This is a genomic window from Nocardia abscessus NBRC 100374, assembly GCF_000308455.1.
Taxonomy (GTDB): domain Bacteria; phylum Actinomycetota; class Actinomycetes; order Mycobacteriales; family Mycobacteriaceae; genus Nocardia; species Nocardia abscessus.
The window spans coordinates 1-56,231 of record NZ_BAFP01000117.1 but is presented as its reverse complement, the minus strand read 5'-3'; the positions used below and the strand labels follow the sequence as shown (position 1 = coordinate 56,231).

At 69.2% G+C, this 56,231-nt stretch carries 57 protein-coding genes and 2 pseudogenes (1 of these 59 running past the window's edge); 28 read left to right on the top strand and 31 right to left on the bottom strand.

The genetic code is table 11. The features are described from left to right. Positions 1-355: the 3' portion of a TIGR03086 family metal-binding protein gene (locus ON19_RS24325; RefSeq protein WP_043697442.1), read on the top strand. The gene continues 284 nt to the left of window position 1, outside the view; the window shows 355 of its 639 coding nt (coding positions 285-639); the start codon falls outside the window, past its left edge; the stop codon is at positions 353-355. Between the two features lie 213 nt (positions 356-568). Here the strand turns inward: ON19_RS24325 and ON19_RS24320 are convergent, their stop codons facing one another. The 4 genes from ON19_RS24320 to ON19_RS24305 are packed head-to-tail and all read right to left on the bottom strand — an operon-like array spanning position 569 to position 4,140. Then, entirely contained in the window at positions 569-1,543 is a 975-nt protein-coding gene (locus ON19_RS24320) for a glycine betaine ABC transporter substrate-binding protein (protein WP_043697439.1), read from the bottom strand. Continuing rightward, positions 1,540-2,301, bottom strand: a complete 762-nt coding sequence (locus ON19_RS24315) for an ABC transporter permease (RefSeq protein WP_043697437.1) — start codon at positions 2,299-2,301, stop codon at positions 1,540-1,542. Before ON19_RS24315 ends, ON19_RS24320 begins: the two co-directional genes overlap by 4 nt. Continuing rightward, complete coding sequence (locus ON19_RS24310; RefSeq protein WP_051169251.1) at positions 2,298-3,497, bottom strand: ABC transporter ATP-binding protein; 1,200 nt, start codon at positions 3,495-3,497, stop codon at positions 2,298-2,300. The genes ON19_RS24315 and ON19_RS24310 overlap by 4 nt, the downstream gene beginning before the upstream one ends. Continuing rightward, positions 3,490-4,140: an ABC transporter permease gene (locus ON19_RS24305; protein WP_043697558.1), complete on the bottom strand. Its 651-nt coding sequence runs from the start codon at positions 4,138-4,140 to the stop codon at positions 3,490-3,492. Before ON19_RS24305 ends, ON19_RS24310 begins: the two co-directional genes overlap by 8 nt. A gap of 197 nt (positions 4,141-4,337) precedes the next feature. Between ON19_RS24305 and ON19_RS24300 the strand changes: the two genes are divergently transcribed. From ON19_RS24300 to ON19_RS24290, 3 genes are all read left to right on the top strand, one after another. Beyond that, a complete protein-coding gene (locus ON19_RS24300; protein ID WP_043697434.1) occupies positions 4,338-4,940 on the top strand; it encodes a CHAP domain-containing protein in 603 nt (200 codons plus the stop codon). A 230-nt stretch (positions 4,941-5,170) separates the two neighbouring features. Beyond that, positions 5,171-6,298, top strand: coding sequence for a hypothetical protein (locus tag ON19_RS24295; protein ID WP_043697431.1), 1,128 nt, complete (start codon positions 5,171-5,173; stop codon positions 6,296-6,298). A 179-nt stretch (positions 6,299-6,477) separates the two neighbouring features. Next, on the top strand, positions 6,478-7,191 hold the full coding sequence (locus ON19_RS24290) for a DUF1906 domain-containing protein (protein WP_043697428.1): 714 nt from the start codon (positions 6,478-6,480) through the stop codon (positions 7,189-7,191). Between the two features lie 395 nt (positions 7,192-7,586). Here ON19_RS24290 and ON19_RS40645 read toward each other — a convergent pair whose 3' ends face one another. After that, positions 7,587-7,964, bottom strand: a complete 378-nt coding sequence (locus ON19_RS40645) for a hypothetical protein (RefSeq protein ID WP_083899597.1) — start codon at positions 7,962-7,964, stop codon at positions 7,587-7,589. 121 nt (positions 7,965-8,085) lie between these two features. Then, positions 8,086-8,886 (bottom strand): Rv1157c family protein, encoded by an 801-nt coding sequence (locus ON19_RS24280; protein WP_043697423.1) that lies wholly within the window; start codon positions 8,884-8,886, stop codon positions 8,086-8,088. A gap of 239 nt (positions 8,887-9,125) precedes the next feature. On the opposite strand from ON19_RS24280, the gene ON19_RS24275 reads away from it, so the two are divergent. Continuing rightward, positions 9,126-10,436 carry a mannosyltransferase gene (locus ON19_RS24275; protein ID WP_372478678.1) on the top strand — a complete coding sequence of 437 codons (1,311 nt, stop codon included), beginning with the start codon at positions 9,126-9,128 and terminating at the stop codon, positions 10,434-10,436. A 221-nt stretch (positions 10,437-10,657) separates the two neighbouring features. Here ON19_RS24275 and ON19_RS24270 read toward each other — a convergent pair whose 3' ends face one another. Further along, entirely contained in the window at positions 10,658-10,945 is a 288-nt protein-coding gene (locus tag ON19_RS24270) for a 4a-hydroxytetrahydrobiopterin dehydratase (protein ID WP_043697419.1), read from the bottom strand. Positions 10,946-10,997: 52 nt separating this feature from the next. Next, the gene (locus ON19_RS42940; protein ID WP_085994939.1) at positions 10,998-11,174 is read right to left on the bottom strand and encodes a hypothetical protein; all 177 of its coding nucleotides are present in this window, start codon (positions 11,172-11,174) and stop codon (positions 10,998-11,000) included. A 231-nt stretch (positions 11,175-11,405) separates the two neighbouring features. On the opposite strand from ON19_RS42940, the gene typA reads away from it, so the two are divergent. From typA to ON19_RS24250, 5 genes are all read left to right on the top strand, one after another. Continuing rightward, positions 11,406-13,304: a translational GTPase TypA gene (gene typA / locus ON19_RS24265; RefSeq protein ID WP_043697415.1), complete on the top strand. Its 1,899-nt coding sequence runs from the start codon at positions 11,406-11,408 to the stop codon at positions 13,302-13,304. A gap of 903 nt (positions 13,305-14,207) precedes the next feature. Further along, a complete protein-coding gene (locus ON19_RS24260; protein ID WP_051169249.1) occupies positions 14,208-15,986 on the top strand; it encodes an ABC transporter family substrate-binding protein in 1,779 nt (592 codons plus the stop codon). Then, a complete protein-coding gene (mshB, locus tag ON19_RS24255; protein ID WP_043697552.1) occupies positions 15,983-16,867 on the top strand; it encodes an N-acetyl-1-D-myo-inositol-2-amino-2-deoxy-alpha-D-glucopyranoside deacetylase in 885 nt (294 codons plus the stop codon). The genes ON19_RS24260 and mshB overlap by 4 nt, the downstream gene beginning before the upstream one ends. Positions 16,868-17,016: 149 nt before the next feature. Continuing rightward, complete coding sequence (locus tag ON19_RS42935) at positions 17,017-17,175, top strand: hypothetical protein (protein ID WP_169334215.1); 159 nt, start codon at positions 17,017-17,019, stop codon at positions 17,173-17,175. Continuing rightward, the gene (locus tag ON19_RS24250; protein WP_043697409.1) at positions 17,172-17,612 is read left to right on the top strand and encodes a hypothetical protein; all 441 of its coding nucleotides are present in this window, start codon (positions 17,172-17,174) and stop codon (positions 17,610-17,612) included. Before ON19_RS42935 ends, ON19_RS24250 begins: the two co-directional genes overlap by 4 nt. 81 nt (positions 17,613-17,693) lie before the next feature. Here ON19_RS24250 and ON19_RS24245 read toward each other — a convergent pair whose 3' ends face one another. Together ON19_RS24245 and ON19_RS24240 are read right to left on the bottom strand one after the other, a co-directional pair. After that, a complete protein-coding gene (locus ON19_RS24245; protein ID WP_043697406.1) occupies positions 17,694-19,301 on the bottom strand; it encodes a PH domain-containing protein in 1,608 nt (535 codons plus the stop codon). Beyond that, complete coding sequence (locus ON19_RS24240) at positions 19,298-19,795, bottom strand: PH domain-containing protein (protein ID WP_051169248.1); 498 nt, start codon at positions 19,793-19,795, stop codon at positions 19,298-19,300. Before ON19_RS24240 ends, ON19_RS24245 begins: the two co-directional genes overlap by 4 nt. Positions 19,796-20,119: 324 nt before the next feature. On the opposite strand from ON19_RS24240, the gene ON19_RS24235 reads away from it, so the two are divergent. The 4 genes from ON19_RS24235 (at position 20,120) to pruA (ending at position 26,271) form a co-directional block, all read left to right on the top strand. After that, positions 20,120-22,732, top strand: a complete 2,613-nt coding sequence (locus ON19_RS24235; RefSeq protein ID WP_043697400.1) for a bifunctional FO biosynthesis protein CofGH — start codon at positions 20,120-20,122, stop codon at positions 22,730-22,732. A gap of 370 nt (positions 22,733-23,102) precedes the next feature. After that, entirely contained in the window at positions 23,103-23,426 is a 324-nt protein-coding gene (gene fdxA / locus ON19_RS24230; RefSeq protein ID WP_043697397.1) for a ferredoxin, read from the top strand. An 8-nt stretch (positions 23,427-23,434) separates the two neighbouring features. Next, a complete protein-coding gene (gene dapC, locus ON19_RS24225) occupies positions 23,435-24,544 on the top strand; it encodes a succinyldiaminopimelate transaminase (RefSeq protein WP_043697548.1) in 1,110 nt (369 codons plus the stop codon). A 92-nt stretch (positions 24,545-24,636) separates the two neighbouring features. Further along, the gene (gene pruA / locus ON19_RS24220; RefSeq protein ID WP_043697394.1) at positions 24,637-26,271 is read left to right on the top strand and encodes an L-glutamate gamma-semialdehyde dehydrogenase; all 1,635 of its coding nucleotides are present in this window, start codon (positions 24,637-24,639) and stop codon (positions 26,269-26,271) included. Positions 26,272-26,280: 9 nt separating this feature from the next. Here the strand turns inward: pruA and ON19_RS24215 are convergent, their stop codons facing one another. Further along, positions 26,281-27,144, bottom strand: a complete 864-nt coding sequence (locus ON19_RS24215) for an oxygenase MpaB family protein (protein ID WP_043697392.1) — start codon at positions 27,142-27,144, stop codon at positions 26,281-26,283. Between the two features lie 168 nt (positions 27,145-27,312). On the opposite strand from ON19_RS24215, the gene ON19_RS24210 reads away from it, so the two are divergent. Continuing rightward, the gene (locus ON19_RS24210; protein ID WP_043697389.1) at positions 27,313-27,945 is read left to right on the top strand and encodes a TetR/AcrR family transcriptional regulator; all 633 of its coding nucleotides are present in this window, start codon (positions 27,313-27,315) and stop codon (positions 27,943-27,945) included. A gap of 4 nt (positions 27,946-27,949) precedes the next feature. Here the strand turns inward: ON19_RS24210 and ON19_RS24205 are convergent, their stop codons facing one another. Beyond that, the gene (locus ON19_RS24205) at positions 27,950-28,669 is read right to left on the bottom strand and encodes a hypothetical protein (RefSeq protein WP_043697386.1); all 720 of its coding nucleotides are present in this window, start codon (positions 28,667-28,669) and stop codon (positions 27,950-27,952) included. Between the two features lie 119 nt (positions 28,670-28,788). Next, a complete protein-coding gene (locus tag ON19_RS24200) occupies positions 28,789-29,640 on the bottom strand; it encodes an oxygenase MpaB family protein (protein WP_043697383.1) in 852 nt (283 codons plus the stop codon). A 144-nt stretch (positions 29,641-29,784) separates the two neighbouring features. On the opposite strand from ON19_RS24200, the gene ON19_RS24195 reads away from it, so the two are divergent. The 3 genes from ON19_RS24195 (at position 29,785) to ON19_RS24185 (ending at position 32,208) form a co-directional block, all read left to right on the top strand. Further along, on the top strand, positions 29,785-31,203 hold the full coding sequence (locus ON19_RS24195; RefSeq protein ID WP_043697380.1) for an acyl-CoA synthetase: 1,419 nt from the start codon (positions 29,785-29,787) through the stop codon (positions 31,201-31,203). A 34-nt stretch (positions 31,204-31,237) separates the two neighbouring features. Continuing rightward, positions 31,238-31,630, top strand: a complete 393-nt coding sequence (locus ON19_RS24190) for a PPOX class F420-dependent oxidoreductase (RefSeq protein WP_043697377.1) — start codon at positions 31,238-31,240, stop codon at positions 31,628-31,630. A 263-nt stretch (positions 31,631-31,893) separates the two neighbouring features. After that, a complete protein-coding gene (locus tag ON19_RS24185; protein WP_043697374.1) occupies positions 31,894-32,208 on the top strand; it encodes a putative quinol monooxygenase in 315 nt (104 codons plus the stop codon). A gap of 238 nt (positions 32,209-32,446) precedes the next feature. Here the strand turns inward: ON19_RS24185 and dapD are convergent, their stop codons facing one another. Next, the gene (gene dapD / locus ON19_RS24180; protein ID WP_043697370.1) at positions 32,447-33,394 is read right to left on the bottom strand and encodes a 2,3,4,5-tetrahydropyridine-2,6-dicarboxylate N-succinyltransferase; all 948 of its coding nucleotides are present in this window, start codon (positions 33,392-33,394) and stop codon (positions 32,447-32,449) included. A 256-nt stretch (positions 33,395-33,650) separates the two neighbouring features. Here dapD and dapE point away from each other — a divergent pair, with 256 nt between their 5' ends. From dapE to ON19_RS24150, 6 genes are all read left to right on the top strand, one after another. Beyond that, positions 33,651-34,754 (top strand): succinyl-diaminopimelate desuccinylase, encoded by a 1,104-nt coding sequence (dapE, locus tag ON19_RS24175; RefSeq protein WP_043697368.1) that lies wholly within the window; start codon positions 33,651-33,653, stop codon positions 34,752-34,754. Positions 34,755-35,029: 275 nt separating this feature from the next. Further along, positions 35,030-35,839 (top strand): LOG family protein, encoded by an 810-nt coding sequence (locus ON19_RS24170; RefSeq protein ID WP_043697545.1) that lies wholly within the window; start codon positions 35,030-35,032, stop codon positions 35,837-35,839. Further along, a complete protein-coding gene (locus ON19_RS24165; protein ID WP_043697365.1) occupies positions 35,833-36,405 on the top strand; it encodes an LOG family protein in 573 nt (190 codons plus the stop codon). Before ON19_RS24170 ends, ON19_RS24165 begins: the two co-directional genes overlap by 7 nt. A gap of 4 nt (positions 36,406-36,409) precedes the next feature. After that, positions 36,410-38,179, top strand: coding sequence for a long-chain-acyl-CoA synthetase (locus tag ON19_RS24160; protein WP_227954628.1), 1,770 nt, complete (start codon positions 36,410-36,412; stop codon positions 38,177-38,179). A 23-nt stretch (positions 38,180-38,202) separates the two neighbouring features. After that, complete coding sequence (gene folP / locus ON19_RS24155; protein ID WP_043697362.1) at positions 38,203-39,084, top strand: dihydropteroate synthase; 882 nt, start codon at positions 38,203-38,205, stop codon at positions 39,082-39,084. Next, positions 39,081-40,019, top strand: a complete 939-nt coding sequence (locus ON19_RS24150) for a glucosyl-3-phosphoglycerate synthase (protein ID WP_043697359.1) — start codon at positions 39,081-39,083, stop codon at positions 40,017-40,019. Before folP ends, ON19_RS24150 begins: the two co-directional genes overlap by 4 nt. Positions 40,020-40,050: 31 nt before the next feature. Here ON19_RS24150 and ON19_RS24145 read toward each other — a convergent pair whose 3' ends face one another. The 9 genes and pseudogenes from ON19_RS24145 to sigE all read right to left on the bottom strand — a co-directional run bounded on the left by ON19_RS24145 (position 40,051) and on the right by sigE (position 47,158). Further along, entirely contained in the window at positions 40,051-40,386 is a 336-nt protein-coding gene (locus ON19_RS24145; protein WP_043697356.1) for a hypothetical protein, read from the bottom strand. A gap of 229 nt (positions 40,387-40,615) precedes the next feature. After that, a pseudogene (locus tag ON19_RS24140) lies at positions 40,616-41,689 on the bottom strand (XdhC family protein); the annotation flags it as partial. Between the two features lie 91 nt (positions 41,690-41,780). Then, positions 41,781-42,131 (bottom strand): hypothetical protein, encoded by a 351-nt coding sequence (locus ON19_RS24135; RefSeq protein ID WP_043697353.1) that lies wholly within the window; start codon positions 42,129-42,131, stop codon positions 41,781-41,783. Positions 42,132-42,153: 22 nt separating this feature from the next. Then, positions 42,154-42,720: a hypothetical protein gene (locus ON19_RS40640; protein ID WP_157229825.1), complete on the bottom strand. Its 567-nt coding sequence runs from the start codon at positions 42,718-42,720 to the stop codon at positions 42,154-42,156. Between the two features lie 341 nt (positions 42,721-43,061). Then, entirely contained in the window at positions 43,062-43,919 is an 858-nt protein-coding gene (locus tag ON19_RS24125; RefSeq protein WP_043697350.1) for a hypothetical protein, read from the bottom strand. Positions 43,920-43,971: 52 nt separating this feature from the next. Beyond that, on the bottom strand, positions 43,972-44,388 hold the full coding sequence (gene tatB / locus ON19_RS24120) for a Sec-independent protein translocase protein TatB (protein ID WP_043697347.1): 417 nt from the start codon (positions 44,386-44,388) through the stop codon (positions 43,972-43,974). A 101-nt stretch (positions 44,389-44,489) separates the two neighbouring features. After that, positions 44,490-46,028, bottom strand: a complete 1,539-nt coding sequence (locus ON19_RS24115; RefSeq protein ID WP_043697344.1) for a S1C family serine protease — start codon at positions 46,026-46,028, stop codon at positions 44,490-44,492. Between the two features lie 10 nt (positions 46,029-46,038). Next, positions 46,039-46,437: a hypothetical protein gene (locus ON19_RS24110; RefSeq protein WP_043697341.1), complete on the bottom strand. Its 399-nt coding sequence runs from the start codon at positions 46,435-46,437 to the stop codon at positions 46,039-46,041. 61 nt (positions 46,438-46,498) lie between these two features. Further along, positions 46,499-47,158 carry an RNA polymerase sigma factor SigE gene (sigE, locus tag ON19_RS24105; RefSeq protein WP_043697338.1) on the bottom strand — a complete coding sequence of 220 codons (660 nt, stop codon included), beginning with the start codon at positions 47,156-47,158 and terminating at the stop codon, positions 46,499-46,501. Positions 47,159-47,444: 286 nt separating this feature from the next. Here sigE and ON19_RS24100 point away from each other — a divergent pair, with 286 nt between their 5' ends. The 3 genes from ON19_RS24100 (at position 47,445) to ON19_RS24095 (ending at position 48,872) form a co-directional block, all read left to right on the top strand. Then, positions 47,445-48,077, top strand: a complete 633-nt coding sequence (locus ON19_RS24100; protein WP_372478679.1) for an O-methyltransferase — start codon at positions 47,445-47,447, stop codon at positions 48,075-48,077. A gap of 87 nt (positions 48,078-48,164) precedes the next feature. Further along, positions 48,165-48,398: a hypothetical protein gene (locus tag ON19_RS42195; protein ID WP_157229824.1), complete on the top strand. Its 234-nt coding sequence runs from the start codon at positions 48,165-48,167 to the stop codon at positions 48,396-48,398. A gap of 249 nt (positions 48,399-48,647) precedes the next feature. Then, complete coding sequence (locus ON19_RS24095) at positions 48,648-48,872, top strand: hypothetical protein (protein ID WP_227954629.1); 225 nt, start codon at positions 48,648-48,650, stop codon at positions 48,870-48,872. Between the two features lie 14 nt (positions 48,873-48,886). Here the strand turns inward: ON19_RS24095 and glgC are convergent, their stop codons facing one another. Continuing rightward, positions 48,887-50,101: a glucose-1-phosphate adenylyltransferase gene (glgC, locus tag ON19_RS24090; protein ID WP_043697332.1), complete on the bottom strand. Its 1,215-nt coding sequence runs from the start codon at positions 50,099-50,101 to the stop codon at positions 48,887-48,889. A 137-nt stretch (positions 50,102-50,238) separates the two neighbouring features. On the opposite strand from glgC, the gene glgA reads away from it, so the two are divergent. After that, positions 50,239-51,393, top strand: coding sequence for a glycogen synthase (glgA, locus tag ON19_RS24085; protein WP_043697532.1), 1,155 nt, complete (start codon positions 50,239-50,241; stop codon positions 51,391-51,393). A gap of 12 nt (positions 51,394-51,405) precedes the next feature. Here glgA and ON19_RS24080 read toward each other — a convergent pair whose 3' ends face one another. The 7 genes and pseudogenes from ON19_RS24080 to ON19_RS24055 form a co-directional block, all read right to left on the bottom strand. After that, complete coding sequence (locus ON19_RS24080; RefSeq protein ID WP_043697525.1) at positions 51,406-52,236, bottom strand: putative RNA methyltransferase; 831 nt, start codon at positions 52,234-52,236, stop codon at positions 51,406-51,408. Between the two features lie 45 nt (positions 52,237-52,281). Beyond that, positions 52,282-52,449, bottom strand: coding sequence for a DUF3117 domain-containing protein (locus ON19_RS40635; RefSeq protein ID WP_011211259.1), 168 nt, complete (start codon positions 52,447-52,449; stop codon positions 52,282-52,284). 141 nt (positions 52,450-52,590) lie between these two features. Continuing rightward, the gene (locus ON19_RS24075; RefSeq protein ID WP_051169244.1) at positions 52,591-53,214 is read right to left on the bottom strand and encodes a DNA-3-methyladenine glycosylase I; all 624 of its coding nucleotides are present in this window, start codon (positions 53,212-53,214) and stop codon (positions 52,591-52,593) included. Beyond that, positions 53,181-53,501 carry a DivIVA domain-containing protein gene (locus ON19_RS24070; protein WP_043697329.1) on the bottom strand — a complete coding sequence of 107 codons (321 nt, stop codon included), beginning with the start codon at positions 53,499-53,501 and terminating at the stop codon, positions 53,181-53,183. The genes ON19_RS24075 and ON19_RS24070 overlap by 34 nt, the downstream gene beginning before the upstream one ends. Before the next feature lie 142 nt (positions 53,502-53,643). Further along, entirely contained in the window at positions 53,644-54,780 is a 1,137-nt protein-coding gene (locus tag ON19_RS24065) for an Mrp/NBP35 family ATP-binding protein (RefSeq protein ID WP_043697326.1), read from the bottom strand. Between the two features lie 19 nt (positions 54,781-54,799). Further along, positions 54,800-55,660, bottom strand: coding sequence for a lytic transglycosylase domain-containing protein (locus ON19_RS24060; RefSeq protein ID WP_043697323.1), 861 nt, complete (start codon positions 55,658-55,660; stop codon positions 54,800-54,802). Between the two features lie 112 nt (positions 55,661-55,772). Beyond that, positions 55,773-56,231, bottom strand: a pseudogene (locus tag ON19_RS24055) (hypothetical protein); the annotation flags it as partial.

The following is a 56,231-nucleotide window of genomic DNA, read 5'->3' as shown; positions in this document are numbered from 1 at the left end:
GACCTCCGTCGCCTGGGCCACGGTCGACGACGCCACCGAGACCGTGCCGACGCCGCTGCCGCACGGCGCGCTCGCCACCCCGGTCGCCGCGGTCATGTGCGCGCTGGACGCCGCGGTGCACGCCTGGGACATCGCGGTCGCCACCGGCCAGCCCTCGCCGCTGACCGACGAACTGGCCGGTCACCTGCTCACCGCGGCACGCGCGATCCATCCGGCGCCGGGGAGCGGCGAGGCGGCCGAGATCGTAGAACCGTTGCGCCAGTGGGGCGCGTACGCCGCGATCGTGGACGGACCGGCCGACAGCACCGCCGTCGCGGCCCTGCTGCGTTACCTCGGTCGTGAGCCGCGCGCCTGAGTGCCGGTAGGTGGTTTGCCGGTCGCCCACCCGGTGCGGCGACCGGCAACTGTCGGTCACGCGGTAACCCGAACAGCGACGAGTGTTCGTCGCCGTGGTCCTGCGTCTCCGGGTTCGGCATGTGCGACCGTGGGTGTAGCGGGCCGAACCGTGCTGACCGGGCGGGGCGGTTCCCGGCACTCGCCCAGCCCAGTAACCCGTGTATGCCAAGGGTCAGCGCGGGGTGACGAAACCCTGCGCGACCATCCAATCCCGCGCCACGTCCGCGGGTTCGCGTCCGTCCACGTCGACCTGCCGGTTCAGCTCGGTGATGGTCTCGTTGGTGAGGCGCTGCGAGATCGGGGTGAGCACGGTGACGACCTGCGGATGCGCCTCGGCGAAACTCGCGCGCATCACCAGCGCCGCGTTGTACTTCGGGAAGAAGCCGCGATCGTCCTGCAACAGCATCAGATTCAGCGCCGGGATACGTCCGTCGGTGGCGGCGACGGAGCCGAAGCGGCACTGTTTGCCGTCGGCGGTCGCCTGGTAGACCACGGCGTCCTGGACGATCTGCTTGCGCACCTTGCCCGCGTCGATCTCGTATTTGCGGGTCAGACCGGGGAATCCGTCCTGACGGACGTTGAATTCGGTGCCGACGCAGATGGACGCGGCGGCCGGGTCGGTGTCGACCAGCCGGGCGTAGTCCGACAGCGTCCGCACGCCGGTCTCCTGCGCGGTCCGGGCGCTCATGACCAGCGCGTAGGTGTTGTTCATCGGCGCCATCGCCGCCCACACCATGCCGTGCTCGGCGAGGTCGGCGTCGCGAACCGCCTCGAACTGGCCGATCTCGTCCGGCACCGGCGTCTCGTTGCCGAGGTAGTTGATCCAGCCGGTGCCGGTGTAGTCGTAGGCGATGTCGATCTGCCCGTGCAGCTGGGCGTCGCGCACGCTGTTGGAGCCCTGGATGTTGGTCAGGTCGCGCACGTCGGCGCCCGCTGCCGAGAGGGCGAACTCGATGAGATACCCGAGGATGTTCTGCTCGGTGAAATCCTTGGAGCCCACCGTGATGCGCCCACCCTCGAGCTCGGGCACCGGTCCGATGCTGCCCGGACCTACCCGCAGCGGCACCGCGCCGCCGGATTGCAGCCCGCACGCGGCCACCAGTGCCATACCGAGCGCCAGCGCGAGTGTGCGCCACGCTAGGGTCATTTCAGCCCCCTCGGCCCGAGGAATGCTTCGGCGAGCGCGCCGAGCCAGTCCACCAGCAGGGCCAGTGCCACCGCGAGCACCGCGCCGACCACCAGGGTCACGTTGTCGCGCAGCTTGTAGCCGGTGTCGATCAGGATGCCGAGCCCACCCGCGCTCACCAGGAACGACAGCGTCGCGGTGCCGACCGCGAGCACCAGCGACGTGCGCAGCCCGGCCAGGATGTAGGGCACCGCGAGCGGGAATTCGATGCGCCGCAGCACCGTCGCCGCCGACATCCCCTGTCCGCGGCCCGCGTCGATGAGCGTCCGGTCCACCTGCTGGTAGCCGAGGATGGTGTTGCGCAGTACCGGAAGCAGTGAGTAGAGCGCGATCGGCGCCACACCGATCCAGAAGCCGGTGGTGCGGGTGACCAGATAGAACAGCACGATCAGGCCGATGGCCGGTGCGGCCGCGGCCATGTTCGCGATGCCGACGAAAACCGGTGCGAGGCGGCGGAATCCCGGCCTGGTGAGCACGGTGCCGAGCGGGACGGCCACCGCGACGACGATCAGCACCACGGTCGCGGTGATCAGCACGTGCTGCCAGGTGACGGTCGCGACGTTGCTCGCGTTCAGGCTGGCCTGCTGCGTGACGGTGAGGTCGCGGGCATACGCCCACACCAGCACGCCCGCGGTGAGCGCGAGCACGAGCGCGGGCTGGGCGACCAGCCGGATACGCTCGGCCCTGCGCTGGGCGGCGGGTGACGCTGCGGTGGTCATGGCGCGCCGTCCGCCGCGGTGTGGTCGGCGCCGTGCTCGGCGCGCAGGGCCGACAGATGGCCGATCAGGGTGTCGATGGTGATCAGCCCGGCGTACTCGCCGCGCGTCCCGGTTACCACCGCGGTCGCGTTCTGATAGGTCAGCAGTGCCTCGAGCGCGTCCTGCAGAGTCGATTTCAGCGACAATGTCTCCGGCACCGGCGATCCGACGTCGCGCAAGGACGCGGCGTGCGCCAGCTGTTCGGCCGAAACCCACCGGCGTGGGCGGCGCTGAGCGTCCAGCACCAGTGCCCACGGCCAGTCCCGGTCCGCGAGGGCGGCGCGCAGCTGCTCGACCGGGTCCTGCTCGGTCGCGGTGGGGCAGTCGCCGAGTTCGACGTCGCGGACCCGGGTCAGCGTGAGCTGTTTGAGCGAGGCGTCCGCGCCGACGAAACCGGCGACCGTCTCGTCGGCCGGGTCGGCCAGGATCGCCGCGGGCGTGTCGTACTGCAGGATCCGGGATCGGTCACCCAGCACGGCGATGCGGTCGCCGAGCTTGACCGCCTCGGTGAAATCGTGGGTGACGAAGACGATCGTCTTGCCGAGTTCGCCTTGCAGTCGCAGCAGCTCGTCCTGCAGCAGTCCCCGCGTGATCGGATCGACCGCGCCGAACGGTTCGTCCATCAGCAGCACGGGTGGGTCGGCCGCCAGCGCCCTGGCCACCCCGACCCGCTGCTGCTGGCCGCCGGAGAGCTGGCGGGGATAGCGGTCGCGGAAGGTGTCCGGATCCAGACCGACCAGCTCCAGCATCTCTTCGACCCGTGCCGCGATGCGCCGCCGGTCCCAGCCGATCAGGCCGGGCACGGTCGCGACGTTCTTCGCGACGGTCAGGTGCGGGAACAGGCCCGCCTGCTGGATCGAGTAGCCGATGCCGCGGCGCAACCGGTCGGGATGGATCGTGGCCGCGTCGCGCCCGTCGATGGTGATGGTGCCCGAGGTGGGCTCGATCAGCCGGTTGATCATCCGCATGGTGGTGGTCTTGCCGCAGCCGGACGGCCCGACCAGGACCACGATCTCACCGGCCGGGATGGTCAGCGAGACGCGGTCTACGGCCGGATCGCGCTGTCCCGGATAGTGTTTGGTCACCGAGTCGAGCACGATCTCGACGCCGGAGACGACCGATGCGGCGGCGCCGCCGATGGTTTCGGTGTCAGTCACGAATTCCCCTCGAGGTGGTGAGCCGTCCGATCAGGACGTAGATCCCGTCGAGCACGAGGGCGAGCACGACGACGAGGATCGTGCCGACCAGAGCCTGCGGCACCGCGTTCGGGCTGCCGAGGCGCGCGAGTCCGGAGAAGATCAGGTTGCCGAGCCCGGGGCCTTTGGCGTAGGCGGCGAGCGCGAGAATCCCCATGATCAGCTGGGTGCTCACCCGCATTCCGGCCAGGATGGCGGGCCAGGCCAGCGGCAGTTCGATCCGGGCGAGTACGCGCAGCCGGTTCATCCCCACCCCGCGCGCCGCGTCGGTCACGGCGGGGTCCACCGAGGCGAGCCCGAGGATGGTGTTGCGCATGATCGGCAGCAGCGCGTACACCACGAGCGCCGTGATCGTCGGTGCGACACCGAGGCCGAGGAACGGGATCAGCAGGCCGAGCAGCGCGAACGACGGAACGGTGAGCACCGCGCCGGCCAGTGCGGAGGCGATCGAGGAGCCGAGCGGGCTGCGGTAGACCAGGATTCCGATCAGCACCGAGACCACCGTGGCCAGCAGCACCGATTGCACCACGGCCGAGACGTGCAGGTAGGAGTCGACCAGCAACTGGTGCCGCCGGTGCACGATGAATGTCCACAGCGTGTCCAGGGCCGTACCTCCCCATCGGCTGGTCTCTTCGGAGACTAGCGTGGTTGTCCCGGTGCCGTAAACGATTTCGGCTCGTAGGGGTTGCCCGGTCACCGCGGAATCGAAACCTACCGTGGGGTGCGGCCGGAACTGTTCGGCGGGTTCGCGTGTTGAATTCGGTACGGTCGATAGTCGGCAGTACGGAGGAACCGGGGGCGATGAGACGACAATCGGGAGCACAGTCGGGTCGGTGGATCGCGCTCGTCTTGGTGGCGCTCGGTGTGGCCACCGCCGCAGTCGCCGGGGTCTATTCGTGGCAGGACCGCTGGGGCGATCCGGCGGTAGGGGAGGACCGTCTCACCGAGTTCCCTGCCCTCGATCGGTCGGCGCTGGATCCGACTCAGGCCAGGATCGTCGCGGTCGCCGAGCGCGAATTCAACGATCCGGGAGCGGGGACGAAATACGCCGAGGGGGTCGACGAGGCATGGTGCGCCGACTTCGTCAGCTGGGTGTTTCGCGAGGCGGGCGTGCCGCTCTCCAATCCGAATTCGGGCTCGTGGCGGATTCCCGGCGTGTACACGCTGCAGGAGTACTACGAGAGCAACGGACGGTTCTCCACAATCGGGTCGGGCTACCATCCGCGCACCGGTGACGTGCTGCTGTACGGAGAGTCCAGTCCGTACGGGCAGCACACCAACATCGTCCTGTGGGCCGACGCGGGCGAGGTGACCACCATAGGCGGCAACGAGTTCGACGAGGTCCGCATCCACCGGCTCGCCCTGGCCGATCTGCCCGGTGTGGTCGGTTTCGGACGACTGTGACGCCCCGCCTCCCGCAGCCGATGCTGTCCGATATGCGGGTGAAACGGCGTGCCGAATAGTCCTACGATGGAGACGGCGGCGCCCGGCAGCGCCGTCGCCGGTCCCCGCCCTGCTTCCCCCTCATCGGCAGGACGGGGATCTCGGGCACAGCAGCGCGTTCCGGGGCGGGGCAAGATCGGTCGCGTACCGTGTCGGGTGTCCATCGAGAGGTGAGGGTTCCGGGACTACTGATGCATCCGACCGACGACGCGGGTAGTGCGCCCGGCTGGATCGACTACGCCGAGTTCGGTGAGCGTTTCGTCACACACGCCGTGAACGCCGCGCGGATCGAGTCCGCCGTCTCGGGCATGGCGGGCCGCGGCATCACCATCGGTCCGGTTTCGATCGGCCCGGCCGGGCTCGCCGGTTTCGTCGCCGAGGGGAAGGTCGGCACTCCGCGTGTCCTGGACAGTGGGCCACGCGTGACCTTCGAGGTCACCGTCCCGGTGTCGCTCACGCTGAAGGTGCTGCTCGGTGGCCGGAAGCTGCGCCTGGAGGCCAGGGTCGAAATAGATCTGACCTTGCACGCCCGCACCGCAGAACCCGTGCTCATCGTCATCGATATCCCGCCGATCACCCAGCGCGACATCAGCTTCGTCCTGCGCGCCCAAGCGGTGGACTCGTCATGGGAATGGCTGCTCGACCCGATCGCGGGCGTTGTGCAGCGGGAGGTCGCCTCCCGGGTCAACGCCATGCTGGCGGATCCGCACACCCGCCGCGGCCTGGTGTTCGACGTCGAGGCCATGGTCGCGCGCAAGCGCTCGCCGCATCGGGACAAGACCGCGTTCGACTGGATCGGCTACGGCGAGTTCGGTCATCGATTCTTCTCCCGCATCGTGACGCGCGAACGGGTGTACGACGTCGTGGAGCGGTTGGCGGGCCGGCCGATCGAGGTCGGGCCGCTGCGGACGGGGCCGCGTGCCGGTGTCGTGGTGACCGTCCGCGGCGCGGTCCGGATACCGCGACTGGCGGACCGAGCGGCGGACCCGGTCGCGTTCGACCTGATCTTGCCGGTGAGCCTGGACATCACGGTGGACGTGCTGAAAGCCAATCGCTATCGCGCCGACGTCGAGGTGCCGTTGGTGCTCACCGCCCGCGCCGCCGACCCGTTGCGCGTGGTGATCGATGTGCCGCCGCCGAACCCGGCGGACATCCGGATGGAGTTCACCGCGCACGGCGCGCGAGCAGCCGCCCTCGGTGCGCTCGCCGGGATCAAGAAGCAGGTGGTGGCGCAGGTAGCGGCGGTGATCCGCAAAGAGCTGGCCGATCCGGCGATGCGCACCATCGACGTCGCCGCGCGCATCGACGGCGTCGCCTGAGTATCGGTACGACGTTTGCTTCTGGGGCAAATGTGAAACGTGTTTCTCCTGGGTCTAGCGGTTCTGATGTGAATGTGGTGAAATGAGTTCACGTTCGAGGCTCCCGGCGCGCATCAGGTATGGGGAAGGTGCGCCGGGCACGCTGCTATCCAGGTCGGGGTTGCGCGAAGGAGTCCACGATGCGTTCCAGCTCGGTGTCCCGGCGTGATCTGTTCGCCTACGCGGCCGCCGCGGCCGTGGTCGGCGTGACCGCGGCAGCGGCCCCGGCCTCCGCCCGGCCCTCGCTCGGCACCCTGATCGATTACGCGGGCGGCGTGCCCTCGGCCGCGGCGATCCGGGACGCGGGACATCTCGGCGTGATCCGCTATGTATCCGATCGCAGGCCCGGGGCCGAGTGGATGGTGGGCAAACCGCTACGCTCCGCCGAGGTCGACGACCTCAAAGCGGCGGGTCTGCAGATCGTTTCGTGCTACCAGTTCGGCAAGGGGCCGTCCGCGGACTGGCGCGGCGGGCTGGAGGCGGGCAAGCGGCACGCCGAGCGCGGGCTCGCGCTGCACCGCGCCGCAGGTGGCCCCGACAACGTGCCGATCTACGCGTCCATCGACGACAACCCCTCCCCGGTCGACTTCGCCACCATGATCGCGCCGTACCTGCTGGGCTGGCAGTCCGTGCTCGGCAAGGAGAACACCGGCGTCTACGCGAACACCCCGACCATCGAGCTGGCCCAGACGGCGGGATTGTGTTCCTGGTACTGGCAGCACAATTGGGGCACCCCGAAGGGCTTCGTGCACCCCACCGCCCATCTGCACCAGTTCGAGATCGACAAACGATCCATCGACGGGGTGGGGATCGATGTGAACAATGTGCTCACGCCCGAGTACGGGCAGTGGTGAAACGGAATCCCGGTCTGCCGACCGCCGTGCCTCGAATATCCCAGAATCCGTGACGTTCCCCCACGCGCCAGTGGGTATCGCGGCACGTATTCAGGCGCCCAGCATCGGCCCAGCCACGTGTTACGAGCGAAGCAACTCGGAGCGCCGTTGGCGAACGAAGGCATCGGCAACCCCCCGATCGTGCGTCTACCACCTCTCGCGCCCTGCTGACCTCGACCCACGGTTTCGAGCGGAGCGAGATCGAGCATGCGCCGTTCGCGGCCCGGCTCGCGTCCGAGCGGCCGCCGCGTCCGCGACGAAGTCGCCAGCGGCGGTCGCTCGGACGCGAGCCATAAAGGGGCCGCGAACACGCAGCGCCGCAGGCGCTGCAAATCGAACACTGCCAAACAACCGACCTACGTCTGGCAGTGGCTCATCGGTGCGACGCGCAAGTCGGGTTCGTCGTCCGGGACGACGCGCAGCGTCGGGCGGCTGTCCGGCGCTTCGTGGTCGCCGAGCCAGGAGAACAGCGACCACCGGGACACGCCGGAGAACGCGGAGCCGAGGCTGGCGAAGGAGAACGACGAGATCGCCGACCCGAACGACCCCACCGACCCGATCGACAGCACCGAGCCGACGCTGCCGATGGACAGGATGGAGTAGGCCGATCCGATGGACAGTATCGACCCTTCCGAGCGTATCGACAGGATGGATCGGTGTGAGCGCCTGCTCCGGATCGAATGACCCGGCCGTGTCGAACAGGCCGTGGATTTCGAGTAATCGGTGGTCGCCATAGTTAGCGGTCTACCACAGTCCGGACCGCTCGTGGGGCGAGGCGGCGGATCTGTCGGAGGTCTTCGCGGCGAACGACGAGGGCGGCGATCCCGATGGGATCGCCGCCCTCGCCGGGAAGGCTCAGCCTACGGTGAAGAATCCGAGCGTCGGCAGGAACGAGCAGGTCCGCGGCGCGTCTTCACCGGACTTGGTGGTCAGCGAACCGGAGACGACCGCGACGACACGGCCGAAGCCGGTGTCGGCGATCGCGGACAACGTGGCGGGCCCGTCGGGGTTGATCTTGGCCTCATCGGTCAGCGGCTGGACGCCGGACTGGCGGGTGTCGAGGTTGAGCCACTGCACCGTCATCGGCGGGTTCTGCACCGGCGTCGGCGACTTGGTGCCGAGGGCGGTGAAGACGAACCCGGTCTGACCGGCCTGCGGTCCCGGCGGCGGCAGCGTGGCCGGGCCGGGCACGGCCAGCGCGGTGCCGACGGAGTCGGAGGTCGGGCCGATGCAGCCCTTGCCGATGGTCGGGTACAGGAACTGTGCGATCACCGGGCCGTCCTGCGGCACCTCGGGGCCACCGCCACCGCTGCCGTCCAGGAAGGTGATGATCCGCTCCAGTGTGGACTTGATCTGCGGCGGCAGGTTCAAGGTGGCCAACAGCCTGCGCGCCTGATCCAGGATGGCCGACTGCGGTCCGGCGATACCGGCAGGGCCCGCGATATCCGCGGGGCCCGCGATGGCGCCGACTATGGCTGGGGCGAGCGCGGCCAGCGCATCCACCGGAACACCTTCGGGAACCATGGGAACGCTGTTCGTTGTCGCCGCGGGGGCGGTCGCGGGGGCCGCGATTGCTGTCGTCGGCGCGGCGAGCGTGGCACTCGCCGCGATGGCGAGTGCGGACAATGCGATCCGCGATCCTCGGGTGCGAAGCACTGGTCTGGCCGTCCTTACCTCGGGTACATCTGGGTTCGATTGCTAAAAGCCATCGTTTCGGGGTCACTCTAGGGACATTGCGGCTACGTGTACAGCCGCGGCGTCCGAAAGGCGCCGGGGGCGATCAGTGTTAGCAGAACATACCGCGCCTTTGTGTTACTGGTGTGAAAGTTGATGCAAATGTTACCGGTGGTTCCAGGGGTGCGCCGACCGCATTCGCGCTGCGGTTAATCTAATCCGTGCCGTCCGCGCTGTCGCCAGAACATCGAAGTCCGGGCGCGCCGAACCGACGCACCGCACCCGAGCCGAAAGCCAGCGATTTGAATCGTCACCTCCGATGGGCTGTGTCGATGCTCGGCCTGTCCGTGCTGGCCCGGCTGCTCTGGATGCTGTTGTCCCCGAATGGGATGAACCTGGTCGACCTGCACGTCTACGTCGGTGGGTCGGCCGCGCTGCTGACCGATCAGCTCTACGACTTCACCTATGCGGAGAAGACGCCGGACTTCCCGCTGCCCTTCACCTATCCGCCGTTCGCGGCGCTGGTCTTCTTCCCGCTGCACTATCTGCCGTTCACGGTGGTCGCGGTGGCCTGGTTGCTGGCCATCGCCGCTGCACTGTACGCGGTGGTGCACATCGCTTTCGAGCTGATGTTCGGCGCGCAGCGGCTGCGCACGCCGCAGTGGCGGGCCGCAACCGTCGGCTGGACCGCGCTCGGGCTATGGCTGGAGCCGGTGCGGACCACGATGGACTATGGCCAGGTCAATGTGTTCCTGGTACTCGGCGGGATGCTCGCGGTGCGCAGTTCGCGGTGGTGGATCTCCGGCGGACTGGTCGGGATCGTCGCGGGCATCAAGCTGACGCCCGCGATCACCGGCCTGTATTTCGTCGCGCGCAGGCGCTGGGGGACCGTGGCGTGGTCGGCGGTGGTCTTCGGCGCGACGGTCGGCGTGAGCTTCCTGATCGCGCCGACCGAGGCGCGCCGATACTTCGGCACGCTGCTCGGGGACGCCGATCGGATCGGCCCGGTGGGCTCGGTGTGGAACCAGTCGTTGCGCGGCGCCCTGAGCCGGATCCTCGGTCACGACGTGGAATCCGGCCCGTGGTGGATCGCGGCCGTGGTCCTGGTCGCGGCGCTGGCATTCCTGGCCTGGCGCGCGCTCGCCCCCGACGACCGGCTCGGCACGCTGATCGTGGTGCAACTGTTCGGGCTGATGATCTCGCCCATCTCGTGGTCGCATCACTGGGTGTGGCTGCTGCCGACGGTGCTCTGGCTGCTCTACGGGCCGCTGCGCCGGGCGCCCGGCGCGCGGATCTTGGCCGGATACTGGCTGGTGACCATGCTCGTCGGCGTGCCGTGGGTGCTGTCGTTCTTCCAGGATTCGATCTGGACCATCTCCCGCCCGGGCGTCCTGTCCTGGCTCGGCGCCGTCGACGTGCTCGGCGTCGTGGTCTTCTACCTCTGGGTGATGCGCTTCGGGCCCCGGCATGCCCGCTCGGGCCCGCACGAGGAAACGCGCGTACCGACCGAAGGGCCCGCGCGCGCCGCATAAATGCCACCGCCCGCTTGTGCTCGAACGTGATCTTCAGGGCTGGTTCCGGTCCCGGGCTCGGCGCGATAACAGCGGAGAAGTCCGACTGCCCGTCGCCCGCAACACCGCGGCCCGACCCTCGGTTTCGAGCGAAGCGAGAGCGAGCATGTGCCGTTCGAGGCCTCGCTCGGACACGAGCCACAAGAGGGCCGCGAACCCGCCGCGACGAAGTCGCGGCAAATTCAACACAACCGATCTATCTCGTGCGCCAGGGCGACGTCCAGCGCGGTGAGCCCGCCCGCGGAATGGGTGGACAGACTGAAGGTGACTTTGCGCCAGCGGATGTCGATGTCGGGGTGGTGATCGGCCTCCTCCGCGGCCTCGGCGACCCGGCGCACGAGTTCGATGCCCGCGGGAAAGGTGGGCGCTTGGACAGTGCGGACCAGGTTGTCCCCTGATCTGGTCCAGTCCGGCAGTTCGGTGAGAGCCTCGGCGATCTCGGTATCGGAAAGCAGTGTCTGCTGGGCCATAACACTCCTTGCTACTCGCCTCGGGCCGCCCCGGAAAGGGTGGCGGCGGGGGTCAGGCTGCACGCGCCTGCTTGAGTGCCTTCTTCAGATCCTTGCCGGTGACTCCGGCTGCTTCGCACTTCTTCATCCGCATGATGACCACGGGGCACTTCAAGCAGCGCGTCTTCTTCCGACAGCACTTCTTCTTCGGTTTCAGGCTCGAAACCTTCTTTGCTTTGACCTTGCCCACGGGGGTTAGCTTACCCTAACTACAAAGCCTGAAACGCAGGGCGAAACCGACTGCCGGTAGGGTGTATTTGGCCGCGATGCCCGGTGAGTTTCGATTCTCCACCCGTTTGCAAGGAGCCCGGCGTGAGCGTCAGGACCCGGAGGCGGCTGCCTGCGTAACCACGTAGGGTCCACTCACGCCGGACATCGAGCATCGTCGGCGCCCCACACCGAACAGCAGGAGGATTCAGGCGTGTCGTCTGCACGCGATTTCCGCAACGTCGCCATCGTGGCCCACGTCGACCACGGCAAGACGACCCTGGTCGACGCCATGCTGCGCCAGTCGGGCGCCTTCGCCGAGCGGGCCGAGCCCGTCGATCGCGTGATGGACTCCGGAGATCTGGAACGCGAGAAGGGCATCACCATTCTCGCCAAGAACACAGCGGTGCACCGGCATCATCCGGATGGCTCGGTCACCGTCATCAACGTCATCGATACCCCGGGTCACGCCGACTTCGGCGGCGAGGTCGAACGCGGCCTGTCCATGGTGGACGGCGTCGTGCTGCTGGTCGACGCGTCCGAGGGACCGTTGCCGCAGACCCGGTTCGTGCTGCGCAAGGCGCTGGCCGCGTCGCTGCCGGTGATCCTGGTGGTCAACAAGACCGACCGCCCCGACGCCCGCATCGAGGAGGTCGTGGAGGAAAGCCACGACCTGCTGCTGGACCTGGCCTCCGATCTGGACGACGCCGCCGCCGAGGCCGCCGAGCTCGCGCTCGACCTTCCGGTGCTGTACGCCTCCGGGCGAGAAGGCAAGGCATCCAAGGAACGCCCGGAGAACGGCAACGCCCCCGCCGCCGAGAATCTCGACGCGCTGTTCGACGTGCTGCTCGAACACATCCCGGCGCCGAAGGGTGATGCGACCGCGCCGCTGCAGGCGCATGTCACCAACCTGGACGCCTCGGCGTTCCTCGGCCGCCTCGCGCTGGTCCGCATCCACAACGGCGAACTGCGCAAGGGCCAGAACGTGGCGTGGATGCACGCCGACGGCGTCAAGCAGGTGAAGATCACCGAACTGCTGCAGACGATCGGCGTGGAGCGTCAGCCCGGTGAACTCGCCGTGGCGGGCGACATCGTCGCCATCGCGGGCATTCCGGAGATCATGATCGGCGACACCCTCGCCGACATCGACGAACCCGTCGCGCTGCCGCGTATCACCGTCGACGAGCCGGCCATCTCGGTCACCATCGGCACCAATACCTCGCCGCTGGTCGGCCGGGTGCAGGGCCACAAGCTGACCGCCCGCATGGTGAAGGCGCGCCTGGATCAGGAGCTGGTCGGCAACGTGTCGCTGCGCGTGCTCGACATCGGCCGCCCGGATGCCTGGGAGGTGCAGGGCCGTGGTGAGCTGGCGCTGGCCATCCTGGTCGAGACCATGCGCCGCGAGGGCTTCGAGCTGACCGTCGGCAAGCCGCAGGTGGTCACCAAGCAGGTCGACGGCAAGGTGCACGAGCCGTACGAAGAGCTGACCATCGACTGCCCCGACGAGTACCTCGGCGCGATCACCCAGCTGCTGGCCGCGCGCAAGGGCAAGATGGTGCAGATGAGCAACCACGCCGCGGGCTGGGTGCGCATGGAGTTCATCGTCCCCTCGCGCGGTCTGATCGGCTTCCGCACCGACTTCCTCACCGAGACCCGCGGCACCGGCATCGCCAACGCGGTGTCGCACGGCTACGCGCCGTGGGCGGGCGAGATCCGGGCCCGGCACACCGGCTCGCTGGTCTCGGACCGGTCGGGCACCGTGACGCCGTTCGCGATGATCCAGCTGGCCGACCGCGGGCAGTTCTTCGTGGAGCCCGGCGCGGACACCTACGAGGGACATGTGGTCGGCGTGAATCCCCGTGCGGAGGATCTCGACATCAACGTCACTCGGGAGAAGAAGCTGACCAACATGCGCAGCTCGACCGCCGACGTGATCGAGACCCTGGCCAAGCCGCTGCAACTGGATCTCGAAGGCGCGATGGAGTTCTGCGCCGTCGACGAGTGCGTGGAGGTCACCCCGGAAGTGGTCCGGGTGCGCAAGGTGATCCTCGGGGCGAACGAGCGCGCGCGGGAACTGTCGCGGCGCAAGGCGCGCGACCGCGCGGCGCTGTAGATCTCTTCCGGCTGAACGGGTTCCGGTTGTCGCTGTCGGCGACGCCGGAACCCGTGCCGGTGGAGCGCCTGCGGGTGGCTTCACGTGTCGTCCGCGTGATCGCCGCGCAGGAGGGCCGCGCGCGGGTGGGTCGACGTCGCAATTCGTTCCGATGGGTCGTGAATTCGCTGTGAACGTAGCCTGTCCGAGAACAATTTGTAATTGCTCGGTGCCGGGTCGCGGTGGATCGGAAAACTGCCTTTACCGTGTTTGCCAGGCAATATGGTTCGGAATATTCCGCTAGTCGTTCAGTCCATGTGACACACGGATATGTGCAATGAGCGGGACCGTGTGGATAATCGCTTCCAGGTGATTTCGGTCGGTGCGAAAATTGTGAGCCATCGGGGCCTCGCGAATCTTGTCGGAGATCTCCTGACGTTCGGAGAAGATTGTCGGCGGGGGAGTGTGTTCGTGGCGTTGTCTCGCTCCCCGCATGACCGAGATGAGCTGTCGTCCGACGGGCTGTACAGGGGACCGAAATCAGCTTGACGTGCAAGTATCGTGCTATCTGGGTGGCTCGTCGGCGCTACTGCCCGATACGGCTCGGCAGGGGTGAGTTTCCGCGCCGTTCAACGTGGCGGCGCAATTGTTCACTTTCGGTGCGCAGCGATGTCTCCGCCGCTTCCGTGGGCGCCCTCGCCGTGCATCCTCCGGTCTTCCGCGCGCCGGTCCGCAACGGCCTATTGCGGCCGTGGCGGGTACGCCGAATATTTGCCGAGGTTTGACACCGTACGGCGTGCGACCTCATCGACCGGCGGCGCGCTCGCAGTTAGTTCTGCGCCGATAACAGCTCGCTCACGGCGATTCCCTCGACGTCGGCAGGAATCTGCGACCGGACTCGACCGTACGGTAGAGTTCCCGAGCGTGAAAGTGGGCGCAGGAAAACGCGCAGCGTGGCGCACGTTGTTGCCGGCCGTGGCAGTGCTGACCTTGATCAGCAGCTGTGCGGCGAACCCGCCGCCGCCCATCGAGAGCACCGACAGCCCGAAGACCACACCGGTCAAGCCCGCGGAGACGACCGTGGTGGTCGCCTTGGACACCCTCGGTACCGCCTTCAATCCGCATCTGCGCTCGGACCAGTCCCCGGCTACCTCGGCGATCGCCTCGCTGGTGCTGCCCAGCCCCTTCCGGCCGGTGCTCGATCCGGCACGGCCCGGAGCGACGGCATGGGTGCCGGATTCGTCGTTGCTGATCTCCGCCGAGGTGACCGCGCAGGAACCGTTCACGATCACCTACAAGCTGCGCAACGAAGCGTCCTGGTCGGACGGGGCGCCGATCGCGGCCGAGGACTTCCGCTACCTGTGGCAGGAGATGATCTCCGAACCGGGGGTGGTCGATCCGGCCGGATACCGGTTGATCTCGGATGTGAACTCGTCGGCCGGTGGCAAGACGGTCACCGTCGTCATGTCGCAGCCGTATCCCGGCTGGCACGAGTTGTTCTCCGATCTGCTGCCGTCCCATCTGCTCAAAGACGCCCCCGGCGGGTTCGCCCGGGGAATGAACGGTCAGGTCAACGGCGTCCGCGTATCCGGGGGCCCGTTCGGGATCCGCTCCGCGGACCCCGGTCGCGACGAGATGCTGCTGGAACGCAACGACCGGTTCTGGGGCACACCGGCGATGCCGGGTCAGATCCTGCTCCGCCGCGGCGGCACCACCGCGCAGCTGGCGGGCTCGCTGCGCACCGGCGACGTCCAGATGGCGCTGGTCCACGGCGGTGTGGCGACGCAGGCGCAGCTGGGGGCAATTCCCTCGGTGCGGACCGCGATAATGCCGCAGTCGCGGGTGCTGCAACTGGTGCTCAACGGGCGCAAAGGTGAACTGAGCGATCCGCGGGTGCGCTCGGGTGTGCTGGCGCTGCTGGATCCCGCCCTCCTGGCGACGGTCGGCGCGCAGACCGGCAATTGGGTGGAACCGGCTCGCGCGCAGGTGCTCGCGCCGTCCGACCCCGGCTATGCCCCGACCGCCCCGCCGCGGCCCTCCGCGGAGGAAGCGTTCGCGCTGCTCGCCGCCGCGGGATACGGGCGCGCGCCGGAGCCACCGCCCGCCACCTCCCCGACCTCGCCCGCACCGCAGCCGCGCACCGTCGGGAAGGACGGCAAGCCGCTGGTCGTGCGCATCGGGGCGGTCGACCGGGACGCGACCGCGTTGGCGGTGGCCAACACCGCCGCCGACCAGTTGCGCAGCGCGGGCATCGACGCGACGGTGCGCAGCGTCGCCGCCGACGAGCTGTACGGCAAGGAACTGATCGAGGGCACGGTCGACGCGATCGTCGGCTGGGAGGTGGCCGGTTCCGATCCGGCGACCGTGCTGGCGTCCCGTTATGGATGCCCGCCGCCCGCGCTGCCGGGGGCCACCGGCCCGGCGCAGGCCATCGCCGAGGCGGCGCAGCGCGCTCCGAGCAACCTGGCCGGGGTATGTGATCCGGCCCTGCAACCCGCGATCGACGAGGCCCTGCGAGGCGGCGACGTGGCACGCGTGCTCGCCGAAGCGGAGCCCAAACTGTGGGCCATGGCGACGGTGCTGCCGATTGTGCAGGACAACGCCGTCGCCGCGTCCGGTCCCCGGGTGGACGGCGCCTCGCTCAGCGGCGCGATCCAGGTCGGCGTCTTCGGCGACGCGTCCATGTGGCGCAGGATCCCGTGACGGCGCTGACCGGCGGGCTGCTGCTGGTGCACGCCCATCCGGACGACGAGTCCATCACCACCGGAGGGACGATCGCGCTCTACCGCCGTCGCGGCGTGCCGGTCACCGTGGTCACCTGCACCCTGGGCGAGGAAGGCGAGGTGATCGGCGACGATTGGGCTCTGCTCGCCGCGCAGTACGCCGACCAGCTCGGCGGTTATCGCGTGCTGGAGCTGACCCGTGCGCTGAAGGCGCTGGACGCGGGGCCGCCGCTCTTCCTCGGTGGCGCGGGCCGCTGGCGCGACTCCGGAATGGCGGGAACCCCCGCCGCGAACAAGCCGCGGGTCTTCGTGCGCTCCGGGGACGAGGCCGTGCGGGCTCTCACGGACGTGGTGCTGCGCTTGCGACCGCGCGTGGTGGTCGGCTACGACCCGAGAGGCGGCTACGGCCACCCGGACCACATCCGCGCGCACGAGATCACCACGGCCGCGGTGCGGGCTGCCGCGGACGAGGGCTGGGACACCCCGAAGTTCTACTGGACCGTCACCGACGCCGACATGCTTCGCTCGCACACCACCGCGCTGGCCCGGCGCACGGCTGCCGGCCTGCCCGGCGCGCTGCCGCTTGGCTGGCGGCTGCCCGCGGAAGGCGAACTCGCCAGCGTGCCCAGCCACGAGGTCACCACCACGATCGACGTCTCCGACGTGCTGGCGGCCAAGCGCGCCGCGCTGCGGGCACATGCCACGCAAGTCACCGTCGCGCCGTCCGGTCGGGAATTCGCCCTGTCGAACGATGTCGCCCAGCCGGTGCTGCCCGAGGAACACTTCATCCTGGTGCGAGGTCGACGCGGACCGCTCGGCCCGGACGGCCGGGAGCACGATTTGTTCGCCGGAGTGGAATGACGGATCCCGGCGATTCTGCGTTGCCTGCGGATTGCCACGCGCACTACCTGCGTGGTGGTCCCACCGGCGAGTTCCCGGTGGTCGCCGGCCTGCCCGCCGACCGGGAGAACTGATCATGCGCCTGGGAACGCCGGAATAGACTCGGCAGTATGTACAACTGGGAGCTCCAGAACGCGATCGCGGCGTTCGTCGACAGTATGCGGCCGCACTGGCAGGAGCAGCACGACCTGTATATGACCGTGCTGTACGCGTTCGCCGACATGCAGAGCCACCTGTTGACCCTCCTCGGCTATCCTCCGGTGCCGTGACGACCAAGGTCGACGACCACGCAGGCGATCACGCTCCCGTGGCGTCCGGCGCCATCCGGCTCCCAGGGGGCATCGCCCTGGGCCAGGTGATCATCGTGCTGCTGATCTTCGACGCCGTGCTCACCTTGGCGCTCGAGGTGCTGTACCTGCCGACCTACCTGGGCTCCTTGGCGTTTCCGGTCTCCGTCGTGGCGGCCGGGGTGGTGAACGTCCTGCTCGTCGCGGGCGTGCGAACGGTCACCCGGCGCCCCGCGGTCATGGGTCTTCCCGTGGTGGCCTGGGCGTTCGGCTTCCTGGTCTGCGCGAGCAGGGGGCCGGGCGGTGACATTCTGCTCGGCAATGATTGGCGGACGGCGCTGTTGCTGTTCAGCGGGCTGCTCCCGCCGCTGGCGTACATCTACATCCAGGCGAACGCGCACATCTTCAGCCGCCATTGAGCCGGGCGGGTCGAGTCACTACGGCGTCCATTGAACTCCGTGGTCGCTCGGCAACCGATCAGCGACACCGATGCGCGGTGCTCAGCGCGCGGCGGTCAGCCCCGGAGTGACGGCTTCGATGAGCTGCCATGCTTCGTCGGCAGGAAGGTCGATCACCGCGTAGCGCTTCTTGCCCGCCGCGGTCGCCGCGACCACCGTGGCGACTCCGGCGCGCCGCTGGAACAAGGTCTGGCGCACTGTCCAGCCGATCACGCCGGGCGCCTCCAGGCAGTCGCGATCCCGGTCGAGCGATCCGGTCCGAGTGATCAGCCAGGTCGGGCCCGCTGCCGTGCGGGGGAGCACCGCGTGCCCGAGGCCGCGGTAGCGGTCCTCCGCGAGCGCGAGCGCGAGCGGCAGGGCGAGGCCGGGCAGTAGCCACCACCACGGCGAATAAGACTGTCCGGCAAGGGAGATGGCGGCCAGCACCGCCGCGATGAAGACGACAGGCGCGAGCGTGCGGATATGCCTGCGGCGCCGCGCGGCCGGGCCGTGCGCGATCAGCGGGGCGCTGCCCGGCGCCGGAACGGTGTGCGCGTCCGCCGCCCCCGCGCCCGTGGGCCGCGCGTCGGGACCGCCGGGTAGGTCGCTGTCGCGTATCTCGTCGGGGGCGAGCAGATGGCCGAGGGTGTGCTCGACGGCGCCGCGCGGGGCCTGCGGCAGAATCTTCTGCCGCGGGTTCTCGCCGGTCATGATCGCTTCGAGTTCGGCGCCGCCCGCCAGGCGGAGCAGCAGCGGTTCCTTGACCGTCGCCCCGCGCAGCCGCGCCCGGTCGAGGGTGATCTGTCGGGTGGTGAACAGTCCGTGGCGCAGCTGCAAGGTCTTGCCGTCGTCGCGGACGCGCAGCCCGAAATAGGTGGCCAGATAGTGCGCGCACGCCGCACCGCTGACCACGAGGACGATGGCGCCCAACAGTGCGGCTCCCGCGAGGGCGAGTGCGAGCGCGCCGCCGTCTTCCACGTCGTGCACCGCGTCCGACCGGAACACGATCTCGCCGAGCCCGTACTGGAACGCGAGGCCGACGATCGGCGCGATGATCGCGAACCCGGTCAGCGACAGCGGGGCGTAGCGCACCCAGGCCGGACTCCAGTGCCCGATCTCGCGCCCTCGGGTGCGCGTCCCGGTGAAACCACCGGATACGTTCTCCTGCGGTTGTTTTCGATCCTCTGGCGCGTGCGCCGGGCCCGCCGTGTGGGCGAGCAGCGCGGTGCGCAACGGCGGTAGGACCCGTGCGTCCAAAGCGTCGAGCTTGAACTGCTCACCCGAGTCGGCCTGCTGGCCGGTCCCGATCGCCAGCACCGCGAGCCCGAGAATCCGGTGCAGCAGGTCCGCCTCGATGTCCACCGAGCGGATCCGCGATCGCGGCACCGACAGTTTCTTGCGCGCCAGCAGTCCGGTTCGCAACTCGACGTGCGTCGGCCCGACCCGGTACGTCGTGGTGAACCAGCGGGTCAGCGCGAACCCCACGATCAGCACGATCGGGATGATGCTCCACATGTGGTTGCCGCTGCTGGTACCGAGGATCACCGACCCGATCAGCACCGGGATGAACTTCACAACCTCGGTGATCGGATGGACCAGCAGCATCCGCTTGTCCAGCCGCTGCCACGGTTGCTCGGCCTGCGCGGGGCCGGTGGCCGGCTCGGCGCTCATGTCGCGTCGCCGCGGTGCTGGGCGGCGATGCGGGCCAGCCGCGTCACGGTCTCTTCGGCCACCGGGAGATCGAGCGCGCTGATCTGGACCGCTCCCGCGGAGGACGCGGTGGTCACGGTGACCGTGGCCAGTCCGAGCAGGCGCTCGAGCGGACCGCGCTCGGTGTCGACGGTCTGCACCCGCGAGATCGGCGCGACCCGGCTCTCCTGGGTGAGCCAGCCGACCCGGGTGTAGACCGCCTCGTCGGTGACCTCCCAGCGGTGCACGGCGTACCGCCACCACGGCGCCACCCCGATATTCAGCGCGGCCGGCACGAGCGCGACCAGGAACCATCCGAGCTGCCACCCTCGGTGCGCAGAGTCGAGCACCGCCCACACCAGCAGCGCCGCGAACGGGATCGCCCAGGCCAGCGCGGCCTGCACGGTCCACAGGAGCTTCGCCTTCGGGCTCGGGCGCCAGGCCGGATCGGCCATGATCGTGCGCGGCTGCGACATGCTGCCAATGTTTGCACGACCACGCCTGCGCTGTCGCAGGCAATCGTCAGCGGCTCACGGCGGCGTCGCGGACCCGGCAGGCGGGTGGGCGCGAGGCCGCGGGCTCCTGCGACTCGGCGGTGCTCACCGAGGCCACCGTCGAAGGCTGAGCGGGCCCTGCGGCGTGCGGCGCCCTGGAATAGCCTCGGGCACCGCACAGTTGTCAACGCTCAACGGCGCCCGCGTCCCCGCGTGGGCTCCGTGGTGAGCGGAGCAGTGGCCCGGGTGGCTCGTCCGCTTCGCCGCAACCAGCACTGGAGGGAGACAGTTCCGGATGTGTAGCGCATGATCGAGGGCGTGACCGACCTACCGAACCCGAGCGTTCCGTCCGCGCCGCCCAGTCCATCGGCCATGCGCCGGGCGCTGCGCAGGGCCCGCGACGGTGTCACGTTGAACGTGGACGAGGCCGCGGTGCTGCTGCACGCGACCGGTGACGATCTCGCCGACCTGTGTCGCAGCGCCGCGCGGGTGCGTGACGCCGGGCTGGCGTCCGCCGGGCGTCCCGAGACGATCAGCTACTCCCGCAACGTCTTCATCCCGCTCACCCGGCTGTGCCGGGACAAATGCCACTACTGCACCTTCGTCACCGTGCCCGGCAAGCTGCGCGCCGAGGGCAAAGGGATGTTCCTCGAACCCGACGAGGTGCTGGACATCGCCCGCCGCGGCGCCGCGCTCGGATGCAAGGAGGCGCTGTTCACGCTGGGTGACCGGCCCGAGGACCGCTGGCCGGAGGCGGCGCAGTGGCTGGACGAGCGCGGCTACGACTCCACGCTGGACTACCTGCGCGCCGTGTCGATCATGGTGCTGGAGGAGACGGGCCTGCTGCCGCACCTGAACCCGGGCGTGATGTCGTGGGAGGAGATCGCGCGGCTCAAGCCGGTGGCCCAGTCCATGGGCATGATGCTGGAGACCACCTCGGCCAGGCTGTTCACCGAGAAGGGCAACTGCCACTACGGCAGCCCGGACAAGGACCCCGCGGTGCGGCTGCGCGCCATCACCGACGCGGGCCGGCTCTCGGTGCCCTACACCACCGGCATCCTGGTGGGCATCGGGGAGACGATGGCCGAGCGGGCCGAGTCGATCATGGCGATTCGCAAGCAGCACAAGGCATTCGGGCACATCCAGGAAGTCATAATCCAGAACTTCCGCGCCAAGGACGACACCGCGATGCGCGACGTGCCGGACGCGGGCCTGGAGGAATTCCTCGCCACCATCGCCGTCGCGCGCGTCCTGCTCGGGCCCGACGTGCCGGTGCAGGCGCCGCCGAACCTGGTGTCGCACGCCGAGTGCCGCGCGCTGATCGAGGCGGGCATCGACGACTGGGGCGGTGTCTCGCCGGTGACGCCCGACCACGTGAACCCGGAGCGGCCGTGGCCGAACCTGGACACGTTGCGGGAGATCACCGAGGCGGCGGGCTATCAGCTCGTCGAGCGGACCTCCGCGCACCCGAAATACGTGCGTGCGGGCAACCCGTGGGTCGATCCGCGCATCGGCGCGCACGTCGCGGCGCTCACCGACCCGGCGACGGGGCTGGCGAAGCCGGACGCGATCCCGGTCGGCCTGCCCTGGCAGGAACCGGACGAGTCCTGGGAATCGGCCGGACGCGTCGACCTCAACACCGCCATCGACACCGAGGGCCGCAACACCGAGGCCCGTAGCGACGCGGCGCTCGGGCAGGAGGTCGTCGGCGCCTTCGGCGACTGGGACACCATCCGGGAGCAGGCGCGCGACCTCGCCGCCGCGCCGCAGCGGCTGGACGCCGACGTGCTCGCCGCGCTGCGCGCCGCCGAACGCGATCCGGCCGGGCTCAGCGACGCCGACTACCTCGCACTGGCCACAGCCGACGGCGCCGAGCTGGAGGCCGTCGCCGCGCTGGCCGACCAGCTGCGCCGCGACACGGTCGGTGACGACGTCACCTACGTGGTGAACCGGAACATCAACTTCACCAACATCTGTTACACCGGGTGCCGGTTCTGCGCGTTCGCCCAGCGCAAGGGCGACGCGGACGCGTTCACGCTGAGCACGGAGGAGGTCGCCGACCGGGCCTGGGAGGCGCACGTCGACGGCGCCACCGAGGTGTGCATGCAGGGCGGCATCGACCCGGACCTGCCGGTCACCGGGTACGCCGACCTGGTGCGGGCGGTCAAGCGACGGGTGCCGTCGATGCACGTGCACGCGTTCAGCCCGATGGAGATCGTCAACGGCGCCTCGCGCGGCGGCCAGAGTGTCCGGGACTGGCTGGTCGCGCTGAAGGAGGCCGGTCTGGACACCATTCCCGGCACCGCGGCGGAGATCCTGGACGACGAGGTGCGCTGGGTGCTCACCAAGGGCAAACTGCCCAGTTCGGCGTGGATCGATGTGATCACCACCGCGCACCGGGTGGGCATCCGGTCCAGCTCGACCATGATGTACGGGCACGTGGACAATCCGAAGCACTGGGTCGGGCATCTGCGGGTGCTGCGCGGAATCCAGGACGAGACCGGTGGTTTCACCGAATTCGTGCTGCTGCCGTTCGTGCACCAGAGCGCGCCGCTGTACCTGGCGGGCGCCGCGCGGCCCGGCCCGACCAATCGGGACAACCGCGCCGCGCACGCGCTGGCCAGGATCATGCTGCACGGCCGGATCCACAACATCCAGACCAGCTGGGTCAAACTCGGCGCCACCGGAACCCGGGTGATGCTGAACAGCGGCGCGAACGACCTGGGCGGCACGTTGATGGAGGAGACCATCTCCCGGATGGCGGGCTCGCAGCACGGGTCGGCGAAGACCGTCGCCGAGTTGGTGGACATCGCCGCGGGCATCGGCAGGCCCGCCCGGGAGCGGACGACCACCTACGGCGTGCCCGAACACAAGAGGCCGACCGCCGCCGCGGAGCTGCAGGCCGTACTGGTCAAGTGACACGGGACCGGCGTTCAGGTCCTGCGCCGGGTGCCGCTCGAATGGTGGGCGCACCCGGCCGGGCCTACTCTGGGACTACCAGCCCGCGGCGGCGATAGGTTCCGGTCCCCGGTGCGATCGGTTTTCCGGTCCGCCGCGGGAATGCGGGTGACCGGCGCATTGACGAGTCGGCTCCCGCCTCGCTCCGGCACCACCTCGCACAACGCGGCGACCACCGCGTAGGCCGGGTGGCGGAGTGGAATTCACTACCCGCGTCGGCGTGCGCGATACCCGAAGTTAGGGCAGGCTGACCAGTAGTAACGTGGGGTGTCGGGATAGGGTTTCGCCGGGCGGACTATCCCGCAGGCGAGGACAGACTAGGAGAGCGGCAGTGCCGTACATCATCGCTGAACCGTGCGTTGACGTGAAGGACAAGGCATGCATCGAGGAATGCCCCGTGGACTGCATCTACGAGGGTGGCCGGATGCTGTACATCCATCCCGACGAGTGCGTGGACTGTGGTGCATGTGAGCCGGTGTGCCCGGTGGAGGCGATCTTCTACGAAGACGACACCCCGGACCAGTGGAGCGGATACGTGAACGCCAATGTCGACTTCTTCGACGAGCTGGGCTCGCCCGGCGGCGCCACGAAGGTCGGCAAGGTGGACTACGACCCGCCGTTCGTCAAGGAACTGCCCCCGATGGCGAGTGAGTGAGCCCTGACGTGTCACCGCGTGGCCGGGTCAGCAGCCTGCTGCCCGATTTTCCCTGGGACACCATCGCTTCGGTGAAGGCGCGAGCGGCCGCCCATCCCGGCGGAATCGTCGACCTGTCCGTCGGCACTCCGGTCGACCCGGTCGACCCGCTGATCCGGACGGCGCTGAACTCTGTCGCGGCGGTACCCGGATACCCGACCACGCACGGCACCCCCGAGCTCCGCGCGGCCGCTGTCGACGCGCTGAAGCGGCGCTACGGGATCACCGGAGTCGAGCCGGCGGCCGTGCTGCCCGCGATCGGCACCAAGGAGCTGATCGCGGGACTGCCCCGGCTGCTCGGCCTCGGCGCGGGCGACCTGGTCGTCATCCCCGAAGTCGCCTATCCCACCTACGAGGTGGGCGCGCTGCTGGCGGGCGCGCAGGTGCTGCGCGCCGACGGACTGACCCGCCTCGGTCCGCAGACGCCCGCGCTGATCTACGTGAACTCGCCGTCCAACCCGACCGGCCGGGTGCTCGGCGTCGATCACCTGCGCAAGGTGGTGGCCTTCGCCCGGGAGCGCGGCGTGATCGTCGCCTCCGACGAGTGTTACCTGGGCCTGACCTGGGAGGGGCGCGCCGTCTCCTTGCTCGATCCGGAGGTGTGCGACGGCGACCACACGAACCTGCTCGCCGTGCATTCGCTGTCCAAGACCTCCAACCTGGCCAGCTACCGCGCCGGGTTCGTGACGGGTGACCCGGCGCTGGTCGCGGAGCTGCTCGAAGTGCGCAAGCACGCGGGCATGATGGTGCCGTTCCCGATCCAGGCGGCGATGACCGCCGCCCTCAGCGACGACGCGCACGAGGCGCGGCAGCGCGAGCGGTACCGGGCTCGTCGCGACGTGCTGCGAAAGGCGCTGGAGGGAGCCGGTTTCCGGATCGATCACTCCGAGGCGGGCCTGTACCTGTGGTCCACGCGCGGCGAGTCGTGCCGGACCACCTTGGACTGGCTGGCCGACCGCGGCATCCTGGCCGCGCCCGGCGACTTCTACGGCCCCGGCGCGAGCGAGCACGTGCGGATCGCACTGACCGCGACCGACGAGCGGATCGCGGCGGCGGCCGAACGCCTGGCCGCGGGCTGACGCGCAGAGCTACAGCCCTCGAGGATCTTCCCGATCCGACTGGGGGTGTGTCGGCACCCGCGCACGCCGCGCCGGGAGAGCTAGCCTGAGGTATGGACGCTGTCACGGTTGTCCCCCCACCCGGCAACGAACCGGTGCACTCCTACGCGCCCGGAACCAGCGAACGGGAGTTGTTGCTCGGCAAACTGGCCGAGCTGTCCGCCGAACTCGTCGACGTGCCGCTGGTGATCGGCGGCAAGCACCGACCCGGCATCGGTGCCCGGCACGACATCGTCGCACCGCATCGGTATCGGCAGGTGCTGGGGACCTACACCGACATCACCCACTCGGAAGCGCACGGAGCCATCGACGCCGCGATCGCGGCGGCCCCTGGCTGGCGGGCCATGCCGTTCGATGAGCGCGCCGCGGTGCTGTTGCGGGCCGCCGACCTGCTGGCCGGGCCGTGGCGGGAGACGATCGCGGCGGCCACCATGCTCGGGCAGTCGAAATCGGCGCAGCAAGCCGAGATCGACGCGCCCTGCGAGCTGGTCGACTTCTGGCGGTTCAACGTCGCTTTCGCGCGCGGGATTCTGGAGCAGCAGCCCCAGTCCAGCGCCGGGGTGTGGAACCGGATGGACTATCGGCCGCTGGAAGGGTTCGTCTACGCGATCACGCCCTTCAACTTCACCGCCATCGCGGGCAATCTGCCCACCGCGCCCGCGCTCATGGGCAACACGGTGGTGTGGAAGCCATCGCCGACGCAGACGTTGTCGGCCTTCCACACGATGCGATTGCTCGAGGCGGCGGGCCTGCCGCCCGGCGTGATCAACATGGTCACCGGCGACGGGGTGCAGCTGTCGGAGGTGGCCCTGGCCGATCCGCGGCTGGCCGGAATCCATTTCACCGGCTCCACCAAAACATTCCAGCACCTCTGGCAAGAGGTGGGCGCGAATATCGGTCGCTACCACGGCTATCCGCGCTTGGTCGGCGAGACGGGCGGAAAGGACTTCATCGTCGCGCACTCCTCGGCCGACCCGGACGCTCTTCGCACCGCACTGATCCGCGGCGCCTACGAGTACCAGGGGCAGAAGTGCTCCGCGGCCTCGCGGGCCTACATCGCGCGGTCGGTCTGGCGCGCGATGGGTGAGGAGTTCCTGCACGAAGCGGGCGAGCTGAGCTATGGCGACATCGCCGATCTGTCGAATTTCGGTGGAGCGCTGATCGATCGGCGCGCGTTCGACAAGAACGTGGCGGCGATCCGGCGCGCCGCGGAGGCGGGCGTCACGATCCCGGTGGGCGGAACCTACGACGACAGCGAAGGCTGGTTCGTCCGGCCCACGGTGTTCCTGGTGGACAACCCGCACGACGAATCGTTCGCCACCGAGTACTTCGGACCGATCCTGTCGGTGTACGTCTACGACGACGCCGAACCGGGCGCCTACAGCGCCATTCTGGCCGAAGTCGAGTCGGGTGCGCCCTACGCGCTGACCGGCGCGGTGTTCGCGCAGGACCGGTACGCGATCGAACAGGCCGACGCCGCATTGCGGTTCGCGGCGGGCAACTTCTACATCAACGACAAGCCCACGGGCGCGGTGGTGGGTCAGCAGCCGTTCGGCGGCGCGCGGGCCTCCGGCACCGACGACAAGGCGGGCTCGCCGTTGAACCTGCTGCGCTGGGTCGCGCCGCGGACGATCAAGGAAACCTTCGTACCGTCCGTGGACTACCGCTACCCGCACATGGGGAGCTGAGGCGCGGCGTCAGACCAGCGGCTTTCCGCGCCGCAACCGCCTGCGCAGGTCGAACAGGTAGGCGTTGAGCGGGAACATCCGCGCCGCTGCGGGCAGCCGCCGGTGCACCGCGCCGATGGCCCGCAGCAGCCGGTCCAAGCGCTGCTGGTCGCGGTCGGTCCAGGTCATGCCCATCTCGTCGCGCAGGTGCTGCGGGAGCAGGCCGGTGACGACGAAGCGCTGCAGCCCGGCGAACACCACCTGCACCGGTCGCGGCATCATCTTCAGGTCGATCAGGCCGTTGAAGTACTCCCGCAGTTCCGGCTCGATGCCGCGCTGCTTCAGGTTCTCGTCCCAATACCGCTGGAATTCCGCGCGATCGGCCGGCCACATCTCCGGCCGCATCTGCAGGGTGGTGCCCAGCCGCGCGGCGTAGCTGTAGAAGGCTTCGGCGGTGGCGGCGTCCATCGGGCCGTGCATCCGGGTGTAGAGGTCGTCGATACCCCAGTACAGGCAGGCGGCGACCCACAACTGCAGGTTCGGGTCGAAGGCGTTGTACTTCACCGGGCTCGCGGCGGTGGAGCGCACCGAACGGTGCGAGACGTTGACCGCCGCGCGGTAGGCCTCGCGTTCGGCGTCCGACCCGAGCAGCGCGACGGCGATGTAGGTCAGCGTGGTGCGCAGCCGCTTGATCGGATGCAGGGTGACCTTGCCGCTGTCGACGGTGCTCTCCAAGACGCCGCGGCCGACGGGGCGCAGGCTCAGCTGCATGATGACGTTGGCGGCTCCGCCGAGGAACGCGGCGATGCCGTCGACGTATTCTCCGACGGTCTCCGGGGTGAGGATCTCGCTCGGATCCGGCTCGTGCTCGGCGGTGCGCAGTGGCGCGGTCATCGTCGACCTCGTCTTTCGTGTCCGCCCGATCCCGGAGAATCGGTCGATGAGAAGATTATGCCCCAACTTTCTCATCGACTCGCGGAGCTGTCAATCGACGCGAGACGCCGGTGACGATGTGCGATGCTGAAAGTGTCATCGTTTCGCTGTCGCGGATAGGGTTGAGGCATGGCCAGGCTGACCAGACTGCTGCCGCTGGTGCGCAGCGCCGCCCCGGAAGATCGCAATCAGACCCGGGTGCTGGACGCGGCGCTGCTGGCGTTCCTCGACTTCGGTATCAAGCGCACCAGCATGGTCGAAGTCGCGCGTCGTGGCGGATTGTCCCTGGCCACGCTCTATCGCCGCTTCGCGAGCAAGTCCGACCTGATCAGGGCCGTGGGACTGCGGCAGACCCGCGAGTTCATCGAGGAGGTCGACGCCGCGCTCGAGCGGCAGGTCGACCGGGACGCGAGCGCGGAGGACCAGATCGTCGAGCTGTTCGCGGCGTTCATCAACGGGCTGCGCGGAAACCAGCTGATCCACCGGCTGCTGGCCACCGAGCCCGAACTCGTGCTGCCCTACCTCACCACCCAGGGGGCGCCGGTCATCGAACTCGGCCGGGATTACCTCGCCGAGTTCATCACCCGCTTGCAGCGGGAAGGCAAGCTGCCCGACTACGACCCGGAACCGTTGGCCGAGATGATCGCCCGCACCGCGCTGTCACTGGCGCTCACGCCGCAGACCGTCATCCCGCTCGGCGACGAGGCGTCGATCCGGAAGTTCGCCCGCGATCACGTGGTGGTGTCGTTCCGGGTGCGATGAGCGCTCAGCGGGGCTGCGGTACTCCGGTGAGCATCGCCCCGAGCGCGGCGAGCACGTCGGCGGTCTGCTCGGCCGCGGTGCCACGGGTGTGCGCGGTCACCGCGAAACCGGGGCCATAGGACGCCGAGGCGACCTCCGGCTCACCCAGATCCGACCACCCCCACTTGGTGCCGAGCACGAACGGCCACCGCGCGGTGCCCCAGTCCTGTTCGGTGCCGTCGAGCGCCGTCGAACCCGCGGCGGCCATCCATTCGAAGATCGGGGAGCCGGGATCGGTGCGCAGTTTGGTGGCCAGGAAGTCGGACACGTTCGCGACGCTGGTCGCGCTCGCGCCCCAGCTGGGCCCCGGCACCGTCTCGGTGAGGCCGTACTCGGCGGCGATAGCGGCGATGGCCTGCGGATACTTGGCCTCCATCGTGGTCGCCGCACCGTCATCTGAGTAGCGGATCATTTGCTCGGCTAGGAACCGGTCCTCGGGCGAGCGGTCGCCGTGGCGCAGGGCGTAGTCGGCCAGGAACAGCTTGGACAGTGACAGGCTCGAGCGTGACTCGTGTTCGTTCGCCGTGCCCCAGCCGGGGCCGAACGCAGTGCGGACCGAAATCGCAGTGCGCGGCGGCACTGCGGCCACCTCGGTTTCCGCGGTCTCTTCGGCGCAGGCGACCGGCGCGGAGAATGCCAGGAACGCGCACGAGACCAGCGTGGTCATCGTCATTCGGTAGCCCATCGTCTCCTCCTGGCTCGTGGCGGCGCGGCATCGCGGGATCGCCCTCCGCAGGCGCGATCCGGCAGTACGAGATGCGATTGCCCAGAGATTGCTCTTATGAAACGAGTCCGGGAAACACGTCAGACCAGGCGCAAGCCGAGCAGACGCCGGATGCGCATATCCAGCAGATAGGCGTTCAGGGGAAACGCGCGGATCGGTCGCGGGAGCCGCGACTGTGTGGCGCCGACGGCGCGCAGCATGTGCCCGAGCGTGCGCTCGTCGCGGTCGGTCCAGGTCATGCCCATCTCGTCGCGCAGGTGCTGGGGGAGGAGACCGGTCACGAAGAAGCGATGCAAGCGCCCGAACGCCAGCTGTGCCGGGCGCGGCAGCATGCGCAGATCGATGAGGTCGTCGAAATAGGCGCGCACAACCGGGTCGATGCTGGTCTTCGCGAGGTTCGTCGTCCAGTACTCGTCGAAGGCGCGACGGTCGGGGGGCCACATCGCTTCGGGCATTTGGAGGGTGGTACCGAGCCGGGCGGCCAGGTGGTAGAACGCATCGGCCGTCGCCTCGTCCATCGGGCCGTGCATACGCGCGTACAGATCCTGTGCTCCCCAATGCAGGCAGGCCGCGACCCACAGTTGCAGCGCGGGATCGAAGGCGTTGTAGCGCACCGGACTCGCGGCGGTGGAGCGCACCGGGCGATGCGAGACGTTGACCGCCTCGCGATAGGCGGCGCGTTCGTCGTCGGTGCCGAGCATCGCCACCGACAGGTAGGTCAGGGTGGTGCGCAGCCTTTTGATCGGATGCAGCATCACGTTCCCGCTGTGCACCGTGCTCTCCAGAACGCCGTAGCCGACCGGCGGAGTGCTCAACTGCATGATGACGTTCGCGACGCCGCCGAAGAGGCCGGCCACGCCGTCGATGTAATGCCCGATGTCGAACGAGTCCGGCGGTTCGGGGTGACGCGTCGCGGGAAGTGGCCTGGTCATCATCGACCTCGCAGTACTGAGAAGGCTATGCAACAACGTTCTCACCGCTTCAGCGGCTGTGTCAACCGTCACATCATCGACTCGGCGGCGTCGGCACGGGACGTCGCGACGCCGCCACGGAACCGGTCGAAGTAGCGTGGTCGAATGTCGTTCGGCCCGCCCCTGCTGCTCAGTTCCCTGAACCCGCTCGCCGTCGCAGGCGGCGCGGACATCCCCGACGCCCTCACCATCGACGGGAGCACCCTCTCGCGCAGCGACCTGCTGGGCGCGGCCACGTCGGTAGCCGAACGCGTCGCGCGCGCGGAGCGGGTGGCGGTGCTGGCCGAGGCGACGGTGGAGACCGCGCTCGCGGTGGTCGGCTGCCTCATCGCGGGCGTCACGGTGGTGCCGGTGCCCCCGGACTCCGGCACCACGGAGCGGGCGCACATCCTGGCCGACTCGGGCGCTCAGGCATGGCTGGGGAAAGCGCCGGAGGGCGCCGACCTGCCCGTGGTGCCGGTGCGGCGGCACGCCAGGTCGTGGCACACCTACCCCGAACCCGATCCGGCCAAAACGGCTTTCGTGCTCTACACCTCGGGAACCACCGGCCTGCCCAAGGGCGTCCTGCTCAGCAGGGGGGCGATCGCCGCGGGCCTGGACGCCCTCGCCGACGCGTGGGCATGGACCGCGAGCGACACTCTGGTGCACGGCCTTCCGCTGTTCCACGTGCACGGGCTGATCCTCGGCCTGCTCGGCCCGCTGCGCGTGGGTAGTCCGCTGATCCACACCGGCAAGCCGACACCGCAGGCGTACGCGGCGGCCAAAGGTTCGTTGTATTTCGGCGTGCCGACCGTGTGGTCGCGTGTGGTCGAGGACCCCGACTCGGCAAAGCAATTGGCCGACGCTCGGCTGCTGGTCTCCGGTAGCGCACCGCTGCCGGTGCCGGTGTTCGAGCGACTGCGCGAGCTGACCGGGCACGCGCCGGTCGAGCGCTACGGCATGAGCGAAACCATGATCACGCTGTCCACCCGGGCCGACGGCGAGCGCAGGCCGGGCTGGGTCGGCACGCCGGTGCACGGGGTGCGCACCCGGCTGCGCGACGAGTCCGGCGCACCGGTCCCGCACGACGGCGAGAGCATCGGCGGGCTCGAGGTCTCCGGCCCCATGTTCTTCGACGGCTATCTGAACCGCCCGGAGGCCACCGCGCAGAGCTGGACCGAGGACGGGTGGTTCCGGACCGGCGACGTCGCCGCCATCGATGCGGAGGGCTTCCATCGCATCGTCGGCCGGGAATCGGTGGACCTGATCAAGTCCGGTGGATACCGGGTCGGCGCGGGGGAGGTCGAGACGGTGCTGCTCGGTCATCCCGCGGTCGCGGAGGCCGCGGTGGTCGGCCTGCCCGACCACGACCTCGGCCAGCGCATCACCGCCTTCGTCGTGCTGCGCGTTTCCGCGACCGAACGCGAACTGATCGACCATGTGGCCGCGCAACTCTCGGTGCACAAGCGTCCGCGCGAGATCCGGGTGGTCGACACGCTGCCCCGCAACGCCATGGGCAAGGTGCAGAAGAAGAAGCTGGGTTGACCTCGAGTTCGGTAGAGGTTCTACGGTCGGGCACATGACTTCGACCCTGACCCCCGAACAGATCGACTACCTGCACACCCAGCGGCTGGGCCGCCTGGCCACCGTCCGGCCCGACGGCACGCCGCAGAACAACCCGGTGGGCTTCCGCTACAACGCCGACCTCGGCACCATCGACATCGCGGGCTGGAACATGGGCGCGTCCTGGAAGTTCCGCAACCTCGCCACCAACGACCACGTCGCGTTCGTCGTCGATGACGTGGCCTCGGTCCAGCCGTGGCGCGTCCGCTGCCTGGAGATCCGCGGCACCGCCGAAGCGCTCACCGACATCGACCCCTACATCTCCGGCGTCTCCCGCGAAATGATCCGCATCCATCCCCAACGGGTCATCGCCTTCGGCCTTTCCGATGCGGGTCCCGACTTGACCTGATCCACCCTGCGAGAACCATCGCCTACGGTCGAGCAAGGCCCCCTCCGAGTTCTCCGCCTGCCGGCGACCCAACTCGCAGCGCGATTGCGGCGCGGATACGCGAGGGGGTGGTGTAGTTGATGCCAACCTGGAAGCTTTGACCGAGTCATGTCCATCCCTCCCCGTGAGGGCGACGAGCCGACGCGACCGGGGCGACGCTCGGGTTGGCGCGTGTAGCTTCCGTAGCCCTGTACGGTGACCGTGTACCGGTGCCGAGGAGGGCTATGTTCGCGCTCGTGGTGAGGTTCGACCTGCAGGACGCCGACAAGGTTGCCGAGTTCGATGAGCTGGTAGCCGAAACCGTTGCGGCGGTCACCCAATTCGAACCCAGAACGCTGGTGTATGCCACGCATACCGTCGAGGGGGAACCACTGGCACGGGTGTTCTATGAGGTGTACCGCGACCGCGAGGCATTCCGGGAGCATGAGCGGCAGCCCCACACGCGGCACTTCCTGAGCCAGCGGGAGAACTACGTCGCTTCTTTCCGGGTGGAGCTCCTGTCGACCTTGGAGACCAAAGGCCTGCCCGCTGCGCGCTGACCGGTTGTCCGTCGCAGTCATCCCCTGGCCGCGCCGTCGGGCCACCTCATCCACCGGCAGACCCGCATCGCGGGCCATTTCCACCACGGAACCGACTCGATCACCGCCGCGTTCGCGGCCCCATACGCTTCGTGGCCGGCGTCATCGACGAACAACTTCGCGAGTGGCACATCGTTGCGGCAAAGTGCGAGAAGATCTCTCCACCATGTGCCACTCGCGGAAGCTTCAGCGGGGAAGTTCAGTTGTGGGCGTGCAGGTCGGCGTTGAGTTCGATGCCGGTGCCCTTGCGGGGGACCACCTCGACCGCGCCGGTGGTGGAGTTGCGGCGGAAGAGGAGGTTGTCGCGGCCGGCCAGTTCGGCCGCCTTGACCAGGGTGCCGTCGGGGGTGGTGACCTTGGTGCCCGCGGTCAGGTACAGGCCCGCCTCCACCACGCAGTCGTTGCCGAGTGGGATGCCGAGGCCGGAGTTCGCGCCGAGCAGCGACCGCTCGCCGATGGAGATGACCGTGGTGCCGCCGCCGGACAGGGTGCCCATGGTGGACGCGCCGCCGCCGATGTCGGAGCCGTCGCCGACCACGACGCCCGCGGAGACGCGGCCCTCGATCATGGACGCGCCGAGCGTGCCCGCGTTGAAGTTCACGAAGCCCTCGTGCATGACGGTGGTGCCGGAGGCCAGGTGCGCGCCGAGGCGGACCCGGTCGGCGTCGCCGATACGCACCCCGGAGGGCAGCACGTAGTCCACCATGCGCGGGAACTTGTCCACGCTGTACACGGTGACCGGGCCGCGTGCCCGCAGCTTGGCGCGGGTGGCCTCGAAGCCTTCCACCGCGGCGGGGCCGTGGTTGGTCCAGACGACGTTGGTCAGCAGGCCGAACTGGCCGTCCAGGCTCACCTCGTGCGGCTTGACCAGGCGGTGCGAGAGCAGGTGCAGGCGCAGGTAGACGTCGTGCGCGTCGACCGGGGCGGCGGACAGGTCGGCAATCGTGGTGTGCACCGCGATCACGTCGACCCCGCGCGCGTCGTCGAAGCCGAGCAGCGCCGCGTACTCGGCGGGCGCCTCGTCCAGCCGCTTGGTGCCGGTCTCGGCGAACTCGCCCAGCTGCGGGTTCGGGTACCACGTGTCCAGTACGGTCCCGTCCGCGGTCACGTTGGCGATACCGATTGCTGCTGCTCCCTGGATGCTCACGGCCTAGAGGTTACCGACTCGCGCCGGACAACGGTGCGGCTGCTCCGGCGACCGCGATCACCAGGCTTCGCACGCGTCCGACCCGGGACCGATCGGCGGCGTGCCCGTGCCGGAATGTGCGGCTGACAAGGACTCACGAAGGCGGTGCATCGGCCTCGCCCGACTGGTCCCGGAAGGCACGCCGCCCGCATTTCGGGACCGACCGGAGGGAAGTGGCGTGCGGGCGTGACGGGTGCGCGGCCGTAGGGTGAGGCGGGTGACCATCGACCTGCATGCCGACCCGATCACGCTGACCGCCGCCCTCGTCGACATCCCGAGCGTCTCGCGTGACGAGGCGGCCGTCACCGACGTGGTGGAGCGGGCGCTGCGGGAGCAGACGACGGGCTTCGAAATCCTCCGGCACGGGAACGTGGTGCTGGCGCGCACCCATCGCGGGTTGCCGACCCGGGTGATCCTGGCCGGGCACTTGGACACCGTGCCGATCGCCGACAATGTGCCGGGCCGGTTCGCCGTCGGCCCGACGGGCGAGCGGGTGCTCTACGGCTGCGGCTCGGTGGATATGAAGTCCGGCGACGCGGTGTTCCTGCACCTGGCCGCGACCGTCGCCGACCCCGTGCACGACCTGACGCTGATCTTCTACGACGGCGAGGAGATCGCCGCCGAGTTCAACGGGCTCGGCCACATCGAGCGCGATCTGCCGGACTGGCTCACCGGCGACCTCGCCGTGCTCGGCGAGCCGTCCGGGGGCTGGATCGAGGCCGGTTGCCAGGGCACGCTGCGCGCTCGGCTGCGCACCTCCGGCGTTCGCGCGCACTCGGCGCGAGCGTGGCTGGGCGACAACGCGATTCACCGGCTGGCCCCGATCCTGCAGCGGCTCGCCGACTACCGCGCACGGGAAGTGGACATCGACGGCTGCGTCTACCGCGAGGGCCTGTCCGCGGTCCGGGTGGAGGGCGGCGTGGCGGGCAATGTCGTGCCGGACGCCGCCGAACTGGACGTCAATTTCCGCTTCGCGCCCGACCGCACCGTCGCCAAGGCCGTCGAGCACGTGCGCGAAGTATTCGCCGGACTCGAGCTCTCCTTCGAGGTGACCGACTCGGCGCCGGGCGCGCTGCCGGGACTGACGGCACCGGCGGCCAAGGACCTCATCGCCTCGGTGCAGCGCCACGGCGGCGGTGGTGTGCGCGCGAAGTACGGCTGGACCGACGTCTCGCGTTTCGCGGCGCGCGGCATCCCCGCCGTGAACTTCGGTCCCGGCGATCCCAACCTCGCGCACAAGCGCGACGAGCACGTCCCCGTCGACCAGATCACCGCGGTCGCCGCCATGCTGCGCAGTTACCTGAGCGGCACGCCGGACTGAACTGCTGGGCGTGACCGGGACCAGCCGGCGCTCGCCGCCGGCTCGTTCGCGCCGGTCTCCGGGTTCCGCTGCGCGGGTCCGGGTCGTCGCGTCCGACGGTCGCTGAGATCGCGAGTGGCCGACCCGGCGGGCCGCCCGCCTGATTCGAGCCACGACTTGCGAGCCGTGCGCCGAGATTGCGGCTGCGTCTCGCCGCCACTGCGCCCCGCTGAACGTCGGACGACTTCTCTCGTCCGGCCCGTGAGCGGCCCCGGCCGGGCGGTAGCGTGGAACGCATGTCCACCGACGCCGCGGACCATGAGGTCGCCAACAAGCCGAAGTCGACACCGAAGTTCCGTGGGCCGATCATGTTCCGCCGCGATCGCGCGGACGGCCTGGGTACCGCCGACCGGAACCTGCTGGACAAGCGCGGTGACACGGACTGGGTGCACACCGATCCCTGGCGGGTGCTGCGCATCCAAGCCGAGTTCGTCGAAGGCTTCGGCGCGCTCGCCGAGGTGCCCCGGGCGGTGACCGTCTTCGGTTCCGCGCGCACGTCGCCCGACCATCCGGAGTACCAGGCGGGCTTGGCGATCGGTGCCGCGCTGGCCAGGGCAGGTTTCGCGGTGATCACCGGCGGCGGCCCCGGCGCGATGGAAGCGGCCAACCGGGGCGCCTGTGAAGCGGGCGGCTACTCGATCGGTCTCGGCATCGAGCTGCCGTTCGAGCAGAGCCTCAACGAGTGGGTGGACCTGGGCATCAATTTCCGGTACTTCTTCGTCCGCAAGACGATGTTCGTGAAGTACTCCCAGGCGTTCATCTGCCTGCCCGGCGGTTTCGGCACCCTCGACGAGTTGTTCGAGGCGCTGACGCTGGTGCAGACCCGCAAGATCACCAGGTTCCCGATCATCCTGTTCGGCACCAGATACTGGTCGGGGCTGGTGGACTGGTTGCGCGATTCGCTCGGCGGCTCGGGCAAGATCTCACCGGGTGACCTCGGCCTGCTGCACGTGACCGACAGCGTCGAGGAGGTCGTGCACATCATTCAGGCCGCCGCCGAGGCAGGCGGCGCCGAGGACGCGATCGGGACGGAGGATCAGTGGTGAGCGAACAGCCTTTCGCCGTCTGTGTCTATTGCTCGGCGAGTACGACCGACCAGGACTACCTGTCGCTGGCTGCCCGGGTGGGTACCGAGATCGCCCGGCGCGGTTGGCAATTGGTATCCGGCGGCGGGCACGTCTCGATGATGGGCGCGGTCGCCACCGCGGCGCGCGCGGGCGGGGCGAATACCATCGGCGTGATCCCGAAGCACCTGGTGCACCGGGAGGTCGCCGACGTCGACGCCGACGAACTGGTGGTCACCGACACGATGCGCCAGCGCAAGCAGGTGATGGAGGATCGCGCCGACGCCTTCCTCACCCTGCCCGGCGGCATCGGCACCCTGGAGGAGTTCTTCGAGACCTGGACCGGCGGCTATCTGGGACAGCATGAAAAGCCCGTTGTTGTGCTGGATCCCAATGGATTCTTCCGCGGGTTGTTCTCCTGGCTGGATGAGTTGTATGAGCGCAAGTTCGTGCCCCAGACAGCCCTGTCCCGGATTACCGTGGTGACCGATCTTCCGTCCGCTTTCGCGGCACTGGAGGGGGTACATACCCGGGATGAGGAGAGCTGAAGACGTGAGCACCGATGCCCGCTCGACGGTGAGTTTGATCGACCTCGCCCGCAACCTGCCCGCGATGGCCCTGGACGCGCCGGGCATGCTGCGCAACGCGCTGGGCATGCTGGTGACGGCGGATTCCAAGTCCTCGGTGGGGTTGTACTTCCAGCGCAACGCCCACCGGCATCCAGACCGCGTGTTCCTGCGGTTCGAGGGTGCGGCCTACACCTACGGCGAGGCCAACGCGCAGGTGAACCGGTATGCGAGCGTGCTCGCGGCGCGCGGGGTGGGCCGCGGTGACGTGGTGGGCGTGCTGATGACCAACCGGCCCGAGACGATGTTCGTCGTGCTGGCCACGGTCAAGCTGGGGGCCACCGTGGGCCTGCTCAACCACCATCAGCGCGACCGAGTGCTGGCGCACAGCTTCGGCCTGCTCGACAGTGTGCTCAACGTGGTCGGCGCGGAATGCGCCGACGCGATCGACTCGTTGCCCGAGCCACCCGCCGACGTCCTCTCGGCCGACGAACTCGAGCAGGCCGCCCGCAGCGCCGCCGACACCGACCCGCCGAGTTGCGCGGAGGTGACCGCGCGGGAGCGGGCGTTCCTCATCTTCACCTCGGGCACCACGGGCCTGCCGAAGGCCAGCGTGATGACCCACCTGCGCTGGACCAAGAGCATGGCCGGATTGGGCGGCCTCGGGATCCGCCTGCGCGGCGACGACACGCTGTACTGCTGCCTGCCGATGTATCACAACAACGCGCTCACCGTCGCGCTGTCGGCGGTGCTGGCCTCCGGCGGCACGTTCGCCCTCGCCCGGGGATTCTCCGCGTCCCGGTTCTGGGACGAGGTCATTCGGGAACAGGCGACGGCGTTCATCTACATCGGCGAGCTGTGCCGCTACCTGGTCAATCAGCCGGCCAAGCCGACCGATCGGCAGCACTCGGTCCGGCTCGCCGTCGGCAACGGGCTGCGCCCCGAACTGTGGGACGAGTTCAAGTCCCGGTTCGGCATCAAGCGGATCGTGGAGTTCTACGGCGCGAGCGAGGCGAATATCGCGTTCGTCAACGCGTTCGGCGTGAACCGCACGGCAGGCTTCGGTCCGCTGCCGTACGCCGTCGTGGAGTACGACGACGAGACCGGAAAGGCCAAGCGTGACAAGAACGGGCGCTTGCTCCGGGTCGGCACCGGCGGCGTCGGGCTGCTGTTGGCCAAGGTGACCGACCGCTCCCCGTTCGACGGTTACACCGACAAGGCCGCCTCCGAGGCCAAGCTGGTGCGCGACGGCTTCGAGCAGGGCGACGTCTGGTTCGACACCGGCGACCTCGTGCGCGAGCAGGGCTGGCATCACATCGCGTTCGTGGACCGGCTCGGCGACACGTTCCGCTGGAAGGGCGAGAATGTGGCGACCACGGAGGTGGAGGGCGCGCTGAGCAAGGCGGAATCGATCGCGCAGGCGGTGGTCTACGGCGTGGACATCCCAGGGACCGACGGCAAGGCGGGCATGGCCGCCGTGACGCTGCACCCCGACGCGGAATTCGACGGGGCCGCAGCGGCGAAACTGGCCTACGAGCAATTGCCGGGCTACGCCGTCCCGCTGTTCATCCGCATCGTCCACGAGCTGGAGCAGACCTCGACGTTCAAAAGCCGCAAGGTCGAACTGCGCAAGCAGGGCTACACGCCCGACCCCGACAGCACGCTGTACGTACTCGCGGGCCGCACCGAAGGCTACGTCCCCGCCTACGACGACTACGCCGCACAGGTAGCAGCGGGCCGCGCCCCGAAGAGCTGACGCGGACTAGCTACAGTCGTTGCATGTTCAGCTCCGTGGCGCCGCTTCCGACGCTGTGCGGACGGCCGGTGGCGACGGATCGAGCGCTGGTGATGGCGATCGTGAATCGCACCCCGGACTCCTTCTACGACCGCGGCGCCACGTTCACCGACGCCGCGGCCATGGATGCCGTGGCGCGCGCGGTGGACGAGGGCGCCGACCTCGTGGACATCGGCGGGGTGAAAGCCGGGCCCGGCGATTCGGTGGACGCGGCGGAGGAAACGCGCCGGGTGGTGCCGTTCGTCGCGGCCATCCGCGCGAAGTACCCGCAGCTACTGATCAGCATCGATACCTGGCGCGCTGAGGTGGCGCTGGCCGCGGTGGGCGAGGGGGCGGATCTGATCAACGACACGTGGGCGGGGGCCGACCCCGAACTCGTTCCGGTGGCCGCCGCGCACGGCGCGGGTCTGGTGTGCAGCCACACCGGCGGCGCGGTGCCGCGCACGAGGCCGCATCGGGTCCGTTACGCCGACGTGGTGGGCGAAGTCACCGAAACCGTGGTGCACGCCGCCGAGAACGCGCTCGCCGCCGGGGTACATCGGGATTCGATTCTGATCGATCCGACCCACGATTTCGGCAAGAACACTTATCACGGTCTCGAACTGTTGCGCGGAGTCGAAGTTCTTGTAAAAACCGGATGGCCAGTCTTGATGGCGCTGAGCAACAAGGATTTCATCGGGGAGACTTTAGGTGTCGGTCTTTCCGAACGGCTGGAGGGCACATTGGCGGCAACAGCATGGTCGGCGGCGGCCGGCGCCCGAGTCTTTCGTGTTCACGAAGTCGCCGCGACCCGGCGGGTGGTGGACATGATCGCCGCGATCCAGGGCATCCGGCCCCCCGCACGAACCTTGCGAGGTCTGGCATGACATTCAAATACCGTGAGCCCGCCTGGGCGACGACCAATACCTGGGACACCCCGGACTGGCGGGTGGACGAACTCGTCTCCGCCAAAGCCGGGCGCACCGTGTCGGTGGTGCTGCCCGCGCTGAACGAAGAGCGGACCGTGGCCGACGTGGTGGCCAGCATCCGCCCGCTGCTCGGCACGCTCGTCGACGAGCTGATCGTGCTGGATTCCGGCTCGACCGACGCGACCGCGCAGCGGGCGCGCGCGGCGGGCGCCGAGGTGATCAGCCGGGAGCAGGCGGTGCCGGAGCTGGAGCCTGCGCCGGGCAAAGGGGAGGTGCTGTGGCGCTCCCTGGCGGTGACCAGCGGCGATCTGATCGCCTTCGTCGATTCCGATTTGATCGACCCGGATCCGGCCTTCGTGCCGAAATTGCTCGGCCCGCTGCTCACGGTCGACGACCTGCATCTGGCCAAGGCCTACTACCGCAGGCCGCTGCGCCAAGGCGGCGCGGTGGACGCGCACGGTGGGGGCCGCGTCACCGAGTTGGTCGCCCGCCCCTTGCTGGCCGCGCTGCGACCCGAGCTCTCGCAGGTGTTGCAGCCGCTCGGCGGTGAATACGCGGGCACCCGCGAACTGCTCACCTCGGTGCCGTTCGCGCCGGGCTACGGCGTGGAGATCGGGCTGCTGCTGGACACCTACGACCGGCTCGGCATGTCCGCGATCGGCCAGGTCAACCTGGGCGTGCGCACACATCGCAACCGGCCGCTGGCCGACCTCGGTGTGATGAGCCGCCAGATTCTCGGCACGGTGCTCGGTCGCAGCGGTGTCCAGGACTCCGGTGCGGCGCTGACGCAATTCCCGCTGATCGGCGGCGAATTCACCGCGCACAGCACCGAAGTGTCGCTGGTGGACCGTCCGCCGATGGTCACCCTGCGGCCCGCGTGCGCGGCGGCCTGAGCTGCTCCGGCGCCCCGGGTCCGCGCAACGCTCAGGCGCCTTCCGCATGTGGGTCTCGCATGTACCCCGCCTCGATCAGGGTGCGGAAGGCCGCGAGCTTGTAGACGCACTCGGAGGGTTCGCAGATCCGGTGGCGCTGCATGAGTTCGTGCGCTTCCGCGACCGTCAACGGCTCGATGGGCACCCGCTGTGGCCTGCCGATCGGACAGACCGGTAGCACGGTGGCGGGGATCCGCTGCGCTACTCCGTGCTGAGCGAGGCCGAGCCTGCGTCGCCGGTTCGCTGGTCCGTGCAGCAACCCGATGGTGGCGACCAGGCCGGCGGCGCCGACGAGCGAGCAGAGGACGGCGATCTGGGTGGCGGTCACGGCGCTTTCTCCTCTCGGTGGGGCGGGCCGGGCAGAGCGTGGCGGGGCCGAAGCGCAACGCACCGTCACCTACTCGTAGTTAACTTTCAGCAAATCAAGTGTGCGGCCGCATGCCGCGCGGTGCAAGGCGGATTGAGACGTCCTCTGGGCGGTATGTGCGGCTCTATGGTCGGGTATTCCCGGCGATCCGGCGTCCAATCCGCTTCGCGGAGCGAACTTCGAGCAGATCGCGATGGAGGGGGCCGTCGAGGCGATCCAGCGGAAGGGCGGAGGCGCCGCCGCGTTCGGCCAGGATCTGGGCGGCGATGGAGATGGCCGTCTCGTCCGGTGTGCGGGCGTCGAGGTCCAGCCCGACCGGACTTCGCAGCCGTCCGAGCTGGTCGTCGGTGACGCCCGCGGCGCGCAGTCGCTCGACGCGCTCGGCGTGCGTCCGGCGGGAGCCGAGGGCGCCGACGAAGCCGATGCGTGCGCACGACAGCGCCTCGGCCAGCATCGGGACGTCGAATTTGGCGTCATGGGTGAGCACGCAGACCACGGTGCGCCGGTCGATCCGCCCCGCCTGCTGTTCCCCGCGCAGATACCGGTGCGGCCAGTCCACGACGACCTCGTGGGCTGCGGGGAACCGAGTGGCGGTGGCGAAGGTCTCGCGGGCATCCACGACGGTCACCCGGTAGCCGAGCTGGCGGCCGGTGCGGCTGAGCGCGCGCACGAAATCGTTCGCGCCCGCCAGGATCATGCGGGCCGGGGCGGCGAAGACGTGCACGAACGTCCGGGGGCGTGGTGCGCCATGTGCCGCGCACTCGTCGGCGCCCACTACACCGCAGCGGCCCCCGGCCAGCAGCGCCCGTGCGTCGCGGTCCACGCCGTGCCACGGATCGGTGTCTTCGGGCGCCAGCAGTTTCCATTCCGGTGTGGCGTCCAAGGTGGTGGCCAAAGCGACGGGAAGGCCGTTCTCGATCCGCTGCCGCAGCGCCGAGAGTAGGGGCAGCCGCTCGCGTGAGATCCGCTCGATGAAGACTTCGATCTCCCCGCCGCAGGTCAAGCCCACGGCGGGCCCGTCGGCATCGGCATAGCCGAACCGGTCGGTCACCGCGTGGCCACTCACCAGCACGTCCTGCGCCGAGGCGAGGACGGCGGACTCGACGCATCCGCTGGACAGTGAGCCGTGCACGGAGCCGGAGCCGGTGACGATCATCGCCGCGCCCTGTTCCCGAGGTCCGGGGCCGGTGGTGTCCACCACGCGGGCCAGCGCGACCGGCCCGTGCGGCAGCAGACTGATCAATTGCCCGAGTATCGCGCGCACCGCGACCGGTCCTTTCCCGAGCGGGTCCGGCGCATCGGGCCCGAGGCGAACGGCGAATCCGCGCCGTACCGCCAGCCTAGTTATTCGAAGCCTATTCGGCGCGGCGACGGTGATCCGGCAGCAGCACCGGATCTGCCCGCGTTTCGGGCGCCTCGGCGGGATTCCCCGTCCCGGCACGAGGGCCGTCCGTGCGAGGTTCCTCGGCTTCCGGACGCGAAGGGTCGTCCGCCCGGGCGTCGTCGGTGTGCGGCTGGTCGGCCGCCGGTTCGTCCGAACCTTCCGGTTCGGGCGAGGTGGCCGATTGCTCGTGCGCGAGCCTGGCCTGGAGATCGGCGACGGTCAGATGGGCCTTCGACCCCCCTGGCCGCAGCAGCACGCTGACGAGCAGGCCGAGTAGCCCCACCGCCAGGACGGCGCCGCCGATGAGTAGTAGCGGATTCACGATTTCCTCCTTGCCGGACGCCTCACGCGTCCGTTTCGCGGAGCTGGAGATGGGGCGGGACGGCGTCGGTCTCGAAATACGCCGTGAAAATCTCGGCGGCCTGCTCCGCCGTGAACACTTCGTCCGGATAGACCCTGGGGGTGGGCAGGCCGACCGGAACCGGCACCTCGACAGCGGGCAGACCGATCCGGTCGCCGGGAAGACCGACGGTGAAGCAGTGCGGCGTGCCGTTCACGGCGGTGCGCATCTCCACGGTCAGCGCGTCCGCCGAGCCGGTGCATTGCAAGTACTCCCGACCGGGTGCGGAACTGATCGCCGGGTCGATGTCGGCAGGTCGCATCGGCTCGGCGAGCCGGGTCATGTTCACCGAGTAGCGGTGGAAGCCGTCCAACCTGCGCAGCGGACGGAGAAAGCTGTCGAGGGCCTCACCGCGGCCGAGGAAGACCTTCAGGCGGTCGCTGTAGGTGACCCGGTGGGTGGACACCGTCGGATCGCCGGTGCGGGCAGGAGCCGCGATGTCGTACGGCTCGCACCGCAGTATGGAACGAAGGACCACCGAACTCGCAGACATCGACTTTCGATCACGCATCAGAGTTCACCTATCACATGCGGTTATCGTCCAGCTATTCAATCATCCGCGTATGAACCCGCTCGTGGGAGGGTTGGTGACCCGTGCCACACAGGGGTGGGCATGCTCGGGTGACTTCGCTTAGGCCCTGTGACCTGGTGATCGGTGGGGTTGGTTACCGTCCGACCGAGCGCTCCGCAGCGTTCACCGCGACGGGTGGTTTACGCTCTCTTGCGGTGCCATTGATTTGCTGAATCTCGTTGCGGCAGTGCACCCGCCGCTCCTAGTTCGGTCGAACTCGCAGGTAGGTTCGAATCCCGGTCTCCGGTAACGGGCGTCGAGCAGCCGGTACTTCCCTCGGCTCAGCGACGCACACCTGTTGCGGGTGATCGGTTCTCGGGGTCGTGACGGTAGACCGGCGTGAGCAGTTCGGCCTCGAGTGGCTCGCCGGTGGCGCGGTCGAAACGACAGGCGATCAGCACCGAGAACAGGTAATTGCCTGCCCGCTCGTGCAGCGTGGCCAGCCTGGTGGCGAGCAGCCGGATGGCGCCGAGCGAGCCGGGCGGATGCATGCCGTCGATCATCAGCACGCTGCCGCGTTTGTCGGGCCGGGGAAGCCTGCCCAGGTAGGCGATGTCGTGCGGCTCGGGTCCGCCCGGCCGGTAGACCCGCCGGGCCGCCCGGTCCTCGATTCCGCGGCGCGCGTCGCCCATTCGGGCCACCGCGCGCCGCAGTCGGGGATCGGCGGCGACCAACTGACGCAAACTCGGCGAAAGCTCCGGACCGCCCAACACGATCAGGCCGTCACGGTGCAGGTCGATCGGGCGGCCCGGGAGAAAATGCTCGACCGCGACGCCGAAGCCGAGTTCGCGCAACAGTTCGGCCAAGCGTTGCGGCGCAGCTGGATCCGGCGCGCCGATCACCCGTCCGGCGCGCACCTCGGGAACGAGCACGGTGAGCGAACCGTGCCCGAAGAACAGTCCTTCCGGCGCGGGCCCCTGCGTACTCACCTGGTGGATGCGGGCACGGGAAAGGCCCGCCGCCGCACCGATTCTGGCGAACGTCCAGCCTTCGGCATGGAGTTCCCGGATCACGGCACGCCGAATCCTGGTCAGTTCGTTGATGGTCTGCTGGGCCGCCGCCACCCCATCGGTGGCCGCCTTCAGTCGCTCGACCTTGTCCTCGATCGCGAACACGCGCGCCACGTCATCGGCCGACATGTGCGAAGTCTAGACAGCTGAACAGCGCAATGCGTCTAGACTTCTTGACAAATCAGGTGGCGTCGGTGTCGATCGGAGGGCGTTCGTTGCGCTCCAACGGCTTATCCAACTTGGGCATCGGGTAGTCCGGCATGCCGCTGTTGGTGCTGTAGAGATCCTTCGGATCGGGCAGTGCGCTGTCGAAATCCTTGAACAGCGAATCGTCGCCGTTGAGAAGGTGTTTGGTCACCATCGCGCGCGGAGTCATCCCGCGCAATTCGTTCAGGTCGGCCAGCGGCTTGCGCAGATCGTCGAACTCCGGCCCGAGTTCCTGCCGCAGCTGGGAGGTGGCGCCACTCGCGTAGTCGCGCACCTGCCGCAAGCTGCGCGTGGTCCAGCGCACAGCACCGGGCAAGCGCTCCGGGCCGAGGATCACGAGGGCGGCGACGAGCAGGATGACCATCTCGCTCCAGCCGATGTTGCTGAACACGTAACCAGGCTACCTGGGCCTACCTGCTGCCGAGCCGGCGAGAGGAGGTTTGGAAGTGAACGCTGGGTGTCGTCCAGCCCGAGCCGAGCCGCGCAACACGCCTAGTCCGATTCCAAGGTCACCGAGACGTCGACCTGGCGGCCCTCGCGGATGAGCTGGACCGGTACGGTCTGTCCGATTTCGTTGGACTGTTCGGCAACTGTGAACTCATCGGAGCTGGTGACCTCCCGATCGCCGACGCGCACGATGACGTCGCCTTCGACGATGCCCGCCCTGGCGGCCGGCCCGTTCGGCGACACATCGGCCACCGCGGCTCCGCTCATGGCGTCGTTGGCGACCGTCTTGGTGCGGACGGACAGACCCATGGTCGGATGGTGCACCGCACCGTCGCGGATCAAGGTCTGGGCGACCTCGGTCATCTTGTCCACCGGGATGGCGAAGCCGAGGCCGACCGAGCCGCCGGTCTCGCTGCGGATGGCGGTGTTGATGCCGACGACCCGGCCGTCCATGTCCACGAGCGCGCCACCGGAGTTACCCGGGTTGATCGACGCGTCGGTCTGCACGGCGTCGATCACGGCCTTCGTGTCGCTGCCCTCGCCCTCCAGCTTCACCGGGCGGTGCAGGGCGCTGACGATGCCGGAGGTGACCGTCTTGCTCAGACCCAGCGGCGAACCGATGGCCAGGACGTCGTCACCGACCTGGACGTCGCCGGACTTGCCGAGCTGGGCGACGGTGAGATTCTTCACATCGACCTTGAGCACGGCCAGGTCGGTCTTCGGATCGCGGCCGACGATCTGCGCGGGCACCCGGGTGCCGTCGGAGAACTGCACCTGGATGGCGGCCCGGTTGCTCTTGTCCTGGGCGGCCATCGAGACCACGTGGTTGTTGGTGACCACGTAGCCACCGCCGTCGATCACCACGCCGGAGCCGGTGGCGCCGTTGTCGCCGACGGTCACCCGGATGGAGACCACCGAGGGCAGCACCGCATTGGCCACCTGCGCGATCAGGCCGTGAGGACGGGTGGCGTCGCCGGACTGTTCGAGGGTGACCTTGCGGGAGGTGAGCGTCGAGGCGGTTTCCGCGGTCAATCGTCCGACCAGCCCGCCGAGCAGCCCGATGACCAGTGCGGCGAGCGCGAGCAGGGCCAGCGCCTTGGGCGCGACCCGGGAGCCGAACAGCACTTCGCGTGCGCTGAGCTTCTCGGCCTGCGGCAGCGATTGCGCCTTGGGCGTGGGCACCGCGGGGGAGCCGAGACGTGCGACCGCCTCAGGGTCACGCCAGGGATCGGCCGGTCCGGCGACCGATGCGGGACCACCGGCGGCCTCGGGGTCGCGCTGCAGGATTTCGGTGGAGCCCTCCGGGCGGCCGAACGCCTCGGCGAGCACCGCGTCGGGCGGGCGATTCTGCATCAGGGGGCCGGATTGCGGCGCCGAACCGGCCTTGCGCAGCGGCAGCGGCTCGGCGAACGAACCGGAGAGGCCCGACGGCCTGCGGAAGGCGCGCGCGGTGTGTGTGTCGACATGGGGCCGATAGACCGGGCGCGGGCCGAGCACGGGTGCGTCCGGCGGACGGAGATTCCCGCGGTTGGCCGCCGAATCCGAGGTGTCGGCCGATCCGGAATTCGTCGATTCGGTGGTCACGCGGAAAACTCTACTTGCGCCACCACGTAGTCCACCGGGTCGCGGTGAACGAATCGGTCAGAAATCCGAAAACCGCCTCGTTGCGCGAGGACTGATCCGACGACGAGGACGGCGTCCGCCCGCTGGACGCGCCCCCGGGCAGTTCCGCGAGCGGGATCCTGGTCAGGCTGTCGTGCAGCCCGGTCGGGATCGCTACCTGCCCGGCATGCCGCAGCGCGATGCGCGCCTGTTGCTGGGCATCCACCTCCGCCGCGCACTCCGGACACAGGGAGAGGTGCTGAGCGGCCCGCAGGTAGGCGTTCATCCGCAACTCACCGTCCACGTACGCCGCGACCGCCTCACTCGCCAGATGCTCGGTGGGGCTGAAACGCGGCGGACGACGACCGGACGTGCTGGAGTCGCCACTCATTCGGTGCTCACCCTTTCAACCGACCTCGACCGATGTTCGGGCGACGCCGGCGTCCGACGAATCACCCTATGTTCGCGTCAGCGGCGAACCGCTGCTCACTTCCATTATGCGCAAGGTAGTCGCGCAGGGCTTGGCGTCCACGGTGGATCCGACTGCGCACAGTGCCCAGTTTCACGCCGAGCGTAGCGCCGATCTCCTCGTAGGACAGCCCCTCGATATCACACAGCACCACGGCGGCACGGAACTCCGGCGCGAGCGAATCCAGGGCCGTTTGCAGGTCGGGATCCAGCCGGGCGTCGTGGTAGGCCTGCTCCGGCCCCGGGCCCTCGGCGGGCACCCGGTCGTAGTCCTCGGGCAGCGCTTCCATCCTGATCCGGTTGCGACGGCGGACCATGTCCAGGAACAGGTTGGTGGTGATGCGGTGCAACCACCCCTCGAAGGTGCCCGGTTGGTAGTTCGACAGCGAACGGAACACCCGGATGAACGTCTCCTGGGTGAGGTCATCCGCGTCCTGAGCGTCGCCGGACAGGCGGTAGGCCAGGCGGTAGACCCGGTCGGCGTGCTCGCGGACGAGTTCGTCCCACGTCGGCATCGCCGACCGGTCACCGGTGGCATCGAAGGCAGCAGTGCCGGTCAGCTCGCCCGCCTCCGCGGCGGAGTCGGCTTCGACCGGCAGGATCTGCTCGGGCAGGGTGGCGTATTCGCGCGCCGCATCGACCATGTGGATGGGGCTACCTCCTACTAGGGACCGCAAACGTCGGGACTCACTCGGGCCCGGGTCTGCGGACCGTTGCGTACGGATACAACCGACAACCGGTATGTCGTTGTTCCCGCGTCCCGTGTTAAACACGGTCGGTGGTCTTGCGTTGCCCATACTCTTTCTGGTCCTGATATGGCCGGGTTATGGAGACCCTGAGGGACACCTGAGAAAACCGGCGGCGGAAATGGCGGGCGGCGCGTGTTGTCCGGAACGCCGAGATCACCCGCCCGGCGTTAGCCTCATACCCGTGGCATCGAATCTGGAGCGGAATCTCGCCTACGTGGAGGAATCCGTCGTGGAGGACGAAATCCTCGTCGGCGCGCGTGAGCGGGCCACCGAACTCGGCGCGGTACCCGTACCGCCCTCGGTGGGTGCGTTGCTGAGTATGTACGCGCAGTTGCTCGGTGCGCGCGCGGTGGTCGAGGTCGGCACCGGCGCGGGTATCAGCGGGCTGTGGCTGCTCGACGGCATGCGCGAGGACGGCACGCTGACCACCATCGATTCGGAGCCGGAACACCAGCGCGCGGCCAAGGAGGCGTTCCGCGCCGCCGACATCCCGCCGGCCCGCACCCGGCTGATCAACGGGCGGGCGCTGGACGTGCTGCCCCGGCTCGCCGACGGCGCCTACGATCTGGTCTTCATCGACGCGGCGCCGCTCGAGCATCCGGAGTACGTGGCCCAAGCGGTGCGTCTGCTGCGCGACGGGGGCGCCATTCTGCTGCACAACGCGTTGCTGGGCGGGCGGGTGCCCGATCCGGCGCAACGCGATCCGGCCACCCAGGCGGTGCGCGCCGCGACCCGCGCCATCGCGGAGAACCCGGAACTCACCTGCGTGCTGATTCCGGTCGGAGACGGATTGCTCTGTGCCTCACGGGGTTAGTGATTCGCGCGGCAGCCGCGCCGCGGACTGATTTCTTCCCGGAATCCGGGGTATGCGCTGAGAAACAACTCAGTGAGGAAAACAGTTATGCGTGAACTAACTCCCATAGAGGTGGCGGCCATGGGGGACGTCGTGACGGAGCGGCGAACGAGCTGGCTGCGGCCCACGATGCTGGCCCTGTTGCTCGTGATTCTGGGAGCTGTGCTGGTGATGGTGGTGGTGAGCAACACCGATTTCGACACCGGCCCCGAGAAGACCCCTCCGCCACCGGGATCCTGCGAGCCTTTCTGCACCCAGAACGGCGTCCCGCCCGCTCAGTAGTCATCGCCGCCGCGGCCGTTGTCGACGGTCGCCCCACTGCGGCCGAATATGCCTGCCGCCGAAATTTTTCCGGATATTCCGCCGCCGCGCCCTCGTCTCCAGGGAATGCGGCCTCGGCCGATGATCGGCGAAGTTCGCGAAAAGCCACCGTATCGCGACGGTTCGGCGCACCCTGCAATGGAAAGCCGATGATCGCCGATACTGGTGAGGTCACGCTCCGAGCGGGTGCGGAAGAGGTGCGGTGTGGTGATGATGATGTTCCTTTGGGACGAAGACGAGCGTCGTCCCAAGCCGATTCACTGGGGGCGGGCCATGGTGGCGTTCGCCGCCGTGCTGCTGTTCGCTCTGCTGGCGGTCTATCTGGTGAGCACCGCCGATTTCGGTGAGGCCTCGAAATCGACCGTGCCGCGCACGCCGGGGCCCTGCGCACCGTTCTGCATCGGCTCGCCCGCGCCGCAGCCGGGCGGACCCTGACCGCTCACGGGCGACTACACCCAGACGCCTTTGCCGACCGTTACGACGCCGCCGTTGCTCACGGCGAAGCGGCTGCGGTCGCGCGCCAGGTCCACCCCGATGATCTCGCCCTCGCCGACCACCACGTTCTTGTCCAGGATGGCGTGGCGCACCACCGCGCCGCGACCGATCCGCACGCCGGGCATGAGCACGCAGCCTTCGACGGTGGCGCCGTCGTCCACCACGACGTTGGCGCTGAGCACCGAGTTGCGGACGGTGGCGGCGGACAGGATGCTGCCGGCGCCCACGATGCACTCCTGCGCCAGCCCGCCCTGGGCGAACTTCGCCGGAGGCAGGTTCTCGGCCGCCCCGCGGATCGGCCAGTGGCGGTTGTACAGGTTGAACACCGGATGCACCGACACCAGATCCATGTGCGCGTCGTAGAACGCGTCGATGGTTCCGACGTCGCGCCAGTAGCCGCGGTCGCGGTCGGTGGCGCCGGGCACCTCGTTGTCGGCGAAGTCGTAGACGCCCGCCTGGCCCGCCGCGACCAGGGAGGGGATGATGTCGCCGCCCATGTCGTGGTCGGAGTCGGCATTGTCGGCGTCCGCCCGGATCGAGTCCACCAGGACCTTGGTGGTGAAGACGTAGTTGCCCATGGACGCGAACGTGACGTTCGGGTCGTCCGGGGTGCCGGGCGGGTGCGCGGGCTTCTCCAGGAACTGCGTGATGCGGCCGGACTCGTCGCTGTCGATGCAGCCGAACGCGCTCGCCTCGCTGCGGGGCACCCGGATGCCGGCCACGGTGACGCCCGCGCCGGAATCGATGTGATGGCGCACCATCTGCTCCGGGTCCATGCGGTACACGTGGTCGGCGCCGAAAACCACGATGTAGTCCGGATCCTCGTCGTAGATCAGGTTCAGCGACTGCATGATCGCGTCCGCGCTGCCGGTGTACCAGCGCGGACCGAGCCGCTGCTGCGCGGGCACCGGCGTGATGTACTCGCCCGCGAAACCGGACAGCCGCCAGGTCTGCGAGATGTGCCGGTCCAGCGAGTGCGACTTGTACTGGGTGAGCACGCACAGCCGCAGGAAACCCGCGTTGACCAGATTACTGAGCACGAAGTCGATGAGGCGGTAGGCGCCGCCGAACGGGACGGCGGGCTTGGCGCGGTCGGCGGTGAGTGGAAAGAGTCGCTTGCCCTCGCCACCGGCGAGCACGATCCCGAGTACGTGCGGCTGGCTCCTCACACCTGCCAAACTACCGGGTGGAGCGCCTGTGAGTGGCCGCCGCGGACCCGAACGTCTACTTTGAACCGGTGAGTTTCGGCACGGATGGCGGACGTTCGGCGGTGGATTCCGGCGAGCGGGACCGGCTTCGCGTCGCGATGCTGACCCGTGAATATCCCCCCGAGGTGTACGGCGGCGCGGGAGTGCACGTCACGCAGCTGACGGCGCATTTGCGTCACCTGTGCGAGGTGACAGTGCACTGTATGGGCGTCGATCGCGCGGATGCCGTGGTACATCAACCGGATCCGTCGCTCTACGCCGCCAATGCCGCGCTGCAGATGATGTCCGCCCAGCTGCGGATGGCCGACGCCGTGGGCGAAGTGGACGTGGTGCACTCGCACACCTGGTACAGCGGTCTGGCCGGTCATCTGGCCGCGACCCTCTACGGCGTGCCGCACGTGCTGACCGCGCATTCGCTGGAGCCGCGCAGGCCGTGGAAGGCCGAGCAGCTCGGCGGCGGCTACCGGCTCTCGTCCTGGTCGGAGCGCAACGCCGTCGAGCACGCCGACGCCGTCATCGCGGTGAGCGAGGGCATGCGCCGCGACGTGCTCGACGCCTATCCTGCGGTCGACCCGAATCGGGTCCACGTGGTGCACAACGGCATCGACGGGACCATCTGGCATCCGGGTCCCGTGGCCGAGGACGAGCCGTCGGTGCTCGCCGAACTCGGCGTGCGAACCGACCTCCCGATCGTCGCCTTCGTCGGCCGCATCACGCGGCAGAAGGGCGTCGGTCACCTGCTCGCCGCCGCCCGCGACTTCGACCCCGACATCCAGCTCGTGCTGTGCGCGGGCGCGCCGGACACGCCCGAGCTGGCCCAGGAGGTCACCACGGCGGTGCACCAGCTGCGGCAGCGGCGCGGCAACGTGTTCTGGGTGCGCGAGATGCTGCCCACCGAGCGGATCCGGCAGATCCTGGCCGCCGCGTCGGTGTTCGTGTGCCCGTCGGTGTACGAGCCGCTGGGCATCGTGAACCTGGAGGCGATGGCCTGCGCGACCGCGGTGGTGGCCTCCGACGTGGGCGGCATCCCCGAGGTGGTCGACAGCCGCAACGGGCGGCTGGTGCACTACGACGCGGGCACCGCCGAGGACTACGAGCGGGCGCTGGCCGCCGCGGTGAACGAGGTCGCGAGCGATCCGGCGCTGGCCGCCCGTCTGGGCGCCGCAGGCCGGGAACGCGCGATCTCCGAATTCGACTGGTCGCGGATCGCGGCGCGCACGGTCGCGGTGTACGACGAGATCAGGAAAGGCTGAAACCGGGAGCGCTCAGGCCGCCCGGCGGTAGGTGCCGACCATGACCGACGCGGTCACCTCGACGGACTCCGGCAGCCGCGCGAGCCGTGCCGCACCGGCGGCCGAGTGGTGCGCGGAGGGCCCCATGCCCACCACGTGCGCGACGTCGGTTCCGGCGAGCGTCATCGGGTACTCGACCAGCGTCTGATCGACCGGCTCGAAATGCCCCGACATCGCGGCATCGAGCCTGCGGTCCTTGTCGGGGTCGACCCGAACCATGTCCAGCGGCTCGATCAGCTCGCCGAGGTGGCGTTCGGTGGGGGTGGCGACGACGAAGCGTCCGTCGTCGGCGAGCACCCTGGCGATCTCGCCGGGATTGCGCGGCGCGAAGACCGAGAGCACGCCGCCGAGCGCGCCGTCGCGGATCGGCAGCCCGCGCCACGCGTCGGCCAGCACCGCCGCGGCGCGCGGGTGGGCGCGGGCGCAGCGCCGGACGGCCGGCTTGGCCACGTCCAGCCCGATGCCGACAGCCGAGGGAGCGGCGTCGAGCGCGCGGGCGAGGTAGTAGCCGGTGCCCGCGCCGATTTCCAGTACCGCGCCGTCGGTCCGGTGCGCCGTGACAGCTCGCGTCACGGCGTCGGCGATCGGCGCGAAGTGTCCCTCGCCCTGGAAGGCGGCACGAGCGTCGAGCATGGCCGCGGTGTCGCCGGTCATCTTGGTCGACGCGCCGGTGAGCAAGCTGACGTAGCCCTGTCTGGCGACGTCGAAGCTGTGCCCGCGACCGCAGCGCAGTGCTAGATCCCGCGGTTCCAGTGCCAGCGGCGCGGCGTCCTGGCGCGCCCGGAGACATTCCGGGCACGCCAGGACGCCGGCCGCGACGGCGAGGGCCGAGTGCTCAGCCGCGGCCACTCAGCTCGTGACGCTCTTCAGTTCGTCTCCGAGTGCCGCTGCCTCGTCCGGCGTGAGTTCGACGACCAGACGCCCGCCACCCTCGAGTGGAACCCGCATGACGATTCCACGCCCTTCTTTGGTTGCCTCGAGGGGACCGTCCCCGGTGCGGGGCTTCATGGCCGCCATCCTCTGCTCCCTCCAGATCTGCGCGGTCTGCTGCGCACTTTCTTGGAACTCCAGTTGTCACCAACCAGTGAGCTCGCCGGCGTTTGGCGAGCTACACCCGTCCCATTCTTCCCTATCGCTGATGTGGACGGATAGCTGAGTTCAAAAAGTGACCGGTCGGCCCGTACCGGACCGGTCGCCGCCCACCCAGCAATCGGCCACGTGGTCATCGACCATTCCGGTCGCCTGCATCAGGGCGTAGGCCGTGGTGGGTCCGACGAAACGGAATCCGCGCCGTTTCAATTCTTTTGCCAGGGCGGTGGATTCGGGTGTAGTCGCGGGCACGTCGGCGCCGGTGCGCGGGCGCGGGCGCGGCGGCGGGGCGAACGACCACAGCAACTCGTCCAAGCCGACGTCGAGGTCGCGGGCGACCCGGGCGTTGGCAATGGCCGCGTCGATCTTGCTTCGGTTGCGGACGATACCCGCGTCGGCCATCAGCCGGGCGACGTCGTCGGCACCGAACTGCGCGACACGCTCGATCGAGAACCCGGCGAACGCCGCGCGGAAGGCCGGGCGTTTCCGCAAGATGGTCAGCCAGGACAAGCCGGATTGAAACGCCTCCAGGCAGAGCCGCTCGAACAAGGCGTCGTCGCCGTGCAGCGGCTTGCCCCACTCGTAGTCGTGATAGTCCCGGTACAGCTGGGTTTCCAGCGGCCAGGCGCAGCGAACCAGGCCGTCGCCCGCGGGGGCGGTCACTTCGACTCCGGCGCGATCGGCGTCTGCCATCGCGCGGCCTGTGCCTCGGCCAGCTGGTGTTGCAGCTCATCGATCCGCGCGGCCAGCCTGGCCAGCGCCCAGTCCACCTCTGCGGCCTTGTATCCGCGCACCACCTGCTGAAACCGTAACGCGCGCACGTCCGCCCCGGTGATCCCTTCCACCGGCAGCACGGTGGCCGTCGTCCCCTCCGGCAACGGACCGAGTTCCTCGGACCGCCCGAACACCGCACTGGCGAGCAGGAACAGCACCGCGGCGACCAAGCCGACGATCAGCACGTACAGCAGCATCGTGAGCATGAGACGAGTTTATTGGTGCTGATTTCCGCGCCCGGTCCCGCTGTGCGCGAAACGCGGAGTTCGGGCCGAGTGGTCGTGCGCAGCGGCGAACCACGGCACTTCGATGCCGGGTGACTTCGAAGCTCCGGTCCGAGCGGCGATATTACAAATGCCGGGTGGTGTCGATGCCGAGGGACATGCCCGCGAGGCCGCGGCGCCGGACGGCCAGTTTGTCGGCTACCTCGAGCAGGGCCTTGGCGGCGGGGTTCTCCGGATCGCGCAGCACGATGGGTGTGCCGTCGTCACCTGATTCGCGCAGTGCCTGTTCGATGGGGATCTGACCGAGCAGCGGCACGGTCGCGCCCACGGCGCGGGTGAGCCGGTCGGCGACGGCCTGCCCGCCGCCGGAGCCGTACAGGTCCATCCGGGTACCGTCCGGCAGGTCCAGCCAGGACATGTTCTCCACGACGCCCGCGATGCGCTGCCGGGTCTGCAGCGCGATCGCGCCCGCCCGCTCGGCCACCTCCGCCGCGGCGGGCTGCGGGGTGGTGACCACCAGGATCTCGGCCCCCGGGATCAGCTGCGCGATGGAGATCGCGACGTCGCCGGTGCCCGGCGGCAGGTCGAGCAGCAGGACGTCGAGATCGCCCCAGAACACGTCGGCGAGGAACTGCTGCAGCGCCCGGTGCAGCATCGGGCCGCGCCACACCACGGGCGTGTTGCCCTGGGTGAACTGCGCGATCGAGATCAGCTTCACGTCGTGCGCGACCGGCGGCATGATCATCCGCTCGACCTGGGTCGGCCGGGCGTCGGTGCCGAGCATGCGCGGGATGGAATGACCGTAGATGTCCGCGTCGAGCACGCCGACCGACAGGCCGCGCGCGGCCATGGCGGCGGCCAGGTTCACCGTGACGCTGGACTTGCCGACGCCGCCCTTCCCGGAGGCGACCGCGTAGACACGGGTCAGCGAACCGGGCTGGGCGAACGGGATGACCGGATCGGCCGCGTCGCCGCGCAGCTGCTTGCGCAGCGCGGTGCGCTGCTCGTCGTCCATCACGTCGAGCTCGACGGTGACCGCGCCGACACCCGGCACGTCGGCGACGGCCTTGGTGACCCGCTGCGTGATCTCGGTGCGCAGGGGGCAGCCCGCCGTCGTCAGGTAGATTTCCACGTGGACATCGCTGTCGGCGCCGATCGCGACGCTTTTCACCATGCCCAGTTCGGTGATCGGCTTGCGGATCTCCGGGTCGTCGACCTTCGCGAGGGCACCCCGCACATCCGATTCCGTAAGCACTGGCATGGCAGAAATTTTAGGCGTGTCAAATTTTCGGCAGGTCCCCGCCCCGGGGTGCGACCCCGGTGCTGTAGGAGGTCTCCCACGCCATGACGTTCGCGACGTAGGCCATGGAGTGGTTGTAGCGCAGGATGGCCTTGGACTGTTGGGCCAGGTCACGCATGTTCAAGCCGCCGTCACACAGGTATTTCCCGGCCGTCAGGGCGGCGTCGAAGAGGTTCTGCGGATCGGCGATGCCGTCGCCGTTGCCGTCGGCCGCGTAGCGCTTCCAGGTTTCGGGCAGGAACTGCATCGGGCCGATCGCTCGGTCGTACCCGTCCAGGCCGTCCAGCGCGCCGTCGTCGGAGTCGCGGATGACGTGGTTGCCGTTCAGCGATCCGTCCAGCACCGGGCCGTAGACGGGGCTCAGCGGGTTGCCGTCGGCGTCGGCTTTGCCGCCGAACGCGTGGGTGGACTCGACCCGGCCGATGCCGGCCAGCAGCGACCACGGCATGCCGCACACCGGATTCTCGGCCGCCAGGACACGTTCGGCGTTCTGATAGGCCGCGACCGCCACACCGGGTACGCCCAGCGGCCCTGCGGGCATCGCGGCGCGCTGCCTGCCATTCGGTAGCGCAACGGTTTTCACCACCGGCGTGGCGGTGGGCGCGGCCTTCGCCATCGCGTGTGTCACGAATTCGGCGACCGGCTCGGCCGCAGCCTGCGGTCTGGCGCCCTGTGCTTCCTGGTCGCCTTCCGTCGGTTGGACCGCGGCCGCGAGGGGTACGGCGTCGCCGACCTCGGAGGCGGCGGTGACGGATACGAGCCCAGCGGGAACCAATCCGGTCAATGCGATAACGGAACTCCGCCGGACGGTGGCAGGCGGTTGTTTTCGATGACGCCCCACGGTGTGGTGACCCTCCCATGACTCGCTGTGAGCCCTTTGTGATCGAACAAGGGAAGGTTACCGCACCCGAGATCTTTTTGTTACTCCTTCGTGATCTGATGCCAGGTTTGAATTACTGCTGGGGCGCGGGTGGTAGGGCGGGGAGCGGGATGACGATTCCGAAGGGCAGGGTGATCCCCGGCTGTGGCGGGGGTGGGGTTTCCGCGCTGGGCGCCGGTTCGGCTTCCGGCGCGGGCGGTGTAGCGGTGGCCGGTTCGGGATCGGTGCGCGGTGCGTCGTCGTGGGCGGGCAGGTCACCGGGGATCGGTGTGGGTTCGCTGGTGGCGAGAGTGGCGTCGGGCTGGGCGCATCCGGCGGCAAGCTGGCCTGGAGTGCCGGGCTGGCCCGCGGTTCCGGCATAGGTGGAGGTGCCCGCCCCTGCGGGATCGGCCGGGCCCCCGGCGCCGGGGTTGCGGGAGTCGGCCGGTGCGCCGCCGTAGGGCTGCCCCGGTACGAGCGGCACGCGTGCGGTCCCGGGTAGCTCCGGGAACGGCATCGGCGCGGGAGCCGGTTGTCCCACGCAGGGATTCAC

What these genes read in the sequence shown, in the direction of transcription:
- ON19_RS24320 (WP_043697439.1), bottom strand. Translation starts at nt 1,543, where the DNA reads ATGACCCTAGCGTGGCGCACACTCGCGCTGGCGCTCGGTATGGCACTG.
- ON19_RS24315 (WP_043697437.1), bottom strand. Translation starts at nt 2,301, where the DNA reads ATGACCACCGCAGCGTCACCCGCCGCCCAGCGCAGGGCCGAGCGTATC.
- ON19_RS24300 (WP_043697434.1), top strand. Translation starts at nt 4,338, where the DNA reads ATGAGACGACAATCGGGAGCACAGTCGGGTCGGTGGATCGCGCTCGTC.
- ON19_RS24295 (WP_043697431.1), top strand. Translation starts at nt 5,171, where the DNA reads ATGCATCCGACCGACGACGCGGGTAGTGCGCCCGGCTGGATCGACTAC.
- ON19_RS24290 (WP_043697428.1), top strand. Translation starts at nt 6,478, where the DNA reads ATGCGTTCCAGCTCGGTGTCCCGGCGTGATCTGTTCGCCTACGCGGCC.
- ON19_RS40645 (WP_083899597.1), bottom strand. Translation starts at nt 7,964, where the DNA reads ATGGCGACCACCGATTACTCGAAATCCACGGCCTGTTCGACACGGCCG.
- ON19_RS24270 (WP_043697419.1), bottom strand. Translation starts at nt 10,945, where the DNA reads ATGGCCCAGCAGACACTGCTTTCCGATACCGAGATCGCCGAGGCTCTC.
- ON19_RS42935 (WP_169334215.1), top strand. Translation starts at nt 17,017, where the DNA reads ATGTACAACTGGGAGCTCCAGAACGCGATCGCGGCGTTCGTCGACAGT.
- ON19_RS24245 (WP_043697406.1), bottom strand. Translation starts at nt 19,301, where the DNA reads ATGAGCGCCGAGCCGGCCACCGGCCCCGCGCAGGCCGAGCAACCGTGG.
- ON19_RS24240 (WP_051169248.1), bottom strand. Translation starts at nt 19,795, where the DNA reads ATGTCGCAGCCGCGCACGATCATGGCCGATCCGGCCTGGCGCCCGAGC.
- ON19_RS24235 (WP_043697400.1), top strand. Translation starts at nt 20,120, where the DNA reads ATGATCGAGGGCGTGACCGACCTACCGAACCCGAGCGTTCCGTCCGCG.
- pruA (WP_043697394.1), top strand. Translation starts at nt 24,637, where the DNA reads ATGGACGCTGTCACGGTTGTCCCCCCACCCGGCAACGAACCGGTGCAC.
- ON19_RS24215 (WP_043697392.1), bottom strand. Translation starts at nt 27,144, where the DNA reads ATGACCGCGCCACTGCGCACCGCCGAGCACGAGCCGGATCCGAGCGAG.
- ON19_RS24210 (WP_043697389.1), top strand. Translation starts at nt 27,313, where the DNA reads ATGGCCAGGCTGACCAGACTGCTGCCGCTGGTGCGCAGCGCCGCCCCG.
- ON19_RS24205 (WP_043697386.1), bottom strand. Translation starts at nt 28,669, where the DNA reads ATGGGCTACCGAATGACGATGACCACGCTGGTCTCGTGCGCGTTCCTG.
- ON19_RS24200 (WP_043697383.1), bottom strand. Translation starts at nt 29,640, where the DNA reads ATGACCAGGCCACTTCCCGCGACGCGTCACCCCGAACCGCCGGACTCG.
- ON19_RS24195 (WP_043697380.1), top strand. Translation starts at nt 29,785, where the DNA reads ATGTCGTTCGGCCCGCCCCTGCTGCTCAGTTCCCTGAACCCGCTCGCC.
- ON19_RS24190 (WP_043697377.1), top strand. Translation starts at nt 31,238, where the DNA reads ATGACTTCGACCCTGACCCCCGAACAGATCGACTACCTGCACACCCAG.
- ON19_RS24185 (WP_043697374.1), top strand. Translation starts at nt 31,894, where the DNA reads ATGTTCGCGCTCGTGGTGAGGTTCGACCTGCAGGACGCCGACAAGGTT.
- ON19_RS24170 (WP_043697545.1), top strand. Translation starts at nt 35,030, where the DNA reads ATGTCCACCGACGCCGCGGACCATGAGGTCGCCAACAAGCCGAAGTCG.
- folP (WP_043697362.1), top strand. Translation starts at nt 38,203, where the DNA reads ATGTTCAGCTCCGTGGCGCCGCTTCCGACGCTGTGCGGACGGCCGGTG.
- ON19_RS24150 (WP_043697359.1), top strand. Translation starts at nt 39,081, where the DNA reads ATGACATTCAAATACCGTGAGCCCGCCTGGGCGACGACCAATACCTGG.
- ON19_RS40640 (WP_157229825.1), bottom strand. Translation starts at nt 42,720, where the DNA reads ATGCGTGATCGAAAGTCGATGTCTGCGAGTTCGGTGGTCCTTCGTTCC.
- ON19_RS24125 (WP_043697350.1), bottom strand. Translation starts at nt 43,919, where the DNA reads ATGTCGGCCGATGACGTGGCGCGCGTGTTCGCGATCGAGGACAAGGTC.
- ON19_RS24110 (WP_043697341.1), bottom strand. Translation starts at nt 46,437, where the DNA reads ATGAGTGGCGACTCCAGCACGTCCGGTCGTCGTCCGCCGCGTTTCAGC.
- sigE (WP_043697338.1), bottom strand. Translation starts at nt 47,158, where the DNA reads ATGGTCGATGCGGCGCGCGAATACGCCACCCTGCCCGAGCAGATCCTG.
- ON19_RS42195 (WP_157229824.1), top strand. Translation starts at nt 48,165, where the DNA reads ATGCGTGAACTAACTCCCATAGAGGTGGCGGCCATGGGGGACGTCGTG.
- ON19_RS24095 (WP_227954629.1), top strand. Translation starts at nt 48,648, where the DNA reads ATGATGATGTTCCTTTGGGACGAAGACGAGCGTCGTCCCAAGCCGATT.
- glgA (WP_043697532.1), top strand. Translation starts at nt 50,239, where the DNA reads ATGCTGACCCGTGAATATCCCCCCGAGGTGTACGGCGGCGCGGGAGTG.
- ON19_RS40635 (WP_011211259.1), bottom strand. Translation starts at nt 52,449, where the DNA reads ATGGCGGCCATGAAGCCCCGCACCGGGGACGGTCCCCTCGAGGCAACC.
- ON19_RS24075 (WP_051169244.1), bottom strand. Translation starts at nt 53,214, where the DNA reads ATGGCAGACGCCGATCGCGCCGGAGTCGAAGTGACCGCCCCCGCGGGC.
- ON19_RS24070 (WP_043697329.1), bottom strand. Translation starts at nt 53,501, where the DNA reads ATGCTCACGATGCTGCTGTACGTGCTGATCGTCGGCTTGGTCGCCGCG.
- ON19_RS24065 (WP_043697326.1), bottom strand. Translation starts at nt 54,780, where the DNA reads ATGCCAGTGCTTACGGAATCGGATGTGCGGGGTGCCCTCGCGAAGGTC.